Source organism: Salmonella enterica subsp. arizonae (assembly GCF_008692845.1).
GTDB lineage: Bacteria > Pseudomonadota > Gammaproteobacteria > Enterobacterales > Enterobacteriaceae > Salmonella > Salmonella arizonae.
Genome location: NZ_VXJW01000004.1, coordinates 286975 through 344645, shown reverse-complemented (window position 1 = coordinate 344645; position 57671 = coordinate 286975). Strand labels below are relative to the sequence as shown.

52 protein-coding genes and 1 pseudogene (2 of these 53 only partly in view) are annotated in these 57671 nt (G+C 53.6%); 29 read left to right on the top strand and 24 right to left on the bottom strand.

What is annotated here, in order from left to right; genetic code table 11:
* From csrD to tldD, 8 genes are all read left to right on the top strand, one after another.
* Positions 1-1569 carry the 3' portion of an RNase E specificity factor CsrD gene (csrD, locus tag F4V61_RS10720; protein ID WP_012210886.1) on the top strand. 372 nt of this gene lie to the left of the window's left edge, so 1569 of the gene's 1941 nt are visible here — the last part of the coding sequence; its start codon lies beyond the left edge, outside the window; the stop codon is at positions 1567-1569.
* 307 nt (positions 1570-1876) lie between these two features.
* Positions 1877-2920: a rod shape-determining protein MreB gene (gene mreB, locus F4V61_RS10715; protein ID WP_000913396.1), complete on the top strand. Its 1044-nt coding sequence runs from the start codon at positions 1877-1879 to the stop codon at positions 2918-2920.
* Positions 2921-2984: 64 nt separating this feature from the next.
* A complete protein-coding gene (gene mreC, locus F4V61_RS10710; protein ID WP_000802532.1) occupies positions 2985-4040 on the top strand; it encodes a rod shape-determining protein MreC in 1056 nt (351 codons plus the stop codon).
* Positions 4040-4528: a rod shape-determining protein MreD gene (gene mreD / locus F4V61_RS10705; RefSeq protein WP_000179402.1), complete on the top strand. Its 489-nt coding sequence runs from the start codon at positions 4040-4042 to the stop codon at positions 4526-4528. Before mreC ends, mreD begins: the two co-directional genes overlap by 1 nt.
* A gap of 8 nt (positions 4529-4536) precedes the next feature.
* Positions 4537-5130 (top strand): Maf family protein, encoded by a 594-nt coding sequence (locus tag F4V61_RS10700; RefSeq protein WP_058345478.1) that lies wholly within the window; start codon positions 4537-4539, stop codon positions 5128-5130.
* The gene (gene rng, locus F4V61_RS10695) at positions 5120-6589 is read left to right on the top strand and encodes a ribonuclease G (protein WP_000123192.1); all 1470 of its coding nucleotides are present in this window, start codon (positions 5120-5122) and stop codon (positions 6587-6589) included. Before F4V61_RS10700 ends, rng begins: the two co-directional genes overlap by 11 nt.
* A gap of 106 nt (positions 6590-6695) precedes the next feature.
* Positions 6696-10496 (top strand): AsmA2 domain-containing protein YhdP, encoded by a 3801-nt coding sequence (yhdP, locus tag F4V61_RS10690; RefSeq protein ID WP_080161199.1) that lies wholly within the window; start codon positions 6696-6698, stop codon positions 10494-10496.
* Positions 10497-10640: 144 nt separating this feature from the next.
* Positions 10641-12086 carry a metalloprotease TldD gene (gene tldD / locus F4V61_RS10685; RefSeq protein WP_080161198.1) on the top strand — a complete coding sequence of 482 codons (1446 nt, stop codon included), beginning with the start codon at positions 10641-10643 and terminating at the stop codon, positions 12084-12086.
* A 136-nt stretch (positions 12087-12222) separates the two neighbouring features.
* Here tldD and aaeR read toward each other — a convergent pair whose 3' ends face one another.
* Entirely contained in the window at positions 12223-13152 is a 930-nt protein-coding gene (gene aaeR, locus F4V61_RS10680) for an HTH-type transcriptional activator AaeR (protein ID WP_080161197.1), read from the bottom strand.
* Between the two features lie 181 nt (positions 13153-13333).
* Here aaeR and aaeX point away from each other — a divergent pair, with 181 nt between their 5' ends.
* The 4 genes from aaeX (at position 13334) to F4V61_RS10660 (ending at position 16894) form a co-directional block, all read left to right on the top strand.
* Positions 13334-13537 carry a p-hydroxybenzoic acid efflux pump operon protein AaeX gene (aaeX, locus tag F4V61_RS10675; RefSeq protein ID WP_000051841.1) on the top strand — a complete coding sequence of 68 codons (204 nt, stop codon included), beginning with the start codon at positions 13334-13336 and terminating at the stop codon, positions 13535-13537.
* Between the two features lie 7 nt (positions 13538-13544).
* Positions 13545-14477, top strand: coding sequence for a p-hydroxybenzoic acid efflux pump subunit AaeA (aaeA, locus tag F4V61_RS10670; RefSeq protein WP_038397530.1), 933 nt, complete (start codon positions 13545-13547; stop codon positions 14475-14477).
* A 5-nt stretch (positions 14478-14482) separates the two neighbouring features.
* Positions 14483-16450, top strand: a complete 1968-nt coding sequence (gene aaeB, locus F4V61_RS10665; RefSeq protein ID WP_038397532.1) for a p-hydroxybenzoic acid efflux pump subunit AaeB — start codon at positions 14483-14485, stop codon at positions 16448-16450.
* 171 nt (positions 16451-16621) lie between these two features.
* Positions 16622-16894, top strand: coding sequence for a barstar family protein (locus tag F4V61_RS10660; RefSeq protein ID WP_001103885.1), 273 nt, complete (start codon positions 16622-16624; stop codon positions 16892-16894).
* Between the two features lie 59 nt (positions 16895-16953).
* Here the strand turns inward: F4V61_RS10660 and yhcN-B are convergent, their stop codons facing one another.
* The 3 genes from yhcN-B to argR form a co-directional block, all read right to left on the bottom strand.
* Entirely contained in the window at positions 16954-17220 is a 267-nt protein-coding gene (yhcN-B, locus tag F4V61_RS10655; protein ID WP_000853275.1) for a DUF1471 family stress response protein YhcN-B, read from the bottom strand.
* A gap of 103 nt (positions 17221-17323) precedes the next feature.
* Complete coding sequence (gene yhcN / locus F4V61_RS10650; protein ID WP_000695685.1) at positions 17324-17587, bottom strand: peroxide/acid stress response protein YhcN; 264 nt, start codon at positions 17585-17587, stop codon at positions 17324-17326.
* 365 nt (positions 17588-17952) lie between these two features.
* Positions 17953-18423: a transcriptional regulator ArgR gene (argR, locus tag F4V61_RS10645; RefSeq protein WP_001257853.1), complete on the bottom strand. Its 471-nt coding sequence runs from the start codon at positions 18421-18423 to the stop codon at positions 17953-17955.
* Between the two features lie 414 nt (positions 18424-18837).
* Here argR and mdh point away from each other — a divergent pair, with 414 nt between their 5' ends.
* Positions 18838-19776: a malate dehydrogenase gene (gene mdh / locus F4V61_RS10640; protein ID WP_000861584.1), complete on the top strand. Its 939-nt coding sequence runs from the start codon at positions 18838-18840 to the stop codon at positions 19774-19776.
* A gap of 76 nt (positions 19777-19852) precedes the next feature.
* Here mdh and degS read toward each other — a convergent pair whose 3' ends face one another.
* The 3 genes from degS to zapG all read right to left on the bottom strand — a co-directional run bounded on the left by degS (position 19853) and on the right by zapG (position 22934).
* A complete protein-coding gene (degS, locus tag F4V61_RS10635; RefSeq protein ID WP_080161196.1) occupies positions 19853-20920 on the bottom strand; it encodes an outer membrane-stress sensor serine endopeptidase DegS in 1068 nt (355 codons plus the stop codon).
* Positions 20921-21012: 92 nt separating this feature from the next.
* On the bottom strand, positions 21013-22380 hold the full coding sequence (gene degQ, locus F4V61_RS10630; protein ID WP_012210888.1) for a serine endoprotease DegQ: 1368 nt from the start codon (positions 22378-22380) through the stop codon (positions 21013-21015).
* A 155-nt stretch (positions 22381-22535) separates the two neighbouring features.
* Complete coding sequence (gene zapG, locus F4V61_RS10625; protein WP_000219657.1) at positions 22536-22934, bottom strand: Z-ring associated protein ZapG; 399 nt, start codon at positions 22932-22934, stop codon at positions 22536-22538.
* Between the two features lie 192 nt (positions 22935-23126).
* On the opposite strand from zapG, the gene zapE reads away from it, so the two are divergent.
* The 11 genes from zapE (at position 23127) to nanQ (ending at position 32452) form a co-directional block, all read left to right on the top strand.
* Positions 23127-24251, top strand: coding sequence for a cell division protein ZapE (zapE, locus tag F4V61_RS10620; RefSeq protein WP_079828534.1), 1125 nt, complete (start codon positions 23127-23129; stop codon positions 24249-24251).
* A gap of 300 nt (positions 24252-24551) precedes the next feature.
* Entirely contained in the window at positions 24552-24980 is a 429-nt protein-coding gene (gene rplM / locus F4V61_RS10615) for a 50S ribosomal protein L13 (RefSeq protein WP_000847559.1), read from the top strand.
* A gap of 15 nt (positions 24981-24995) precedes the next feature.
* Positions 24996-25388: a 30S ribosomal protein S9 gene (gene rpsI / locus F4V61_RS10610; protein ID WP_000829815.1), complete on the top strand. Its 393-nt coding sequence runs from the start codon at positions 24996-24998 to the stop codon at positions 25386-25388.
* A gap of 312 nt (positions 25389-25700) precedes the next feature.
* Complete coding sequence (gene sspA / locus F4V61_RS10605; protein WP_000257298.1) at positions 25701-26339, top strand: stringent starvation protein SspA; 639 nt, start codon at positions 25701-25703, stop codon at positions 26337-26339.
* Positions 26340-26344: 5 nt separating this feature from the next.
* Positions 26345-26845, top strand: a complete 501-nt coding sequence (gene sspB, locus F4V61_RS10600) for a ClpXP protease specificity-enhancing factor (protein WP_000366115.1) — start codon at positions 26345-26347, stop codon at positions 26843-26845.
* A gap of 109 nt (positions 26846-26954) precedes the next feature.
* Positions 26955-27746, top strand: a complete 792-nt coding sequence (nanR, locus tag F4V61_RS10595) for a transcriptional regulator NanR (RefSeq protein WP_038397537.1) — start codon at positions 26955-26957, stop codon at positions 27744-27746.
* A 134-nt stretch (positions 27747-27880) separates the two neighbouring features.
* Complete coding sequence (gene nanA / locus F4V61_RS10590) at positions 27881-28774, top strand: N-acetylneuraminate lyase (RefSeq protein ID WP_038397539.1); 894 nt, start codon at positions 27881-27883, stop codon at positions 28772-28774.
* A gap of 115 nt (positions 28775-28889) precedes the next feature.
* Positions 28890-30380, top strand: coding sequence for a sialic acid transporter NanT (nanT, locus tag F4V61_RS10585; protein WP_000108077.1), 1491 nt, complete (start codon positions 28890-28892; stop codon positions 30378-30380).
* Positions 30381-30426: 46 nt separating this feature from the next.
* Entirely contained in the window at positions 30427-31116 is a 690-nt protein-coding gene (locus F4V61_RS10580; RefSeq protein ID WP_038397541.1) for an N-acetylmannosamine-6-phosphate 2-epimerase, read from the top strand.
* Positions 31113-31988, top strand: coding sequence for an N-acetylmannosamine kinase (gene nanK, locus F4V61_RS10575; RefSeq protein WP_038397543.1), 876 nt, complete (start codon positions 31113-31115; stop codon positions 31986-31988). Before F4V61_RS10580 ends, nanK begins: the two co-directional genes overlap by 4 nt.
* Positions 31985-32452 carry an N-acetylneuraminate anomerase gene (gene nanQ, locus F4V61_RS10570; RefSeq protein ID WP_000979861.1) on the top strand — a complete coding sequence of 156 codons (468 nt, stop codon included), beginning with the start codon at positions 31985-31987 and terminating at the stop codon, positions 32450-32452. The genes nanK and nanQ overlap by 4 nt, the downstream gene beginning before the upstream one ends.
* A 125-nt stretch (positions 32453-32577) precedes the next feature.
* Here nanQ and F4V61_RS10565 read toward each other — a convergent pair whose 3' ends face one another.
* The 5 genes and pseudogenes from F4V61_RS10565 to gltB all read right to left on the bottom strand — a co-directional run bounded on the left by F4V61_RS10565 (position 32578) and on the right by gltB (position 42412).
* Entirely contained in the window at positions 32578-33858 is a 1281-nt protein-coding gene (locus tag F4V61_RS10565; protein WP_038397544.1) for a cytosine deaminase, read from the bottom strand.
* A complete protein-coding gene (gene codB / locus F4V61_RS10560) occupies positions 33848-35098 on the bottom strand; it encodes a cytosine permease (protein WP_079828532.1) in 1251 nt (416 codons plus the stop codon). The genes F4V61_RS10565 and codB overlap by 11 nt, the downstream gene beginning before the upstream one ends.
* 145 nt (positions 35099-35243) lie before the next feature.
* Positions 35244-36316, bottom strand: a pseudogene (locus tag F4V61_RS10555) (PDDEXK nuclease domain-containing protein).
* A gap of 207 nt (positions 36317-36523) precedes the next feature.
* The gene (gltD, locus tag F4V61_RS10550) at positions 36524-37942 is read right to left on the bottom strand and encodes a glutamate synthase subunit GltD (RefSeq protein ID WP_079828530.1); all 1419 of its coding nucleotides are present in this window, start codon (positions 37940-37942) and stop codon (positions 36524-36526) included.
* Between the two features lie 9 nt (positions 37943-37951).
* Positions 37952-42412 carry a glutamate synthase large subunit gene (gltB, locus tag F4V61_RS10545; protein ID WP_058345471.1) on the bottom strand — a complete coding sequence of 1487 codons (4461 nt, stop codon included), beginning with the start codon at positions 42410-42412 and terminating at the stop codon, positions 37952-37954.
* Between the two features lie 670 nt (positions 42413-43082).
* Here gltB and F4V61_RS10540 point away from each other — a divergent pair.
* From F4V61_RS10540 to mtgA, 4 genes are all read left to right on the top strand, one after another.
* The gene (locus F4V61_RS10540) at positions 43083-44012 is read left to right on the top strand and encodes a TIGR01212 family radical SAM protein (RefSeq protein ID WP_058345470.1); all 930 of its coding nucleotides are present in this window, start codon (positions 43083-43085) and stop codon (positions 44010-44012) included.
* Positions 44013-44105: 93 nt separating this feature from the next.
* Positions 44106-46442 carry an aerobic respiration two-component sensor histidine kinase ArcB gene (gene arcB, locus F4V61_RS10535; RefSeq protein WP_000809806.1) on the top strand — a complete coding sequence of 779 codons (2337 nt, stop codon included), beginning with the start codon at positions 44106-44108 and terminating at the stop codon, positions 46440-46442.
* A gap of 226 nt (positions 46443-46668) precedes the next feature.
* On the top strand, positions 46669-47322 hold the full coding sequence (gene elbB / locus F4V61_RS10530; RefSeq protein ID WP_058819661.1) for an isoprenoid biosynthesis glyoxalase ElbB: 654 nt from the start codon (positions 46669-46671) through the stop codon (positions 47320-47322).
* Complete coding sequence (gene mtgA / locus F4V61_RS10525; protein WP_079781834.1) at positions 47319-48047, top strand: monofunctional biosynthetic peptidoglycan transglycosylase; 729 nt, start codon at positions 47319-47321, stop codon at positions 48045-48047. The genes elbB and mtgA overlap by 4 nt, the downstream gene beginning before the upstream one ends.
* An 83-nt stretch (positions 48048-48130) precedes the next feature.
* On the opposite strand, the gene yrbL is transcribed toward mtgA, so the two are convergent.
* The 12 genes from yrbL to F4V61_RS10465 all read right to left on the bottom strand — a co-directional run bounded on the left by yrbL (position 48131) and on the right by F4V61_RS10465 (position 56965).
* Positions 48131-48763, bottom strand: a complete 633-nt coding sequence (yrbL, locus tag F4V61_RS10520) for a PhoP regulatory network protein YrbL (protein ID WP_000612655.1) — start codon at positions 48761-48763, stop codon at positions 48131-48133.
* A 241-nt stretch (positions 48764-49004) separates the two neighbouring features.
* Positions 49005-49277, bottom strand: coding sequence for a PTS phosphocarrier protein NPr (gene npr / locus F4V61_RS10515; RefSeq protein WP_000216790.1), 273 nt, complete (start codon positions 49275-49277; stop codon positions 49005-49007).
* Positions 49274-50128 (bottom strand): RNase adapter RapZ, encoded by an 855-nt coding sequence (rapZ, locus tag F4V61_RS10510; protein WP_000243747.1) that lies wholly within the window; start codon positions 50126-50128, stop codon positions 49274-49276. The genes npr and rapZ overlap by 4 nt, the downstream gene beginning before the upstream one ends.
* A 45-nt stretch (positions 50129-50173) precedes the next feature.
* A complete protein-coding gene (gene ptsN, locus F4V61_RS10505) occupies positions 50174-50665 on the bottom strand; it encodes a PTS IIA-like nitrogen regulatory protein PtsN (RefSeq protein ID WP_000609330.1) in 492 nt (163 codons plus the stop codon).
* A gap of 117 nt (positions 50666-50782) precedes the next feature.
* Positions 50783-51070 carry a ribosome hibernation promoting factor gene (gene hpf, locus F4V61_RS10500; RefSeq protein WP_001176592.1) on the bottom strand — a complete coding sequence of 96 codons (288 nt, stop codon included), beginning with the start codon at positions 51068-51070 and terminating at the stop codon, positions 50783-50785.
* Between the two features lie 22 nt (positions 51071-51092).
* Positions 51093-52526 carry an RNA polymerase factor sigma-54 gene (rpoN, locus tag F4V61_RS10495; protein ID WP_000809016.1) on the bottom strand — a complete coding sequence of 478 codons (1434 nt, stop codon included), beginning with the start codon at positions 52524-52526 and terminating at the stop codon, positions 51093-51095.
* 47 nt (positions 52527-52573) lie between these two features.
* The gene (lptB, locus tag F4V61_RS10490; protein WP_079799049.1) at positions 52574-53299 is read right to left on the bottom strand and encodes an LPS export ABC transporter ATP-binding protein; all 726 of its coding nucleotides are present in this window, start codon (positions 53297-53299) and stop codon (positions 52574-52576) included.
* A 6-nt stretch (positions 53300-53305) separates the two neighbouring features.
* The gene (gene lptA / locus F4V61_RS10485; RefSeq protein ID WP_000669766.1) at positions 53306-53860 is read right to left on the bottom strand and encodes a lipopolysaccharide ABC transporter substrate-binding protein LptA; all 555 of its coding nucleotides are present in this window, start codon (positions 53858-53860) and stop codon (positions 53306-53308) included.
* Positions 53829-54404 carry an LPS export ABC transporter periplasmic protein LptC gene (gene lptC / locus F4V61_RS10480; RefSeq protein WP_000047848.1) on the bottom strand — a complete coding sequence of 192 codons (576 nt, stop codon included), beginning with the start codon at positions 54402-54404 and terminating at the stop codon, positions 53829-53831. The genes lptA and lptC overlap by 32 nt, the downstream gene beginning before the upstream one ends.
* On the bottom strand, positions 54401-54967 hold the full coding sequence (gene kdsC, locus F4V61_RS10475) for a 3-deoxy-manno-octulosonate-8-phosphatase KdsC (protein ID WP_000030024.1): 567 nt from the start codon (positions 54965-54967) through the stop codon (positions 54401-54403). The genes lptC and kdsC overlap by 4 nt, the downstream gene beginning before the upstream one ends.
* 20 nt (positions 54968-54987) lie before the next feature.
* The gene (gene kdsD / locus F4V61_RS10470) at positions 54988-55974 is read right to left on the bottom strand and encodes an arabinose-5-phosphate isomerase KdsD (RefSeq protein ID WP_000018623.1); all 987 of its coding nucleotides are present in this window, start codon (positions 55972-55974) and stop codon (positions 54988-54990) included.
* A gap of 13 nt (positions 55975-55987) precedes the next feature.
* Positions 55988-56965: a calcium/sodium antiporter gene (locus F4V61_RS10465; protein WP_000922738.1), complete on the bottom strand. Its 978-nt coding sequence runs from the start codon at positions 56963-56965 to the stop codon at positions 55988-55990.
* Between the two features lie 212 nt (positions 56966-57177).
* On the opposite strand from F4V61_RS10465, the gene mlaF reads away from it, so the two are divergent.
* On the top strand, positions 57178-57671 hold the 5' portion of the coding sequence (gene mlaF, locus F4V61_RS10460) for a phospholipid ABC transporter ATP-binding protein MlaF (protein ID WP_000531682.1). 319 nt of this gene lie beyond the right edge of the window; 494 of the gene's 813 nt are visible here — the first part of the coding sequence; it begins with the start codon at positions 57178-57180; its stop codon lies off the right edge, out of view.

The following is a 57671-nucleotide window of genomic DNA, read 5'->3' as shown; positions in this document are numbered from 1 at the left end:
GACCCGATGGGCAACTATTTTCACTCACTGATCACCACGGCGCCGCTGACGCTGGCGATCGGTTTTATCGTTCTGATTCTGTTTTTATCGGTGCGCTGGCTGCAACGGCAGCTTTCCGGGCAAGAGCTTCTGGAAATTCGTTCAACGCGTATTCTGAATGGCGAACGCGGGCCGAATGTCCGCGGTTCCGTTTATGAATGGCCGGCGCGCACCAGCAGCGCGCTTGATGTGTTACTTTCCGAAATTCAGTTTGCTCACGAGCAGCGTAGCCGCCTGGACACGCTAATTCGCTCCTACGCCGCGCAGGACGCCAAAACCGGACTCGGTAACCGTCTGTTCTTTGATAACCAACTGGCGACGCTACTGGAAGATCAAGAAAAAGTAGGTGTGCATGGCGTGGTGATGATGATCCGCTTGCCAGACTTCAATCTTCTGCGCGACAACCTGGGAGGCAATCAGGCGGAAGAACAGATGTTTATGCTTATCAATCTGCTATCGACATTTATTATGCGTTACCCAGGCTCGCTGCTGGCGCGTTATCACCGTAGCGACTTTGCCGTGCTGCTACCACATCGAACGCTGAAAGAAGCGGAAAGTATTGCCGGACAACTTTTAAAAGCCGTCGATGCGCTACCGGCTAACAAAATGCTCGATCGTGACGATATGGTACATATCGGCATTTGCGCCTGGCGCAGCGGGCAGTCCACTGGGCAGGTGATGGAACATGCTGAAGCCGCGGCGCGGAATGCCGCCCTGCAGGGGGGAAATAGCTGGGCTATCTACGACGACACGTTGCCGGAAAAAGGGCGCGGCAATGTGCGCTGGCGCACGCTGATTGAGCAGATGCTAAACCGGGGCGGACCACGGCTTTATCAAAAACCAGCGGTCACGCGAGAAGGCCGCGTACATCATCGGGAATTGATGTGCCGCATCTATGATGGTAAAGAGGAGGTTAGTTCGGCGGAGTATATGCCGATGGTGCTGCAATTTGGTTTATCGGAAGAGTATGACAGATTACAAATTAGCCGCCTGATTACGTTACTGGGCTACTGGCCAGATGAAAATCTGGCAATGCAGTTGACGGTAGAGTCGCTGATTCGTCCGCGTTTTCAGCGCTGGCTACGCGATACGTTAATGCAGTGTGAAAAATTACAGCGAAATCGCATAATTATTGAACTTGCGGAGGCGGATGTTTGTCAACACATCAGTCGATTACAACCCATCCTTCGCTTAGTCAATGCGCTTGGCGTTCGGGTGGCGGTGACGCAGGCGGGCTTGACGTTGGTCAGCACGAGCTGGATTAAAGCGCTCAATGTGGAATTACTCAAGCTGCATCCGAGTCTGGTCAGAAACATTGAGAAGCGAACGGAAAACCAGCTTCTGGTTCAAAGTCTGGTAGAGGCCTGCGCGGGTACGCCTACGCAGGTTTACGCGACGGGCGTCCGTTCGCGCGGTGAGTGGCAGACCCTGATAAAACGCGGCGTGGCTGGCGGGCAGGGTGATTTTTTTGCCTCCTCCCAACCACTTGACACAAACGTGAAAAAATATTCGCAAAGATACTCGGTTTAACCTGCCGTTTAATTTGTTTTCACGTAGAATAACGCGCGCTGCGCCTCATGGGGGGGTGCTTGTCTGCTCGCCAGATTGTTGCAGCAAATATGCAGGTGAATGACCTTTGACAGGTTGCAAACAAAGGCGAGGATTGCTGCTGATTTGTTCAGCCCTGAGGGACTCAGGCCGAGATTTGTAACAAAGGAAACGAACTGCACTAATTTTCACCGTAGCAGATGATTTTTGCGCCTTGTCGCTGCTGCGTGTGGTTGGTAAAGTAAGCGGATTTTGTTTTCCGCCCCAGCTTTCAGGATTATCCCTTAGTATGTTGAAAAAATTTCGTGGCATGTTTTCCAATGACCTGTCCATTGACCTGGGTACCGCGAATACCCTCATTTATGTAAAAGGACAAGGCATCGTATTGAATGAGCCTTCCGTTGTGGCCATTCGTCAGGATCGTGCCGGTTCGCCGAAAAGCGTGGCTGCAGTCGGTCATGATGCGAAGCAGATGCTGGGCCGTACGCCGGGCAATATCGCGGCGATCCGTCCGATGAAAGACGGCGTTATCGCCGACTTCTTTGTGACCGAAAAAATGCTTCAGCACTTTATTAAACAAGTGCACAGCAACAGCTTTATGCGCCCAAGCCCGCGCGTACTGGTATGCGTGCCGGTCGGCGCGACGCAGGTAGAACGCCGCGCGATTCGTGAATCCGCTCAGGGCGCTGGCGCTCGAGAAGTGTTCCTGATTGAAGAGCCGATGGCGGCGGCGATCGGCGCCGGTCTGCCGGTCTCTGAAGCGACCGGTTCGATGGTCGTCGATATCGGCGGCGGTACGACGGAAGTCGCCGTGATCTCCCTGAACGGCGTGGTGTACTCTTCGTCCGTGCGCATCGGCGGCGACCGTTTCGACGAAGCGATCATCAACTATGTACGCCGTAACTATGGCTCTCTGATTGGTGAAGCGACCGCAGAACGCATTAAACATGAAATCGGTTCCGCTTATCCGGGCGATGAAGTGCGTGAAATCGAAGTGCGCGGCCGTAACCTGGCGGAAGGCGTTCCACGCGGCTTTACCCTGAACTCAAACGAGATTCTGGAAGCGTTGCAGGAACCGTTGACCGGTATCGTCAGCGCGGTAATGGTGGCGCTGGAACAGTGTCCACCGGAGCTGGCGTCCGATATCTCCGAGCGCGGTATGGTGCTCACCGGCGGCGGCGCGCTGCTGCGTAACCTTGACCGTCTGTTAATGGAAGAGACGGGCATTCCTGTCGTGGTTGCTGAAGATCCGCTGACCTGTGTGGCGCGCGGCGGCGGCAAGGCGCTGGAAATGATCGATATGCACGGCGGCGACCTGTTCAGCGAAGAGTAGTTGGATGCAGGCAGGATTATCCCTGGATTATCCTGCCTCTCCGACGCGAGAATACGCATAGCCTATGAAGCCAATTTTTAGCCGTGGCCCGTCGCTACAGATTCGCCTTATTCTGGCGGTGCTGGTGGCGCTCGGCGTTATCATTGCCGACAGCCGCCTGGGGACGTTCAGTCAAATCCGAACGTACATGGATACTGCCGTCAGTCCTTTCTATTTTATTTCAAACGGCCCTCGTGAACTGCTCGACAGCGTGTCGCAAACGCTGGCTTCTCGCGACCAGCTTGAACTGGAAAACCGGGCGCTGCGCCAGGAATTACTGCTAAAAAACAGTGATCTGCTGATGCTGGGACAGTACAAACAGGAGAACGCGCGGTTGCGCGAGCTGCTGGGGTCGCCGCTGCGTCAGGACGAGCAGAAAATGGTGACGCAGGTTATTTCAACGGTTAACGATCCTTACAGCGATCAGGTCGTTATCGATAAAGGCAGCGTTAATGGCGTGTATGAAGGTCAACCGGTCATTAGCGACAAAGGCGTCGTAGGGCAGGTTGTCGCCGTGGCGAAACTGACCAGCCGCGTACTGCTGATTTGCGATGCGACTCATGCGCTGCCGATTCAGGTACTGCGCAATGACATCCGCGTGATTGCCGCCGGCAACGGCTGTACTGACGATCTTCAGCTTGAACATCTGCCCGCCAATACCGATATTCGCGTCGGCGATGTGCTGGTAACGTCCGGACTTGGCGGGCGTTTCCCGGAAGGGTATCCGGTGGCGGTGGTCTCCTCCGTCAAGCTGGACACCCAGCGCGCCTATACGGTCATTCAGGCGCGGCCTACGGCAGGGTTACAGCGTTTGCGCTATCTGCTGTTGCTGTGGGGCGCAGATCGTAACGGCGCCAACCCGCTGACGCCGGAAGAGGTTCATCGCGTAGCCAATGAGCGCCTGATGCAGATGATGCCGCAGGTGTTGCCTTCTCCGGATGCGATGGGGCCGCCGGCGCCAGTGCCGGACCCGGCGACGGGGATTACTCCGCCATCTGCGGGCCAGACTGCGCCGGTATCAACGCAACCATCGCCTTCGGGCGCGACTACGTCGCCTGCGCGTGCGCCGGGAGGGCAATAGTGGCGAGCTATCGTAGCCAGGGGCGCTGGGTTATCTGGCTCTCGTTTCTTATTGCGCTGTTGCTGCAAATCATGCCCTGGCCGGACGACATCATTGTTTTCCGGCCAAACTGGGTTTTGCTCATCTTACTGTACTGGATTCTGGCCCTGCCGCACCGCGTAAATGTGGGGACGGGATTTGTGATGGGTGCCATACTTGATCTCATCAGCGGTTCCACACTCGGCGTGCGCGCTCTGTCGATGAGTATTGTCGCCTACCTGGTCGCTCTGAAATTCCAGCTCTTCCGTAACCTGGCGCTCTGGCAGCAGGCGCTGGTGGTGATGTTGCTTTCACTGGCCGTGGACATTATTGTTTTCTGGGCCGAGTTTTTAGTGATCAATGTCTCTTTCAGACCGGAAGTGTTCTGGAGTAGTGTAATCAATGGCGTGCTGTGGCCCTGGCTCTTTTTGCTGATGCGTAAAGTACGCCAGCAGTTTGCTGTGCAATAAAGGTCGATATGACAACTCTGTATCTTGCTTCCGGTTCCCCGCGTCGCCAGGAATTATTGACTCAACTTGGATGTTCATTCGAGCAGGTCGTACCTGGTATTGAAGAGCAGCGGCGTGCTCAGGAAAGCGCACAGCAGTATGTTGTTCGGCTGGCGCGCGAAAAGGCGCAGGCTGGCGTGGCGCTGGTTCCCCGTGATCTGCCGGTTTTGGGCGCGGATACGATAGTCGTGTTAAACGGCGAGGTGCTGGAAAAGCCGCGCGACGCCGCTCATGCCGCAGAAATGCTGCGTTTGCTTTCCGGAAATACGCATCAGGTGATGACTGCTGTCGCGCTTGCGGACTCGCAGCAGACGCTGGATTGTCTGGTGGTAACGGAGGTGACTTTCCGCACGCTTTCTGCGCAGGACATTGCTGGCTATGTCGCCAGCGGCGAGCCTTTAGATAAAGCAGGCGCATACGGTATTCAGGGGCGGGGTGGCTGTTTTGTCAGGAAGATAAATGGCAGCTATCACGCCGTTGTCGGCTTACCGCTGGTTGAAACGTATGAGTTGTTGAATCATTTTAACGCACTGCGTGATAAAAGGGATAAACATGACGGCTGAATTGTTGGTAAACGTAACGCCATCGGAAACGCGCGTGGCGTACATTGATGGCGGTATTCTTCAGGAAATCCATATTGAGCGCGAAGCGCGACGCGGAATCGTAGGCAATATCTACAAAGGTCGTGTAAGTCGTGTACTTCCAGGTATGCAGGCGGCTTTTGTAGATATTGGGCTGGATAAAGCCGCATTTCTTCACGCTTCCGATATTATGCCGCATACCGAATGCGTGGCGGGCGACGAGCAAAAGCAGTTTACCGTGCGCGATATCTCCGAACTGGTGCGTCAGGGGCAGGATCTGATGGTGCAGGTGGTGAAAGATCCGCTCGGCACGAAAGGCGCGCGTTTGACTACAGACATCACGTTGCCCTCCCGTTACCTTGTTTTTATGCCCGGCGCGTCGCACGTTGGCGTTTCCCAGCGTATCGAAAGCGAAAGTGAACGCGAGCGCCTGAAAAAGGTGGTAGCGGAATACTGCGACGAACAGGGCGGGTTTATTATCCGTACCGCGGCGGAAGGCGTGTGCGAAGAGGATCTCGCGTCTGACGCCGCCTATCTCAAGCGTGTCTGGACGAAAGTCATGGAGCGCAAAAAGCGTCCGCAAACGCGTTATCAGATGTATGGCGAACTGGCGCTGGCGCAGCGCGTACTGCGCGATTTCGCCGATGCGCAGTTGGACCGAATTCGCGTCGACTCACGTCTGACCTATGAGTCGCTGCTGGAGTTTACCGCAGAATACATCCCGGAAATGACCAGTAAGCTGGAGCATTATAGCGGTCGTCAGCCGATCTTCGATCTTTATGACGTGGAAAATGAGATCCAGCGCGCGCTGGAGCGTAAGGTTGAACTCAAGTCCGGTGGTTATCTGATTATCGACCAAACCGAAGCGATGACGACGGTAGATATCAATACCGGCGCGTTTGTCGGACACCGTAATCTCGACGACACCATTTTTAATACCAATATTGAAGCGACTCAGGCCATCGCTCGTCAGCTACGCCTGCGTAATCTGGGCGGCATTATCATTATCGATTTTATCGACATGAATAATGAGGATCATCGTCGCCGGGTGCTGCATTCGCTGGAGCAGGCGTTAAGTAAGGATCGCGTGAAAACCAGTATTAACGGTTTTTCGCCGCTGGGACTGGTGGAAATGACCCGCAAACGGACCCGTGAAAGCGTGGAACATGTGCTGTGTAACGAGTGTCCAACCTGTCATGGCCGCGGGACGGTAAAAACGGTGGAAACCGTCTGCTATGAGATCATGCGTGAGATTGTACGTGTTCACCACGCTTATGACTCCGATCGCTTCCTGGTTTATGCTTCTCCTGCGGTGGCGGAAGCGCTGAAAGGCGAAGAATCCCACGCGCTGGCGGAAGTCGAAATCTTTGTCGGCAAACAGGTTAAAGTTCAGGTCGAACCGCTTTATAACCAGGAGCAGTTTGACGTCGTAATGATGTAAAAGACCGCGACCCGTACGAGCATTTGCAGGCCGGATAAGGCGTTCACGCCGCCATCCGGCAAAACGAGGTTGTGAGTCGTATTTTTTGGCAGACAAGGAGAGACGCGTGAGGCGATTGCCGGGGATTTTATTGCTCACTGGAGCCGCGCTCATCGTCATTGCAGCGCTGCTGGTTAGCGGGCTGCGCCTGGCGTTGCCTCATCTTGACGCCTGGCGTCCAGCTATCCTGAATAAGATTGAGTCCGCGACCGGCGTGCCGGTGGCTGCCAATCAACTCTCCGCAAGCTGGCAAAATTTTGGCCCTACGCTGGAAGCGCATAATATTCATGCCGCCCTGAAAGATGGCGGCGAACTGTCGATAAAACGCGTTACGCTGGCGCTGGACGTCTGGCAAAGCCTGTTGCATATGCGCTGGCAGTTTCGCGACCTGACCTTCTGGCAACTCAATTTCCGCACCAACACGCCTCTTCAAAGCAGCGACGGCGAAGGCATCGAAACCAGCCGTTTAAGCGATCTTTTCCTGCGTCAGTTCGATCATTTCGATCTGCGCGATAGCCAAATCAGTTTTCTGACGCTTTCCGGACAACGCGCGGAACTGGCGATCCCACAGCTTACCTGGCTAAACGGCAAAGACCGGCACCGCGCCGAAGGCGAGGTCAGTCTCTCCAGCCTGACCGGACAGCACGGCGTGATGCAGGTGCGGATGGATTTACGCGATGACGACGGTCTGCTGAATAACGGCAGAGTCTGGTTACAGGCCGACGATATTGACGTCAAGCCATGGCTGGGCAAATGGATGCAGGATAATGTGGCGCTCCAGACGGCGCGTTTCAGTCTGGAAGGCTGGATGACGCTCAGTAAAGGCGAAATCGCCGGAGGAGACGTCTGGCTGAAACAGGGCGGCGCAAGCTGGCTGGGCGATAACACAACGCATACGCTGTCTGTCGATAACCTGACGGCGCAGATTAGCCGCGAGCAGCCGGGCTGGCAGTTTTATATTCCGGACACGCGGATTACGCTTGATGGTAAACCCTGGCCGAGCGGGGCCTTAACCGTGGCCTGGCTCCCGCAGCAGGACGTCGGCGGCGAGAATCATACACGTAGCGATGAACTGCGCATTCGCGCCAGTAATCTTGAGCTGGCGGGGTTGGAAGCATTACGTCCGCTGGCGGCTAAACTGTCGCCTGTGCTGGGCGAAATATGGCAGGCTACGCAGCCGAGCGGAAAGATCGCCACACTGGCGCTGGATATTCCGCTACAGGCGACCGAAAAAACGCGTTTTCAGGCATCGTGGAAAAATCTTGCATGGAAACAGTGGAAGCTGTTGCCTGGCGCGGAACATTTTTCCGGTACGCTGGCGGGAAGCGTAGAAGACGGGCAGATGAAGGTTGCGATGCAGCAGGCCAAAATGCCCTATGAAACGGTTTTTCGCGCGCCGCTGGAAATTGAAAACGGCGTCGCGACGCTTAGCTGGTTGAAGAATGAGAACGGCTTTCAGCTTGATGGCCGTGACATTGACGTCAAAGCAAAGGCGGTACATGCGCGCGGCGGGTTCCGCTATCTGCAACCGACGGGCGATGAACCGTGGCTGGGCATTCTGGCTGGAATCAGTACCGACGATGGAGCACAGGCGTGGCGCTATTTTCCGGAAAACCTGATGGGCAAAGCGCTGGTAGATTACCTTAGCGGCGCGATTCAGGGCGGCGAGGCGGATAACGCCACGTTGGTTTACGGCGGTAATCCGCATCTCTTTCCCTATAAGCATAACGAAGGTCAGTTTGAAGTGCTGGTGCCGCTACGCAATGCGACGTTTGCCTTTCAGCCCGACTGGCCTGCGCTAAAAAATCTCAATATTGAACTGGATTTCCTGAACGACGGCCTGTGGATGCGTTCGGATAGCGTCGATTTGGGCGGGGTGAAGGCTAGCAAACTCGCGGCGGCGATTCCGGATTATTCCAAAGAGAAACTGCTCATTGATGCCGATATTAACGGGCCGGGAAAAGCCGTTGGGCCTTATTTCGACGAGACGCCGCTAAAAGACTCGCTTGGCTCGACGCTGGCGGAGCTACAATTAGATGGCGATGTGAATGCTCGCTTACATCTTGATATTCCGCTGGATGGTGAACAGGTTACCGCCGAGGGCGATGTCTCGTTGCGTAATAACAGCCTGTTTATTAAGCCGCTAAACAGTACGCTCAAAAATCTGAACGGTAAATTCAGCTTTGTGAATGGCGCGCTAAAAAGCGGGCCGCTGACGGCAAACTGGTTTAATCAGCCGCTTAACCTGGATTTCAGTACGACGGAAGGGGCAAAAGCGTATCAGGTGGCCGTCAACCTGAATGGTAACTGGCAGCCAACGCGTATGGGCGTCTTACCGTCGCCACTGAATGATGCCCTGAGCGGCAGCGTGACGTGGAATGGTAAAGTCGGCATCGATCTTCCGTATCACGCTGGTGCCACTTATAACATCGAGCTGAACGGCGACCTGCGGAATGTGAGTAGTCACTTACCTTCTCCGCTAAATAAACCCGCAGGCGAAGCCATTCCAGTACACATTAATGCTGACGGCAATCTGAAAAGTTTTGCGCTAACGGGGAGCGCAGGGAGTAAAAACCATTTTAACAGCCGTTGGTTATTAAATCAGAAACTGACGCTGGATCGGGCTATCTGGACGACGGACAGCCGGACAATTCCGCCACTGCCTGCTCAACAAGGCGTTGAACTCAATCTGCCGGCGCTGGATGGCGCGCAATGGCTGGCGTTATTCCAGAAAGGCGCGGTGGATAATGTGAGCAGTTCGGCCGAGTTTCCTCAACGCGTCACGTTGCGTACTCCCGCGCTATCGCTGGGCGGCCAGCAGTGGAACAATTTGAGCGTCGTTTCAGCCCCTTCGCTGAACGGAACAAAAATTGAAGCGCAGGGCCGTGAGGTGAACGCCACGCTGACCATGCGCAACCATGCGCCGTGGCTGGCGAACATTAAGTACCTGTATTACAACCCTGGCGTTGCAAAAACGCACGCTTCGTCACCAACGCCGACATCGCCGTTTGCTTCGGCGAGCACTATTAGCTTCCGCGGCTGGCCGGACTTACAACTTCGCTGCGAAGAGTGCTGGCTGTGGGGGCAAAAATATGGGCGTATTGATGGCGATTTCGCCATCAAAGGCAATACGCTGACTCTGGCGAATGGTCTGATCGATACCGGATTCGCCCGTTTGAAAGCGAACGGCGAGTGGGTGAATGCGCCGGGCAATGAACGAACCTCGCTGAAAGGCAGTCTGCATGGCCGTAACCTTGACGCGGCTGCCGGGTTCTTCGGCATCTCGACGCCAATCCAGAACGCGTCGTTTAACGTAGATTACGATCTGCACTGGCGAAATCCGCCCTGGCAACCTGATGAAGCCACGCTCAACGGGATTTTACGTACGCGTCTGGGTAAAGGTGAGTTTACTGATCTAAGTAGCGGCCATGCCGGACAGCTACTGCGGCTGCTCAGTTTTGATGCGTTGCTGCGTAAGCTGCGATTTGACTTCAGCGATACCTTTAGCGAGGGCTTCTGGTTCGACTCTATTCATAGTACCGCGTGGATTAAAGATGGCGTCCTGCATACTGACGATACGCTGGTGGATGGGCTGGAAGCGGACATTGCAATGAAAGGTTCCGTCGATCTGGTGCGCCGTCGTCTTGATATGGAGGCTGTCGTCGCGCCGGAAATTTCCGCCACGGTGGGCGTCGCCGCCGCTTTTGCCGTTAACCCGATTGTCGGCGCGGCGGTATTTGCCGCCAGTAAAGTGTTGGGGCCGCTATGGAGCAAGGTCTCCATTCTGCGTTATCGCATTACCGGTCCGGTCGATGCGCCGCAGATCAACGAAGTTCTGCGTCAACCGAGAAAAGAAAGCCAGCAATGATTTGACGGGGGCGAGGAATTGCCCCACTCTCAGTAAATAGTCATGCCGGACGGCGCTGTGTTTATCCGGTTTGCACAATCTAACAACGTAGTCCGGATAAGGCGTGAACCGCCATCCGGCAGAAATCAACGAGTAGCAAAAACGATGAGTCTGAACCTGGTAAGTGAACAATTGCTAGCGGCGAATGGCCTGAACCATCAGGATCTGTTCGCTATTTTGGGCCAACTGGCCGAACGCCGTCTTGATTATGGCGACCTCTATTTTCAGTCGAGCTATCACGAATCCTGGGTTTTAGAAGACCGCATCATTAAAGATGGTTCATATAATATCGACCAGGGCGTTGGCGTTCGCGCCATTAGCGGCGAAAAAACCGGTTTTGCTTATGCTGACCAGATAAGCCTCCTGGCGCTGGAGCAGAGTGCGCAGGCAGCGCGAACCATTGTACGCGATAACGGCGAAGGCAAGGTAAAAACGCTCGCCGCCGTAGCGCATCAGCCGCTCTACACCACTCTTGATCCGCTGCAAAGTATGAGCCGCGAAGAGAAGCTGGATATCCTCAGACGCATTGATAAAGTGGCGCGAGAAGCCGATAAACGCGTGCAGGAAGTCAACGCCAGCCTGACCGGCGTATATGAATTAATCCTGGTGGCGGCGACCGACGGGACGCTGGCGGCGGATGTCCGTCCACTGGTGCGCTTGTCCGTTAGCGTGCAGGTGGAAGAAGACGGTAAACGCGAGCGCGGCGCCAGCGGCGGCGGCGGTCGCTTTGGTTATGAGTATTTTCTTGCCGATCTCGACGGCGAGGTTCGCGCCGACGCGTGGGCGAAAGAAGCGGTACGCATGGCGCTGGTTAATCTTTCTGCGGTCGCTGCGCCAGCGGGGACGTTACCGGTGGTTCTGGGCGCCGGGTGGCCGGGCGTATTGCTGCACGAAGCGGTCGGACATGGGCTGGAAGGTGATTTTAACCGTCGTGGGACGTCTGTGTTTAGCGGTCAGATTGGCGAGCAGGTTGCCTCCGCGCTTTGTACCGTGGTAGATGACGGCACAATGATGAACCGTCGCGGCTCCGTCGCTATCGATGATGAAGGTACGCCAGGCCAGTACAACGTTTTGATTGAGAATGGCGTACTGAAAGGGTACATGCAGGACAAGCTGAATGCTCGCCTGATGGGGGCTGCGCCGACCGGTAACGGGCGTCGCGAATCTTACGCGCATCTGCCGATGCCGCGTATGACGAATACCTATATGTTGGCAGGGCAGTCAACGCCGCAGGAAATTATCGAATCCGTTGAGTACGGCATCTATGCGCCGAACTTTGGCGGCGGTCAGGTGGATATCACCTCCGGCAAGTTTGTGTTCTCGACCTCGGAAGCGTATCTGATTGAAAACGGCAAAGTCACGACGCCGGTGAAGGGCGCGACATTGATTGGATCTGGCATTGAAACAATGCAACAGATCTCCATGGTCGGCAATGATCTTAAGCTGGATAACGGCGTAGGCGTCTGTGGCAAAGAGGGGCAAAGTTTGCCTGTGGGCGTGGGGCAGCCGACGCTGAAAGTCGATAACCTGACGGTTGGCGGCACGGCATAACTTTCCGCTTTATCAGGACTGGGGATCATGCCGCCCAGGCCTGATAAGCGCAGCGCCATCAGGCAATGTCCGCGCCGGATGGCGACATAAATTCTTTTTCCGGCCCACGACGGTTTCCAGCAATAACCCGTCGTTTTTACTTTTCTTTCCCTCGCCCGTGCATTCCCTGAAACAGGTTGGCGACATCGACAAAATAGTCAGTCAACGCGTTAATCACTACCTGCACTTTAAGCGGCAGCTTATCTTTTTCGGTGTACAGGGCGTACACGGGACGCGGATCGGACTGATAGCGAGGCAGCAGGATCTCCAGCTCGCCGCGGTTGATCTCATCGATCACCCACATCAGCGGCACGTAGGCGATCCCGGTACCGGCGGTCAGCCAACGTACAAGCGTCATCGGATCGTTAGTGACGAACCGTCCCTGTGGTATCAGCCGGGTAGAAATTCCTTCCGGTGCGATAAGTTCAAACTCATTATCCGGGCGTACGCTATATTCCAGCCAGGAATGACTAGTGAGATCGGCGGGTTTTTCCGGGGCGCCATACTGGGCGAGGTAGGATTTGGCGGCGCACACAACCATCGGCATCGCGCCAAGTCGACGGGAAAACAGGCTGGAATCTTGCAGCGCGCCCACGCGGATCACCACGTCCAGCCCGTCTGCAATTAAATCCGGAGCGGGAATTCCCGTCACCAGATTGACCGCCAGACCGGGATACTCTTTTAATAATTTCGCGGTAAGCCCGGCCAGCACATTTTGCGCCATGGTTGAAGAACAGCCGATACGCAATGTACCGATAGGCGTGTTATTAAAAGCGTAAAGCTGCTCGTGAACATCCTGCACTTCATGCAGCATACGACGACAGCCCTGATAATAGATTTTTCCAGCCTCGGTGAGCCCAATGCTGCGTGTGCTGCGGTTGAGCAGTTTGACCTGAAGCTCATCTTCCAGTTTTGCTACAGTCTGGCTGATGGACGACACACTCATTTGCAACTGTCTCGCTGCGGCGGTAAAAGAGCCAAACTCGACCACTTTGGCGAATACTGACATTCGTTTTAATCGTTCCATTATTCACTCTGACTTAAAAGTGATTTAGATCACATACCATAGATAACAGCATAACAATTACGTTAATATACTATTATTCGAATAAGAGCTATGTCGCTCTCGCCTGGCGTTTCTTGCCCTTCTCTGCGGCGATGTAGCTTAACAAGCTATCGCCTGCTCTCTCTCAGTAATCAAGGTCAACATGAGTCTGTTTCCCGTTATCGTGGTGTTTGGTCTTTCCTTCCCACCGATATTTTTCGAATTGCTTTTGTCACTGGCGATTTTTTGGCTGGTGCGTCGGGTGCTTGTGCCGACGGGCATCTATGATTTTGTCTGGCATCCGGCTTTGTTCAATACCGCGCTGTATTGTTGTCTGTTTTATTTAATATCGCGCCTGTTCGTTTGAGGTTGAAGTGAAAACACTAACAAGAAAACTCTCCCGTACGGCCATTACCCTCGTACTGGTTATTCTGGCCTTTATCGCCATTTTCCGCGCCTGGGTGTATTACACCGAATCGCCCTGGACGCGCGACGCGCGTTTTAGCGCCGATGTAGTCGCTATTGCCCCGGATGTCGCGGGCCTGATTACCCATGTAAACGTGCATGATAACCAACTGGTGCAAAAGGATCAGGTCCTGTTTACCATCGATCAGCCACGCTATCAAAAAGCGCTCGCTGAAGCGGAAGCTGATGTAGCCTATTATCAGGTACTGGCGCAGGAAAAACGCCAGGAAGCCGGTCGCCGTAATCGCCTCGGCGTACAGGCGATGTCCAGAGAGGAGATCGATCAGGCGAACAATATTTTGCAGACTGTACTGCATCAGTTGGCTAAAGCCCAGGCCACGCGCGATCTGGCTAAACTCGACCTTGAGCGCACCGTTATTCGCGCGCCTGCCGACGGTTGGGTGACTAACCTCAATGTTTATGCCGGTGAATTTATTACCCGCGGTTCCACAGCCGTCGCATTGGTGAAAAAGAACTCTTTTTACGTGCAGGCCTATATGGAAGAGACCAAGCTGGAAGGCGTGCGTCCGGGATATCGTGCCGAAATCACGCCGCTCGGCAGTAACCGGGTATTAAAAGGTACTGTCGATAGCGTGGCGGCAGGGGTAACGAATACCAGCAGTACCAGCGATGCGAAAGGGATGGCGACGATAGACTCTAACCTCGAATGGGTGCGTCTGGCCCAGCGTGTCCCGGTGCGTATCCGGCTTGACGAACAGCAGGGGAATTTGTGGCCTGCCGGTACGACGGCAACCGTCGTAATCACCGGTAAGCAGGATCGTGACGCAAGCCAGGATTCCTTCTTCCGTAAACTGGCGCACCGGCTGCGCGAATTCGGTTAATTGTCATGGGTGTTTTCTCCATTGCCAACCAGCACATTCGTTTTGCGGTAAAGCTGGCGTGCGCCATTGTGCTGGCATTATTTATCGGTTTTCACTTTCAACTGGAGACGCCGCGTTGGGCGGTGCTGACCGCTGCGATCGTGGCGGCAGGCCCGGCATTTGCCGCCGGCGGGGAACCCTATTCCGGCGCTATTCGTTATCGCGGAATGTTGCGTATTATCGGGACGTTTATCGGCTGTATCGCTGCGCTTATCATTATTATCGCTATGATCCGCGCGCCGCTATTGATGATTCTGGTGTGCTGTGTCTGGGCTGGTTTCTGCACCTGGATCTCTTCTTTGGTACGGATCGAAAACTCTTATGCGTGGGGGCTGTCAGGCTATACCGCGCTGATCATTGTGATTACCATTCAGACGGAGCCGCTGCTCACGCCGCAATTTGCGCTTGAGCGTTGTAGCGAAATCGTCATTGGTATTGGCTGCGCTATTTTAGCGGATCTACTTTTCTCGCCGCGATCGATAAAGCAGGAGGTTGATCGCGAGCTGGACAGTTTGCTGGTGGCGCAATATCAGCTAATGCAGCTTTGTATTAAGCATGGAGACAGCGAAGAGGTTGACAACGCCTGGGGCGATCTGGTGCGGCGCACGGCGGCGCTGGAGGGGATGCGCAGTAATCTGAATATGGAATCTTCGCGCTGGGTGCGCGCTAACCGCCGCCTGAAAGCGCTGAATACACTTTCACTCACGTTGATTACGCAGTCCTGTGAAACGTATCTAATTCAAAATACGCGGCCGGAACTGATTACCGATACGTTTCGTGAACTGTTCGAGACGCCAGTTGAAACGGTACAGGACGTCCACAGGCAGTTAAAAAGGATGCGTCGCGTCATTGTCTGGACCGGTGAGCGCGAAACGCCCGTTACGCTCTATAGTTGGGTAGGGGCTGCGACACGCTATCTGTTGCTTAAACGCGGCGTGATCAGTAATACTAAAATCAGCGCGACGGAAGAAGAGATCCTGCAAGGCGAGCCCGTGGTTAAAGTGGAGTCCGCCGAACGCCACCATGCAATGGTGAACTTCTGGCGCACCACGCTCTCCTGCGTACTGGGGACATTATTCTGGCTATGGACCGGCTGGACGTCGGGTAATGGCGCTATGGTGATGATTGCCGTAGTCACTTCGCTGGCGATGCGTTTACCCAATCCGCGCATGGTCTGCATTGATTTTATTTATGGCACGCTGGCGGCGCTGCCGCTGGGATTGCTCTATTTCCTGGTGATTATTCCCAATACGCAGCAAAGTATGCTGCTGCTATGTTTGAGCCTGGCGGTATTGGGGTTCTTTATCGGCATTGAGGTTCAGAAGCGGCGTCTGGGGTCGATGGGCGCGTTGGCCAGTACGATTAATATTATTGTGCTGGATAATCCGATGACGTTCCATTTTAGCCAGTTCCTCGACAGCGCGTTGGGGCAAATTGTCGGCTGTATGCTGGCGTTCATCGTCATCTTACTGGTGCGTGATAAATCCAAAGACCGAACCGGTCGCGTGCTGCTTAATCAGTTTGTTTCCGCTGCGGTTTCGGCAATGACGACCAACGCGGCGCGTCGTAAAGAGAACCGTCTGCCTGCGTTATATCAGCAACTCTTTTTACTGATGAATAAATTCCCTGGCGATTTGCCGAAGTTCCGCCTGGCGTTAACGATGATTATTGCCCATCAACGTCTACGCGACGCGCCGATACCGGTTAATGAAGACCTGTCAGTGTTCCACCGTCAGCTTCGTCGTACCGCAGACCATGTCATTTCCGCTGGAAACGATGATAAACGGCGGCGCTACTTCGGTCAGTTGCTGGATGAACTGGATATCTATCAGGAGAAATTACGTATCTGGGAGGCGCCTCCGCAGGTGACGGAACCGGTTAAACGCCTGACGGGCATGTTACATAAATACCAGAACGCGCTTACCGATAGCTAATTCACAAGAACCGATGCTAAAAGCGTGGGTTTTTTTATGTCTATACTTATTTGAGATACAAAAACAGCGCAAGAGTGCTCCGGGACTGAAAACATTTCTGGAATTGAAACCTCTACATAATGATGCTTTGTAGTAAAACAGACAATTGTCTGTCGGGGATGATAGCTGGCTATGAATGTCTATACATTTGATTTTGATGATATTAAAAACCAAAGCGATTTTTATCGCGAGTTTACGCAGACGTTTGGCCTTGCCAGTGAGAAAGTGAGCGATCTTGATTCATTATGGGATGCGGTAATAAGCGATGTCTTACCCTTACCGCTGGAGATTGAGTTCGTTCATCTACCTGATAAGCTGCGCAGACGCTACGGGGCGCTAATTTTACTCTTTGATGAGGCGGAAGAAGAGCTGGAGGGGCGGCTACGGTTTAATGTCCGGCATTGAAATGCCATAAAAAAGCCCCCAACAGGCGGGGGCAAGTCGTCGGGTTAGACGACGAGGGTCTATTTATACAACTCGGCGGTGGCGTGCCAGTTATCACCTTCGTTTAATTCGATAATGCGATAGCTATTAGCGCCTGCTTTTTCGGCTTTAGCGACGAGCTCCTGGCGCATATCCATTGGCGTACTGCCAATCTGAGATACGGAAATGGTGCCCATCGGTTGCAGGTTTTTCGCCTGTTCTGCGTTAACCTGATGTACTGCGGCATTTGCGCCGAAAGAGAGTAGAGTGGCCAGGCCGAGTGATGCGATAATGTATTTCGTTTTCATAGTTTTTTATTCCTTTATAGGGGCAACCTCGCGGACTAAAGGGCTTTTCTTATGCGATATATCCGCGAAGTAACGACACGTTATATGCGATGGCAGGTGAATTTTATTTGTACAGTTCGGCAGTGGCGTGCCAGTGGCTGCCGCTACGCGCTTCGGTAATGTGGTAGGCCGTGGCGCCTTGTTTATCCGCTTTTTTACTCAGCATGGCGTTCATATCCATAGGAGATGAGCCGATAGCGCTGACCGAAACCGATCCGATCGCTTCACGGTTTTGCGCTTGCTCTGCGCTGATAGGTTCTGCAGCGAAAGCGCCAAAAGAGAGAACGGACAGAATACTTAATGTTGCAATAGTGGTTTTAATTTTCATGATTTTTACCTCGTCGAATTCCGTTACTGGGGTCTTTGTTTTGTGACCCTCATCACAAAATTAAGTATACACTAATCACGCAATTAATTAATACCACGCTAATTGTTTCTTCTTTTTATAAACGTTAAAGGAGTTATTTTTTATAACTTCATGGAATTAAAAATGCTGTTTTTCGCCGCTATTCTTTAGAAAATTAAATAAAATCAATAGATTAAAAAAATTAACATTTTGTGCGTTTTTTTGATTTGATATTCATGGGGTGAATGCTTTAGGGCATGATTTGCCAAAATATAGCTATACAGGGAACGCAGACAGGAGAGAGGATAAAAGGTGCCTCCGCCGTACAACGACGGAGGAAATGGGAGCTAGAGTTCTTGTTCAAAGAGCTCCAGAATGGCTTCGTAGAGATCTCTTACAGAAAAGCCGCTGGCAGGCGTAGTGAAGATGGTATCGTCGCCGGCAATCGTGCCGAGAATACCTTCCGCTTTCCCCAACGAATCCAGCAGGCGTGCGATGAGTTGCGCCGCGCCGGGACTGGTATGTATCACCACGACAGCATCGTTATAATCGATATCCAGCACCAGATTTTTCAACGGGCTGGAGGTAGTTGGAACACCCAGTTCAGCCGGGAGACAATACACCATCTCCATTTTGGCGTTACGCGTGCGCACCGCGCCGAACTTAGTCAACATGCGCGAGACCTTGGACTGATTGATATTTTCAAAGCCCTGATCCTGCAACGCGACGACGATTTCGCCCTGTGAGCTGAATTTTTCTTCTTTGAGGAGCGCTTTAAACGCCCTTACTAGTTCTTCTTGTTTAGCCGAGCTTCGCATAAGTCACCCGTAATATGGCGGTAGAAACAACATTATTGTGCATACAGATGAATTTTTATGCAAACAGTCTGCCTTGTTTAAGGCTGAAATAATGTTATGAAAGAGCGGAATTTTATCAAATTTCGTTATCAAGAAACATGCCTGCGTCACGCCTCGCAAATAAGATTAAAAGTAAACTAATTGTTATCAAAATGATGTTGTTTTGGGGGGGCAGTAGGGTATATTGTCACCACCTGTAGGAACGTTGCTCTCTTGTTGCAGTCGATCCGGATTACGCAAATTAAATGCATAAAAGCCAAAATCGCGCGACTCCGCATTCTTGACGCGTGAGGATTGTAATCATTGAATTTGTGAATTAAGGTCGCCGCCGCGGAGCAATAGACACTTAGTTAATCATATAATAAGGAGTTTAGGATGAAAGTTGCAGTCCTCGGCGCTGCTGGTGGTATCGGTCAGGCGCTGGCATTACTTTTAAAAAACCAACTGCCTTCAGGTTCAGAACTCTCCCTGTACGACATCGCTCCAGTGACTCCCGGTGTGGCCGTTGATTTAAGCCATATCCCCACCGCTGTAAAAATCAAAGGTTTCTCCGGCGAAGACGCAACCCCGGCGCTTGAAGGCGCTGACGTGGTACTGATCTCCGCGGGCGTGGCGCGCAAACCGGGTATGGACCGTTCCGACCTGTTTAACGTCAACGCCGGCATCGTGAAAAATCTGGTGCAGCAGATCGCTAAAACCTGTCCGAAAGCGTGCGTGGGCATTATCACCAACCCGGTGAACACCACCGTTGCGATTGCGGCGGAAGTGCTGAAAAAAGCAGGCGTATACGACAAAAACAAACTGTTTGGCGTTACCACGCTGGATATCATCCGCTCTAACACATTTGTTGCAGAGCTGAAAGGTAAGCTGCCGACGGAAGTTGAAGTGCCGGTGATCGGCGGACACTCCGGCGTGACCATTCTGCCGCTGCTGTCGCAAATTCCAGGCGTAAGCTTTACCGAACAAGAAGCGGCCGATCTGACTAAGCGCATCCAGAACGCCGGTACTGAAGTCGTTGAGGCGAAAGCTGGCGGCGGATCGGCAACCCTCTCTATGGGTCAGGCCGCGGCGCGTTTCGGTCTCTCTCTGGTTCGCGCGCTGCAAGGTGAAACAGGGGTGGTGGAATGCGCCTATGTGGAAGGCGATGGTCAGTATGCCCGTTTCTTCTCTCAACCGCTGCTGCTGGGTAAAAACGGCGTAGAAGAGCGTAAGTCCATCGGTACGCTTAGCGCTTTCGAACAGCGCTCATTGGAAGGCATGCTGGATACGCTGAAGAAAGACATTACGCTTGGCGAAGAGTTCGTCACGAAGTAAGCCATGGGTTGCTATAAAAAAAACCGGAGCTGACTCCGGTTTTTTTATCCCTTCCTGCTTAACGACGCAGAAAATATCAATTGGTCGCCGGGTATTCCTGCACCGTCACCTGGAACGTGAGCTGCTTATCATCCCGCATTACCACGACTGGAATGACGGAGCCCGGACGGATTTCCGCCACCTGATCCATCGTCTCCAGCGCGGATACGGCCGGTTTATTATTGACCGAAATAATCAGATCGTTAACCTGAATACCGGCAAGCGCGGCGGGGCCGTTAGGCGTGACTTCATTAATCACAATGCCCTGAATCGGGTCCATGCCGCTACCCTGCGCATGCAACGGCGCGATTTCTCGTCCGCCAATACCGATATAGCCGCGAATCACGCGACCGTCGCGGATCAGCTTATCCATAATTTTAGTGGCTAGCTGGAAGGGGATCGCAAAACCAATGCCTTCCGGCGTTTCGCCATCGTTGCTCTTATCGAAAGAGAGGGTGTTGATCCCCATCAGTTCGCCTAACGAGTTGACCAGCGCGCCGCCGGAATTACCGTGGTTAATCGAGGCGTCGGTCTGGAGAAAATTCTGCCGCCCCGTCGGGTTCAGGCCGATACGCCCTGTTGCGCTGATAATCCCCTGGGTGATGGTCTGCCCCAGATTATACGGGTTGCCGATAGCCAGTACGACGTCGCCAATATGCGGCGTGCGCTTCGTATTCATAGGGATGGTAGGCAGCCCGCCTGTGGCGTTGATCTTCAGCACCGCCAGATCGGTAAGCGAATCGGAGCCAACCAGCAGAGCCTCAAACACGCGGCCATCCTGTAGCGCGACGATAATCTGATCGGCATCGTTAATAACGTGCTTATTGGTAATAATGTAACCGCGTTGATCCATGATCACGCCGGAGCCCAGAGTGCGAATCTCCAGTTGATTATGCGCGGTACTGTTCATACTGCGGTTATAGACATTGACGACGGCAGGCGCGGCGCGGCGAACCGCAAAATTATAGCTGGTTGGCGTCTCATCGGTACTGTCGAATTGCGGGACGGCGATAGGATTAATTTTGCGCAAAGAAGGCATGACGGCCAACAGAATAGCGCCGACAATTAAACCTATTGCGACTGAACGTAAAAGCTTCACAAACATGATGGAGGCGTCGTTAAAAAAGGGAACGGCAGCAGCATACCATGAGTTAACCGGACATCACATCGCAGGCTGATGCCCGGTTTAAGACAGGGTTAGCGCAGCAATAGATAAATGTTCTCGTTGCCGCGTATTACCTGAAGGGCAATGATAGACGCTTTCGCCGCCATCACTTTGCGCATTTCGGCGATAGATCTGATGCGATCGCGGTTAACGCCGATGATAACATCATCTTTTTGCAAACCGGCCTGCGCGGCGGGACTACTTTTTTCGACGCTATCAATTTTAACGCCTTTCGTCCCGTCTTTCAGTTGTCCGTCGCTCAGCGTCGCGCCCTGCAACGCCGGGGCGATCATTTCGGCGCTGGCGGAAGAGGAGGTATTGGAATCCAGTGTGACTTCTACCTCCAGCGGCTTGCCACCGCGCAGCAGACCCAGTTTCACTTTTGTGCCCGGTTCGGTGGTGGCGATACGTGAACGCAGTTCGGCAAAGCTATTTAGCGGCTTACCGTTAAGACTAATAATCACGTCTCCGGATTTTACACCGGCCTTCGCCGAACCAGAATTGGGTAAAACCTCACTGACAAAAGCGCCGCGCTGAACGTTCAGTTTAAACGCCTTAGCGATATCGGCGGTCATTTCAGTGCCTTTAATGCCCAGCAATCCGCGTTTGATTTCGCCGAATTGAATTAATTGCTGCGCCAGCGTCTGAGCCATGTTAGAAGGAATAGCAAAGCCGATGCCGATGCTCCCGCCCCCTGGCGCGAGGATCGCGGTATTAATCCCGATCAGCTCGCCGTTCACGTTAAGCAGCGCGCCGCCGGAGTTGCCGCGGTTAATGGAGGCATCGGTTTGAATAAAGTTCTCAAGCCCTTCCAGATTCAGCCCGCTGCGTCCCAGCGCTGAAATGATCCCGGAAGTGGCGGTTTGCCCCAGACCAAACGGATTACCGACCGCAACGGCGAAATCGCCGACGCGAAGTTTGTCGGAATCGGCGATCGCTATTTGTGTTAACTGGCTGGGATTCTGAATTTGTAGCAGAGCGATATCGCTCTGGTCGTCGCCGCCGATAAGTTTCGCGTCGAACTCGCGTCCGTCATTCAGCTGGATGCTGATCTTCTGCGCCTGATTTATCACATGATTATTAGTTAATACATAGCCTTTCGCGGCATCGATAATCACCCCGGAACCAAGTCCTTCAAACGGTTGGGAAGGCTGGTCGGGCAGCTCCTCGCCAAAGAATTTTTTAAACTCCTCCGGCACTTTTTGGCTCTGGGTGGCGGTCCCCTCGACTTTCACGCTGACGACAGCAGGCAGCACTTTTTCCAGCATAGGGGCAAGGCTTGGCAGCGCCGCCTGGCCTGGCACCTGGCCTGGTATCGATGCAAGGGCTGGAAACGGCGTCGAAAGAGTTAACCCGACACTTAACGCTAATGCACTTAAAAGCTGGGTGTGTTTTTTCATGGATGCTGCTCTCGTACCTTGAATGAAAGGATAGATAATTCAAAACAGATGGATGTTATTGAATTTTCAGCCTGGTAACAATGATAATAGCTGGGACAGGAAAGATAGAGAGGGGCGCAAGCGATGCGCCCGAAAAATTTCTTAACGGCGCGCGATTAATCGCGCTTTGCGCCGTTACGCAACAGGCCAGACGCGCCTTCTGAATAGTCACGCGGCATTTGTACCGGCGCCTGATCGTTGCTCGCTTCAGACTCCGCCAGACGGTTACGGAACGGATTCGACTCCGCAGACATTTCCGGCAGCAGGCTGCTGGAGCTTTTCGCCATATGCTGATATAGCTGGCGGTAATCATGCGCCATGGTATCCAGCAATTCCGCGCTGCGGGCAAAGTGGCTAACCAGCTCTTCACGGTACTCTTCCAGCTCAGCTTTGTTTTTTTCCAGTTCGTACTGCAATGCCTGCTGTTGACGTAATTTACGATTACCAAAACGCATGGCCACGGCACCAATGATGATACCGACGACTAATCCAATTAGCGCATATTCCCAGGTCATGAACATCTCCCGTTGTCTTATGTTTCCGTAGGGTGTTGGCTCCAGGCTCCATGCCCGCGCCTGATTATGTCACTATAACCGCTAATTCCGTAGAAGTGGAATCCCGACAGCATATCGCGTAGTGTAGAACGGCCTTTTTTTCGTCAGCCATGAACGACGGCCCACCGATTTTCAAGGAATAACAATAACATTATGCAAATCTTTTCCCCTACATCGCGTTATCTCCAGGCACTCAACGAAGGTACCCATCAGCCTGACGACGTACAGAAAGAGGCGGCCAACCGTCTGGAAATCATTTATCAGGAGCTCACCGCGAAAAAATCGGCAGCCACGCCGTCTGGCGGGCTGATAGCGCGACTGGGGAAACTATTAGGTAAAAACGAACCGGACGCGCAAATACCGGTTCGCGGGCTGTATATGTGGGGCGGCGTGGGTCGCGGCAAAACCTGGCTCATGGATCTCTTCTACCATAGCCTGCCTGGCGAGCGAAAACTGCGCCTGCATTTTCATCGTTTTATGCTGCGCGTGCATGAAGAACTCACCGCGCTACAGGGACAAAGCGATCCGTTGGACACTATTGCCGACCGGTTTAAAGCCGGGACGGACGTACTGTGTTTCGATGAATTTTTCGTCTCTGATATTACCGATGCGATGCTGCTGGGCGGTTTAATGAAAGCTCTGTTCGCACGCGGCATTACTCTGGTCGCAACGTCCAATATTCCGCCGGATGAACTCTACCGCAACGGTTTGCAACGCGCCCGCTTCCTGCCGGCTATCGATGCCATCAAACAGCACTGCGATATTATGAATGTGGATGCCGGCGTCGATTACCGGCTGCGCACGCTGACTCAGGCCCATTTATGGCTAACGCCGCTTAATGATGAAACCCGGCGGCAAATGGATAAACTGTGGCTGGCGTTAGCGGGGGCCAGGCGAGAGCACGTCCCGACGCTGGAAATCAATCATCGTCCTTTATCCACTCTGGGCGTTGAAAACCAAACGTTAGCGGTCTCTTTCGCTACTTTGTGCGTCGAGGCCCGCAGCCAGCATGATTACATTGCGCTCTCAAGGCTATTTCACACCGTTCTGCTGTTTGACGTGCCAGTCATGACGCCTCTGATGGAGAGCGAAGCGCGCCGCTTTATTGCGCTGGTGGATGAGTTTTACGAGCGCCACGTTAAGCTTGTGGTCAACGCCGCCGCGCCGCTATATGAAATTTATCAGGGGGAGCGGCTCAAGTTTGAATTTCAGCGCTGTCTGTCGCGCCTGCAAGAGATGCAGAGTGAGGAGTACCTCAAGCGGGAGCATATGCCGTAGGCCAGACAAGCGCAGCGCCCAGGCATTGGGGCGGTATCATGCCTACAAATTACCAGGCCGATGATGGACAAGGTCTGAACAAAACCCGCAGCCAATCACAAAAAGGGGTCGATCTTTGACCTGGACTTCTCTATAATCCTGCGACCCCACGTTACAAGAGAGTTTTTTCCCAAACTTTCTCTGTGCCGGCCAAACATATCCGAGGGGGTAGGTTTACCGGACTTTGTCGTGTGAACCTCAACTATTTAAAACGTTTGGGTGTTCACCAACGTGTAACTTATTTATTTGGGTAAGCTTTTAATGAAAACTTTTACAGCTAAACCAGAAACCGTAAAACGCGACTGGTATGTTGTTGACGCGACCGGTAAAACTCTGGGCCGTCTGGCTACTGAACTGGCTCGTCGCCTGCGCGGTAAGCACAAAGCGGAATACACTCCGCACGTAGATACTGGTGATTACATCATCGTTCTGAACGCTGACAAAGTTGCTGTAACCGGCAACAAGCGTACTGACAAAGTGTACTATCACCACACCGGCCACATCGGTGGTATCAAACAAGCGACCTTTGAAGAGATGATTGCCCGCCGTCCTGAGCGTGTGATTGAAATCGCGGTTAAAGGCATGCTGCCAAAAGGCCCGCTGGGTCGTGCTATGTTCCGTAAACTGAAAGTTTACGCGGGCAATGAGCACAACCACGCGGCACAGCAACCGCAAGTTCTTGACATCTAATCGGGATTATAGGCAATGGCTGAAAATCAATACTACGGCACTGGTCGCCGCAAAAGTTCCGCAGCTCGCGTGTTCATCAAACCGGGCAACGGTAAAATCGTTATCAACCAACGTTCTCTGGAACAGTACTTCGGTCGTGAAACTGCCCGCATGGTAGTTCGTCAGCCGCTGGAACTGGTCGACATGGTTGAGAAACTGGATCTGTACATCACTGTTAAAGGTGGTGGTATCTCTGGTCAGGCTGGCGCGATCCGTCACGGTATCACCCGCGCTCTGATGGAGTACGACGAGTCCCTGCGTGGCGAACTGCGTAAAGCTGGATTCGTTACCCGTGATGCTCGTCAGGTTGAACGTAAGAAAGTCGGCCTGCGTAAAGCACGTCGTCGTCCTCAGTTCTCCAAACGTTAATGGGTTTCTGCTTCGGCAGACAACTGTTAGCGAAAAACCCGCTTCGGCGGGTTTTTTTATGGGCGATGCATTTATCTGTCACGATGAAATGCGGTTTATCGTCTCTTTTTCCCCAATTCCAGAATCGACTCACCCCAAAGGTTACAAAATCTGGTAAACTATCATCCAATTTTCTGCCCAAATAGCGGGGAACGTTCATTTTTGTCTCGTTTTTGAACAATGATGACCTTTTTCGCCTTGGGTAACATAATATCTGGCTGGTCACGCTGTGGCTGGTAGCAGTAAAAATTCTGAATATACCTGGAGGTTTTCATGGCTGTCGCTGCCAACAAACGTTCGGTAATGACGCTGTTTTCTGGTCCTACTGACATCTATAGCCATCAGGTCCGCATTGTGCTGGCTGAAAAGGGTGTTAGTTTTGAGATCGAACACGTGGAAAAGGACAATCCACCTCAGGATCTGATTGACCTCAACCCGAATCAAAGCGTTCCGACACTGGTGGATCGTGAGCTGACCCTGTGGGAATCTCGCATCATTATGGAATATCTGGATGAGCGTTTCCCTCATCCGCCGCTCATGCCGGTTTATCCGGTCGCTCGCGGTGAAAGCCGTCTGTACATGCACCGTATTGAAAAAGACTGGTATACGCTGATGAACGTCATCGTAAACGGGTCTGCTTCCGAGGCCGACTCTGCGCGTAAACAACTGCGCGAAGAGCTGCTGGCGATTGCGCCGGTATTTGGTCAGAAACCGTATTTCCTGAGCGACGAATTCAGCCTGGTTGACTGCTACCTGGCGCCGCTGCTGTGGCGTTTACCGCAGTTGGGTATTGAATTCAGCGGCGCAGGGGCAAAAGAGCTGAAAGGCTATATGACCCGCGTTTTTGAACGTGACTCTTTTCTGGCTTCCTTAACCGAAGCTGAACGTGAAATGCGCCTCGGTCGGGGTTAATCTGTATGGATTTGTCACAGTTGACGCCGCGTCGTCCCTATCTGTTGCGCGCTTTCTACGAGTGGTTATTAGATAACCAATTGACCCCGCATCTGGTGGTGGATGTGATGCTGCCTGGCGTGCATGTCCCTATGGAATATGCGCGCGACGGGCAAATCGTCCTCAATATCGCGCCGCGTGCGGTAGGTAATCTGGAGTTGTCTAATGATGAGGTGCGCTTTAATGCGCGCTTCGGCGGCGTTCCCCGTCAGGTTTCTGTGCCTTTGGCTGCGGTGCTGGCGATTTACGCCCGTGAAAACGGCGCGGGTACCATGTTTGAGCCGGAAGCCGCCTATGATGAAGGCGTGGTCAGCTTAAATGATGATGACCAAACCGCAGGCGCGGAAAGCGAGACCGTGATGTCCGTCATTGACGGCGATAAGCCTGACCACGATGACGACAGCAGTCCTGATGACGAGCCGCCGCCACCGCGTGGCGGACGTCCGGCGTTGCGCGTGGTAAAATAATCAACAGGCCCAAAAGGGCCTGTTTTGTTTTGGTTACTTCGCGGGTTCACCCATCTTTTAAAGCTGTGATACGATAAGTTCGCTATTATTTGCCACCGATCCTTCATGAATGGACGTTATGAACGCATTTGATTCACAAGCAGAGGATTCTCCGTTAACCATTGGGCACAGTTTGCGCCGCCGTCCGCTGGCGCGTAAAAAACTGTCTGAAATGGTTGAGGAGGAGCTGGAGCAGATGATCCGTCGTCATGAGTTTGGCGAGGGAGAACAGCTACCGTCTGAACGTGAGTTAATGGCCTTCTTCAATGTGGGACGTCCCTCCGTGCGTGAAGCGTTAGCTGCGCTGAAGCGTAAGGGTCTGGTGCAAATCAATAACGGCGAGCGCGCCCGCGTTTCGCGCCCCTCTGCCGATACCATCATCAGTGAACTGTCGGGGATGGCGAAAGATTTTCTTACTCACCCTGGTGGCATCGCTCACTTTGAACAGCTACGGCTTTTCTTTGAATCCAGCCTGGTGCGCTATGCGGCGGAGCATGCCACCGACGAACAGATCGCGTTGTTAACGAAAGCGTTGGAAATTAATAGCCAGTCGCTGGATGACAACGCGCTGTTTATTCGTTCGGACGTAGAGTTTCACCGGGTGCTGGCTGAAATCCCCGGCAACCCGATCTTTATGGCTATTCATGTTGCTCTGCTGGACTGGCTAATCGCCGCTCGTCCAAGTGTTCCCGATCGCGAGTTGCATGAACATAATAATGTCAGTTATCAACAGCATATCGTAATCGTTGATGCTATTCGCCAGCGAGATCCGGATAAAGCGGATCGCGCTCTGCAAACCCACCTTAATAGCGTTTCCGCAACCTGGCACGCGTTCGGTAAAAAAAGTAAAAAAACGCGCTAGCGATCGCGCATTCGATCTTTATTTAGTGAAGCAGATCGCACTATAAGCGTTCTGTATTATTTGCTGCTTATTTGATCTGGTATAACAGGTATAAAGGTAGGTAGTTAATCTATTCATCATCCGCAGAGGTAGGTATGGCAAAAGCATTGCAAGGCGTAATGGCGGCGTTGTTGACCCCATTTGATCATCAGCAGCAACTGGATAGCGAAAGCCTGCGCCGTCTGGTGCGTTTTAATATTGAGCAGGGTATCGATGGGCTGTATGTTGGCGGTTCTACCGGGGAAGCATTCGTTCAGAGCCTTGCAGAAAGAGAGCAGGTACTGGAGATTGTCGCCGAAGAAGCGAAGGGAAAAATCACTCTGATCGCCCATGTCGGGACGGTAAGCACGGCAGAAAGCCAGCAACTGGCGAGCGCCGCAAAGCGCTACGGTTTTGATGCAGTCTCTGCGGTGACGCCATTTTATTATCCTTTCAGTTTTGAAGAGCATTGTGACCATTACCGGGCAATCATTGATTCCGCAGATGGGTTGCCGATGGTGGTATACAACATTCCGGCGTTAAGCGGCGTAAAACTCACGCTGGATCAGATCAATACGCTGGTGACATTACCGGGCGTGAGCGCGCTGAAGCAAACTTCCGGCGATCTCTTCCAGATGGAACAGATCCGCCGCGCGCATCCGGATCTGGTGTTGTACAACGGTTACGACGAAATCTTCGCCTCCGGCTTGCTGGCAGGCGCGGACGGCGGTATCGGCAGCACATACAACATTATGGGCTGGCGCTATCAGGGGATTGTACAGGCGTTACGTGAGGGCGATGTGGCGAAAGCGCAGCGCCTGCAAACCGAGTGCAACAAGGTCATTGATCTCCTGATTAAAACCGGTGTATTCCGCGGCTTGAAAACGGTTCTGCATTATATGGACGTGGTATCTGTGCCGCTGTGTCGTAAACCCTTTGCGCCTGTCGATGAAAAATATCTGCCGGAGCTGAAGGCGTTGGCTCAACAACTACTGGAAGAAAAGGCGTAACAGCGTAATGCCGGGAGCGCTGCGCTGGCCCGGCCTACAACAGTACGAAACGTAGGCCGGATAAGGCGGAAGCGCCATCCGGCACAACGACAACAAAAATCGTCGGGAGAGTAAAATGAGTACTTCTACCCAGAACATCCCGTGGTATCGCCACCTCAACCGGGCGCAATGGCGGGCGTTTTCCGCTGCCTGGCTGGGATATCTGCTTGATGGTTTTGATTTTGTGTTGATTGCGCTTGTACTGACTGAGGTACAAAGCGAATTTGGGCTGACGACGGTACAGGCGGCAAGCCTGATTTCGGCAGCTTTTATCTCTCGCTGGTTTGGCGGGTTATTGCTGGGCGCGATGGGCGACCGCTACGGGCGTCGTCTGGCGATGGTCAGCAGCATCATTCTATTTTCGGTGGGAACGCTGGCCTGCGGTTTTGCGCCCGGTTACACCACCATGTTCATCGCCCGACTGGTGATTGGTATGGGCATGGCGGGCGAATATGGCTCCAGCGCGACCTATGTGATTGAGAGCTGGCCAAAACATTTACGTAATAAAGCCAGCGGATTTTTGATTTCCGGCTTTTCCGTCGGCGCGGTCGTCGCCGCGCAAGTGTACAGCCTGGTGGTGCCTGTCTGGGGCTGGCGCGCGCTGTTTTTCATTGGCATCTTGCCGATTATCTTCGCTCTCTGGCTGCGGAAAAACATTCCGGAAGCGGAGGACTGGAAAGAGAAACACGAGGGTAAAGCCCCGGTACGCACGATGGTCGACATTCTTTATCGGGGCGAACATCGCATCATCAATATTTTAATGACCTTCGCCGCCGCCGCTGCGCTGTGGTTCTGCTTTGCCGGTAATCTACAAAATGCTGCGATTGTGGCGGCGCTGGGACTACTATGCGCAGTTATCTTTATCAGCTTTATGGTACAGAGCAGCGGTAAACGCTGGCCCACCGGCGTGATGCTGATGCTGGTGGTGCTGTTTGCTTTCCTCTATTCCTGGCCGATTCAGGCGCTATTACCCACTTATCTGAAAACCGAGCTGGCTTACGATCCGCATACGGTGGCGAATGTTCTTTTCTTTAGCGGATTCGGCGCGGCGGTTGGTTGCTGCGTGGGCGGTTTTCTTGGCGACTGGCTGGGCACGCGTAAAGCGTATGTCTGTAGCCTGCTGGCCTCGCAAATACTTATTATTCCGGTCTTTGCGATTGGCGGCACAAACGTCTGGGTACTGGGTCTGCTACTGTTTTTCCAGCAGATGTTGGGGCAGGGGATTGCCGGGATTCTGCCGAAACTGATCGGCGGTTACTTCGATACCGATCAGCGTGCGGCGGGGCTGGGCTTTACTTATAACGTCGGCGCGCTCGGCGGCGCGCTGGCGCCGATCCTGGGGGCGCTGATCGCTCAACGTCTGGACTTGGGCACTGCGCTGGCATCGCTCTCCTTCAGCCTGACGTTTGTCGTGATCCTGCTTATTGGTCTCGATATGCCGTCTCGCGTACAGCGTTGGTTACGTCCGGAAGCTTTACGTACACACGATGCTATCGACGACAAACCGTTCAGCGGAGCCGTACCGTTTGGCAGTAGTAAAGATGCCTTTGTAAAAACGAAAAGTTAATCCGCTTGCCCGGTTTTAAACCGGGCAATATTTGTAAGGGAGTAGTATGTCGTTACTTGAACAACTGGATAAAAATATTGCCGCTTCTGGCGGCTTGATTGTCTCCTGCCAGCCCGTTCCTGGCAGTCCGCTGGATAAGCCGGAGATTGTCGCGGCAATGGCGTTGGCGGCGGAACAGGCGGGCGCGGTTGCGGTGCGTATCGAAGGCATAGATAACTTGCGTGTGGCCCGCTCGCTCGTTTCGGTACCCATTATCGGCATTATCAAACGCGATCTGGACGAATCTCCGGTACGCATTACCCCTTTTCTCGACGATGTTGATGCGCTGGCGCAGGTCGGCGCAAACATTATCGCTATTGATGGAACCGCTCGACAACGGCCAGTAACCGTTGAGGCGTTGTTGGCGCGCATTCATCACCACCATCTACTGGCGATGGCCGACTGTTCATCCGTTGACGATGGTCTTGCCTGCCAACGGCTTGGCGCAGACATCATCGGCACGACGATGTCCGGCTACACCACCCCCGATACGCCGGAGGAACCCGATCTGCCCTTAGTCAAAGCATTGCATGACGCTGGGTGCCGGGTGATAGCCGAAGGGCGTTATAACTCGCCAGAACTGGCGGCGAAGGCGATCCGTTATGGCGCATGGGCGGTGACGGTGGGTTCCGCCATCACTCGTCTGGAACATATCTGTGGATGGTATAACGACGCATTAAAAAAGGCGGCGTCATGACTACGTTAGCAATCGATATTGGCGGTACTAAACTTGCCGCCGCGCTTATCGACAAAAATTTGCGCATTAGTCAGCGCCGCGAGCTGCCGACCCCCGGCAGTAAAACGCCGGGTGCGTTACGTGAAGCATTAACGGCGCTGGTTGAACCGTTACGGACAGAGGCGCATCAGGTGGCGATAGCCTCTACCGGGATCATTCAGGAAGGGATGTTGTTGGCGCTAAACCCCCATAATCTGGGCGGCTTGCTACACTTTCCGTTAGTTCAAACACTGGAAACGATCACCGGCCTGCCGACGCTGGCGGTGAACGACGCGCAGGCGGCGGCATGGGCGGAGTATCATGCGCTTCCTGATGATATCCGCGATATGGTGTTTATCACCGTTTCAACAGGCGTTGGCGGCGGCGTTGTCTGCGACGGCAAGCTTCTTACCGGGAAAGGCGGTCTGGCCGGGCATCTTGGACATACCCTGGCGGACCCACTCGGGCCCGTGTGCGGGTGTGGACGCGTTGGCTGCGTAGAGGCCATCGCATCCGGACGGGGGATGGCCGCGGCGGCGCGGGACGATCTGGCGGGATGTGACGCCAAGACCCTCTTTATTCGCGCTGGCGAAGGCCATCAGCAGGCGCGGCAGCTGGTACGCCAATCCGCACAGGTAGTGGCGCGGCTGGTTGCTGATGTGAAAGTGACCACCGATTGCCAATGCGTGGTTATTGGCGGCAGCGTAGGTCTGGCTGAGGGATACCTGGAGCAGGTTCGCGCGTTTTTAATGCAAGAACCTGCGCCTTATCACGTGGCGCTGAGCGCCGCTCGCTATCGGCATGACGCAGGATTACTGGGCGCTGCTCTGTTAGCTCAAGGAGACACATTATGATGATGGGTGAAGTACAGGCGTTGCCTTCTTGCGGCTTGCATCCGCGACTGTTGGATGCATTGACCCTCGCGCTGACGGCAAGGCCGCAGGAGAAAGCGCCGGGGCGCTATGAACTGCAGGGCGACAATATCTTTATGAATGTTATGCAATTGACAACGCAAATGCCTGCAGAGAAGAAAGCGGAATTGCATGAGCAATATATTGATATTCAGTTACTGCTGACGGGCGCCGAGCGTATTGCGTTCGGGATGCCCGGCGCCGCTCGCGAGTGCGAGGAGATGCACGTTGAAGAGGATTACCAGCTTTGCAATAAAATTGCCAACGAGCAGACCATTACGCTACAAGCGGGGATGTTTGCTGTGTTTATGCCGGGAGAACCGCATAAACCGGGATGCGCAGTTGGTGAGCCGGATGAGATTAAGAAAGTGGTGGTGAAGGTGCGCGCTAGTCTGCTGGCGGCCTAAAATCGCAGCGGGCAGTTCTCATCCTCCTGTCGTTTTCAGTACATTCTGGATGAAATATAAACTCGGGGCCTCGTTGTGAATGTGTCGGATAGCGTGGATGTCGCTATCCGACAGGAGTCGCCCGGTTAGCGCTTAAACGTCACTGCTTCCGGCTGGCTCAGGTGCAACGTTGTCTGGCTTGGCACCGTCTCGGCAATAATCCGCCCGTGGCGAATCGAGTAACGGGCAGACGTCTGGCGACGAACCGCGTCGAATCCATTTTCTGCCGGTAAGATAACCAGGTTTGCAGAATTCCCAACGCTCAGGCCGTAGTCCTGTAAATGCAGAGTTTTCGCGCTGTGGGTGGTGATCAGATTCAGCCCATCATTGATTTGCCCGTATCCCATCAGTTGGCAAACGTGTAACCCCATGTGTAGCACCTGCAGCATATTGGCGGTGCCCAACGGATACCACGGATCGAAAACGTCATCATGTCCAAAGCAGACGTTAATGCCCGCCTCCAGCATCTCTTTAACGCGTGTTACGCCGCGGCGCTTAGGGTAGGTGTCAAACCGTCCTTGCAAGTGAATGTTCACCAGCGGGTTAGCAACAAAGTTTATCCCTGACATCTTCAACAGGCGGAACAGGCGTGAAGCGTAGGCGCCGTTATAGGAGTGCATTGCGGTGGTATGGCTGGCGGTGACGCGTGCGCCCATTGCGTCGCGATGAGCCAGAGCCGCGACGGTTTCAACAAAGCGCGATTGCTCATCATCAATTTCATCACAGTGGACATCGATCAGCCTGTCGTATTTCTGTGCCAGGGCGAAAATTTTATGCAGTGATTCAACGCCATATTCACGCGTAAATTCGAAGTGGGGAATCGCGCCAATGACGTCGGCCCCTAAACGTAGGGCCTCTTCTAACAGCGCTTCGCCGTTGGGATAAGAGAGGATGCCCTCCTGGGGAAACGCCACGATTTGCATATCCACCCACGGAGCGACCTCCTGCTTCACTTCCAGCATTGCTTTCAGCGCGGTAAGCGTTGGGTCGGAAACGTCAACATGGGTACGAACGTACTGGATGCCGTTAGCCATCTGCCACTTGAGGGTTTGCATCGCGCGAGACTTTACGTCTTCGTGGGTAAGCATCGCTTTACGCTCGGCCCAGCGTTCAATTCCTTCAAACAGAGTCCCTGACTGATTCCAGCTTGGTTCGCCTGCGGTCTGCGTGGTGTCGAGGTGAATATGCGGCTCAACAAACGGCGGGATGAGCAGCCCACTTTCGGCATCCAGCGCTTCGCCTTGCGCTAACGGGGCTGTTTCCTGCGGTTCAATACGACGAAAGCGACCGTTTTCAATCGTGAGCTGCCACAATCCTTCGCGCCCCTGCAGGCGCGCCTGACGGATGGTGAGGGAATTATTCTGCATGGCCGATCTCCGGGGATTTAGCAAAGCTGCGGTTGCAAAGTGGATTCAACAGGATATAGCTGAAAACGCCGCCGAGTACGGCATTGACGGGCACAATACCAGGAACATAATGTCCGGCGGCGATGCCTGACGCAACGGAAAGAATAGCAATCCAGTTAACGGGAATAAAGCGCGCGGTGTTAAAGTCGGCATAGCGGCGGCGGTTCAACAGATAGTCGGCAATAATCACCCCGCCGATGGGCGGGATCGCGGATGACAGAAACGTCAGCCAGCCAACAAAATTATTGTAAAGCCATAACGCGCACACGGTACCGATAATACCGTTAACCACCGACAGCGTGCGGCTGGAAAGACCGGTAATATTGGCGAAACCCAGACCCGATGCGTACAACGCGTTGTCGTTGGTGGTCCAGATATTCAGGCCGAGAACCACAATCGCGGGCAACAGCAATCCCTGCGCTATCATGACGTCAGAGATATCCGCCTGGCCGACGGCGGCAGCGCCTGCCGCGCCAAAGATAAACATCAGCGAGTTGCCGAGGAAAAAAGCGACCATCGCAATCAGTACGGCGCTTTTGGCATGACGCCCGAAGCGGACGAAGTCGGCGGTCAGCGTACCAGCGCTGATAAACGATCCCACCACCAGCGCCAGCGCGCTTGAAAAATCAAGCGGCGTCTGCGGCACTATTGTCTTTAAATGTTCCAGCCCGCCCACGCCGCTGACGGCCAGCCAGACGGAGTAGCTACCCAGAATGACAATGGCGGGCACGGCAATAATAGACAAAATAGTCAGCGCCGAGATGCCGAAAAAGATGGTCAGGGTCATCAGCAGGCCCGAAACGGCAATCAGGATATTGGCATCAATCCCCGTTGCTTTACTGACCGGAATGGAAAACATTGCTACGCCAACGCCAAACCAGCCCACTTGAGTACCGCCCAATAGCAGCGAGGGAAGCCATGAACCTTTAACGCCAAAGGAGTAACGAGCAAGAAGGTGGGTTGAGAGTCCAGTTTTTGCGCCGATATAGCCAAGAAATGCAGTGTAGATACCGAGAAGGAGATTACCGAAGAGAACAGCCAGAAAGAAATCTTGATAGGAAAGGCCGGTGCCGAGCGTCCCTCCGGTCCACATACTGGCGGAAAAAAACGTTAAACCCAGCATGACAAACGTCAGTGGAATCACGCCTTTCCGCGCGGCCTGGGGAACTGGCCCCTGGCTATAATTGTTGTCTTGCGACACAACGCCTCCTTGAAATTTGGCCAAAAAATCCGCCGCATGATATACATTTTTTTGGTGAATGCAAACGTTTACGTACGGATTTACATAGGGCGTCGTCGAAAGGCGATATCTAAGTTATTTGAAGATAATCTGGCGGCCTCTGGCATCATGATTTGCGCGTCTCCAACAGGTTTTGTGAGCGCACAAGTTCATCAGCCAGCAGCTTTTCATCAGGTAGCTGCACTTTGTATTCACTCGCCATCACGGTATTCGGCAAGCCGTTCAGGGCATAGTAAGCTTCGCCAGCGCCTTTTTCTGCACACAGAATCAATCCCACGGGCGGGTTTTCTCCCGGCATCGTCCAGTGTTCTTTTGCATAGTTCAGGTACATATTCATTTGCCCGGCATCGCTATAGCTGAATTTGCCTACTTTCAGGTCAACCACCAACAGGCAGCGCAATTTGCGGTGGAAAAATAGAAGATCAATGCGGAACCAGCTATCGTCAATCCGTAAGCGGCGCTGACGCCCCACGAAGGCGAAATCGTCGCCCAGTTCCAGCATAAAGTCCATCAGGTGGTTGAGCAGTGCTTCTTCAAGGTCAGATTCCGAATACTCATCCTTTAGATCGAGAAATTCCAGAATAAAAGGATCGCGAAGAGAATGCTCGGGTAAGCCCTCAGGGACGGCGGGCGCGTCCTGCTGCAGCATGGACAATTTGTCAGATGACAGCAGTGTCCGTTCGTAAAATTGAGTGGCGATTTGCCTGTCGAGCTGCCGTACGGACCAGCCGTTACGTAGCGTCTCTTTCTCGTAAAAAGTGCGGGCATCGTTATCTTTCACCGACAGCAGACGCACATAAGCTGACCAGGGAAGAGGGAATGTTTTGGCGAGCGGTATGAGATTTGAAGATTCCGCAGACAGTGTCTGCGGAATTTCAATATGTTGAAAAAAAGATAAAATGTACGAATTTGCCATAGGTTTCTGGTGGAAAAACCGCGCTTATAGCGCTGACTTAAATCTACCGATAATCGTTCGATAAGCTGAGTACCATAGGCCGCTCGCGCTTCTCCCCCCTGTTCAAATTCGACAATGCGTCGGCCAATTTCCCAGTAAGTGGCAGTCATAATGGCATTGATGCTGCGCACGGTCTCGGTACGTGCCGTATCGACCAGGCGAATAATGCCGTCATGAATTTGCTGATATTCATCAGACTGTGGCGCTAAAGTTGGATTCGTCATGTCATCCCTTACGTGATAGTTTCATTGTGAAATTAGAACGCTATCAATACGCTTTAGGCATAAACGGATCAATTCATGAACGGATTTTACATGGCATTACATCTCGATTTACGAGCGGGTTTCCAGAACCGGCAGGAGAGATGTTGAGGAGAGGAATATCGGCTCCCCAGTCATCAGCACAAGGCATCAACCGGGGGGCCGGAAGGGTTACACTTCGAGGTAGTTCATAATCCCGTCAGCCGCTTTACGGCCTTCGGCAATCGCCGTCACCACCAGATCGGAACCGCGCACGATGTCGCCACCGGCGAAGATTTTCGGGTTGCTGGTCTGGAAAGCATTATCGCTGCGTTCCGGCGCGATAATTCGTCCCTGCGAGTCCAGCTCCACGCTGTGTTTCGCCAGCCATTCCATGTTGTGTGGACGAAAACCAAACGCCATGACCACCGCATCAGCCGGGATCACATGCTCGGAACCTGCGACGATCTCCGCCCGCCGACGGCCTTTGGCGTCCGGTTCGCCCATTTCAGTGCGCACCATTTTTACGCCGTTAACTTTGCCGTTTGCATTGACTTCAATGCCCAGTGGCTGAACGTTGAACTGAAATTCGACCCCTTCCTCGCGCGCGTTTTTCACTTCGCGTCTGGAACCCGGCATGTTTTCCTCATCACGACGATAAGCGCAGGTCACGTGCGTTGCGCCCTGACGTATGGAAGTACGTACGCAGTCCATTGCGGTATCGCCACCGCCCAGCACCACCACGCGTTTACCTTCCATGCTGACATATGGCTCGTCGCTGGTTTCGCCAAACCCCATGATCTGCTTCGTATTGCCGATAAGGAACGGCAGGGCAGCGAAAACGCCGTCCGCGTCTTCATTTTCCAGCCCGCCGCGCATGGACTGGTAAGTGCCGACGCCGAGGAATACCGCGTCGTACTCTTTCAACAGATCGTCAAGCTGGATGTCACGGCCCACTTCGACATTGAGTTTGAACTCAATACCCATGCCAGTGAAAATTTCACGGCGGCGGGTCATTACCTCTTTTTCCAGTTTGAACGCTGGAATACCGAAGGTCAGCAGGCCGCCGATTTCCGGGTGGCGGTCGAACACCACCGCCTTCACGCCATTGCGGGTTAGCACGTCTGCGCACGCCAGCCCTGCCGGACCCGCGCCGATAATCGCTACCCGTTTGTCGGTCTGGCGCACGCCGGTCATATCCGGGCGCCAGCCCATCTCAAACGCTTTATCATTGATATAACGTTCGATATTGCCGATCGTCACCGCGCCGAACTCATCGTGCAACGTACAGGAACCTTCGCACAGACGGTCCTGCGGACAGACGCGGCCGCACACTTCCGGTAGAGTGTTAGTCTGGTGCGATAGCTCAGCCGCCTCAAAAATACGTCCTTCGTTAGCCAGTTTCAGCCAGTTCGGGATGTAGTTATGTACCGGGCATTTCCACTCGCAGTATGGATTACCGCAAGACAAGCAGCGATCCGCCTGGGCTTTCGCCTGACCTTCAGAAAACGGTTCGTAGATTTCAACAAACTCGATCTTACGGATCTTCAGCGGTTTCTTCGGCGGATCAACGCGCTGCAGGTCGATAAATTGATAAACATTCTGGCTCATTTCAATTCCTTACTGCGCCTGCACGCGCAATTCTGCCGCGCTACGACTACGGTGGCCCAGCAGGGCTTTGACATCGCTGGACTTTGGCTTAACTAACGCGAATTGGGTTGAGAAACTTGACCATCTGGACAGGATCTCTTCGCCGCGCGGCGAACCAGTATGCTGTACGTGCTCGGTGATCAGGCCGCGCAGATGTTCTTCGTGGATAGCCAGTGAGTCGACGTCCAGCACTTCCACCAGTTCCGGGTTTACGCGTTTACGGAATTCGCCGTCTTCGTCCAGCACGTAGGCGAAGCCGCCGGTCATCCCCGCGCCAAAGTTAACGCCGGTTTTACCCAGCACGCAGACGATACCGCCGGTCATGTATTCACAGCCGTTGTCGCCGATGCCTTCTACGACGGTAATCGCCCCGGAGTTACGCACGCCGAAACGCTCGCCCGCGCGGCCTGCCGCATACAGACGACCACCGGTCGCCCCGTACAGACAGGTATTGCCAATGATACTGGCTTTATGGCTGAGGAACGCTGAGCCTACCGGTGGTTTGATGGCGATCAGACCGCCCGCCATGCCTTTACCGACATAGTCGTTGGCATCGCCGGTCAGATATAGCTCCACGCCGCCCGCGTTCCACACGCCAAAGCTCTGGCCTGCGGTACCGCTGAAGTACGCTTTAATCGGATCGGCGGCCAGCCCCTGATCGCCGTGCGTCTGTGCGATATAACCGGACAGCGACGCGCCGACAGAACGATCGGTGTTGCGAATATCGAACCAGAAGGTTTTGCTCTGGCGCGCATCGACAAATGGCTTTGCCTGCTGCAACAGTTGCGCATTCAGCACGCCGTTATCAAACGGCGGGTTATTCTCGGTGCAGTACAGCGCTTTGCCTGGATGAGGTTCAGCAGTTTCCAGCAGACGAGACAGCGCCAGCTTCTGCTGTTTAGCGGTAAATCCGTCCAGTTCCTTGAGCAGGTCGGTGCGGCCAATCAGATCGACCAGGCGGGTGACGCCCAGTTCAGCCATTAACTCACGCACTTCGTGGGCGATAAATTCAAAGTAATTGGTCACTTTGAACGGCAGACCGTGATAGTGGTTCTTACGCAATTTTTCATCCTGCGTCGCGACGCCGGTTGCGCAGTTGTTCAGATGGCAGATACGCAGGTATTTACAGCCCAGCGCCACCATCGGGCCGGTGCCGAAGCCGAAACTTTCCGCGCCGAGAATCGCCGCTTTAATGATGTCGACGCCGGTTTTCAGGCCGCCGTCCACTTGCAAACGAATTTTGTGACGTAGCCCGTTAGCGACCAGCGCCTGCTGGGTTTCCACCAAGCCAAGTTCCCACGGACAACCTGCGTATTTCACCGATGACAGCGGGCTGGCGCCAGTGCCGCCGTCGTAACCGGCGATGGTGATAAGATCCGCATAGGCTTTCGCCACACCGGTCGCGATGGTGCCGACGCCCGGTTCTGAGACCAGCTTTACGGAGATCATCGCTTTCGGGTTGACCTGTTTTAAGTCGAAAATTAGCTGCGCTAAATCTTCGATAGAGTAAATATCGTGGTGCGGCGGCGGCGAGATCAGCGTCACGCCCGGCACTGAATAGCGCAGTTTGGCGATATACGGCGTTACTTTATCACCCGGCAACTGACCGCCTTCGCCCGGCTTCGCGCCCTGAGCGACTTTAATCTGAATTACATCGGCGTTAACGAGGTAAGCCGGCGTCACGCCAAAGCGACCGGAGGCCACCTGTTTGATACGCGACACTTTATTAGTGCCGTAGCGCGCCGGATCTTCGCCGCCTTCACCGGAGTTGGAGTTGCCGCCGAGGCAGTTCATCGCTTCCGCCAGCGCTTCGTGCGCTTCCGGACTTAACGCGCCGATAGACATCGCGGCGGTGTCAAAACGTTTAAACAGCTCACTGGCGGGTTCAACCTCGTCAATAGCGACCGCGTCGCCGTTTGGATTTATCGCCAGCAGATCGCGCAGCGTGGCCGCCGGGCGTTCGTTAACCAGTCTCGCATATTGCTGGTAATCACGGTATTCGCCGCTCTGTACCGCCTGTTGCAGGGTGCGCACCACGTCCGGGTTATAGGCGTGATATTCGCCGCCGTGGACATACTTCAGCAGGCCGCCGGGGCTAATTGGTTTGCGCGCCAGCCAGGCGCGTTTGGAGAGATTCAGCAGATCCTGCTGGAAGTCATCAAAGCTTGCGCCGCCGATGCGGCTGACCACGCCCTGGAAACACAGATTCACGACATCATCGTGCAGGCCGACCGCTTCAAACAGTTTGGAACAGCGGTAGGAGGCGATGGTCGAGATGCCCATTTTGGACATGATCTTATACAGACCTTTATTGATGCCGTTACGGTAGTTCTGCATCACGGTACGGTAGTTTTTGGCGATGGCCTGGGTATCAATCAGACGGCCCAGCGTTTCGTAGGCCAGGTACGGATAGATGGCCGTTGCGCCAAAGCCCAGCAGCACCGCAAAGTGGTGCGGATCGCGGGCGCTTGCGGTTTCTACGATGATGTTGGCGTCGCAGCGCAGACTTTGTTCTACCAGACGCGTCTGCACCGCGCCCACCGCCATCGGCGCGGGTACCGGTAGGCGATTCCTACCAATATTGCGATCCGAGAGGACCAGCAGTACGGTGCCGTTGCGCACCATCTGTTCCGCTTTATCGCACAGCGCCTTGACCGTCGCGTCCAGTGTGGTTTCGGTGACGTCAAAGGTAATGTCAAGCCGGTCGGCGCGGTAGTGATGCTCGGCCATGGTGGTGAGCTGTTTGAAATCAGAGTACAGCAGAATCGGCGATTTAAAACTCAGGCGATGGGCCTGACCTTCCGCTTCGCAGAAGACGTTCATCTCGCGACCGATGCTGGTGGCCAGCGACATGACATGCGCTTCACGTAGCGGGTCGATAGGTGGGTTAGTCACCTGCGCGAACTGCTGGCGGAAGTAGTCATAAATAATACGCGGCTGGCTGGAGAGCACGGCAAATGGGGTATCGTCGCCCATTGAGCCGACGGCTTCCTGGCCGTTTTCGCCCAACACGCGGATAACGGAATCCAGCTCTTCGGCGCTGTAGTTAAACTGTTTCTGATAGCTGGCAAGCAGGTCGTCGTCCAGTTCGCGGCTGCCCACCTCCTCATCCGGCAGATCTTCAAAGGGCACCAGACGGCGGACGTTCTTTTCCATCCATGCTTTATACGGATGGCGGCTTTTCAGATCGTCATCGGTTTCCGCGGAATGCAGGATACGCCCGCCGCGGGTGTCAATTACCATCAGTTCGCCGGGACCGACGCGGCCCTTCTCGACCACTTCGTCCGGCTGATAGTCCCAGATGCCGACTTCAGAAGCGCAGGTGATCAGCTTATCTTTGGTGATGACATAGCGTGCCGGCCGCAGGCCGTTACGGTCGAGGTTGCAGGCGGCGAAACGCCCGTCGGACATTACGATGCCTGCCGGGCCGTCCCACGGCTCCATGTGCATGGAGTTAAAGTCGAAGAAGGCGCGCAGATCCGGGTCCATATCCGGGTTATTCTGCCAGGCGGGCGGCACCAACAGGCGCATGGCGCGGATGATATCCATCCCGCCTGCCAGCAGCAGTTCCAGCATGTTGTCCAGCGAGCTGGAATCTGAGCCGGTTTCGTTAACAAACGGCGCGGCGGACTGCAAATCCGGGATCAGCGGCGTCTGGAATTTATAGGTACGGGCGCGCGCCCACTGGCGGTTGCCGGTAATGGTGTTAATCTCGCCATTATGCGCCAGGTAGCGGAACGGCTGCGCCAGCGGCCAGCGTGGCACGGTGTTAGTGGAAAAACGCTGGTGGAACAGACAGATAGCTGACTCAAGACGCAGATCTGCGAGATCCAGGTAGAAGCGCGGCAGATCTGCCGGCATACACAAACCTTTATAGATGTTGACCAGGTTCGACAAGCTGCACACATAGAAGTCTTTGTCGTCCTGCAAGCGTTTTTCAATGCGACGGCGGGCGATAAACAGACGACGCTCCATATCGCGCGGACGCCAGCCTGCCGGGGCGTTGACAAAAATCTGCTCAATACGCGGCAGGGAGGAGATGGCGATTTCGCCGAGCACGCCTTCATTGGTTGGCACATCGCGCCAGCCGACAATTGACAGGGTTTCCTGTTGTAATTCTTCTTCGACAATATGGCGTGACGCGGCGGCCATTTCAGGATCTTTGTTCAGAAAGATCATGCCGACAGCGTAGTTTTTGGCTAAGCGCCAGCCGTGTTCCTGCGCAACAATGCGGAAGAAACGGTCGGGTTTTTGTAATAGCAAGCCGCAACCGTCGCCAGTTTTACCGTCGGCAAGGATCGCGCCACGGTGCTGCATACGGGCCAGCGCGTGTATGGCGGTACGCACTACCTTGTGGCTAGGTTCGCCTTCTATGTGGGCGATCAGGCCGAAACCACAGTTATCCTTCTCAAGGGATTTATCGTACAACATATCAGTGAACCTCCCCAGGCTCTACGGGACGCTCTCCCAACCGATGGCGCGCGGGCACAGCAAGAGCATGGCGACGGGGCTGGCGTATCATACGCTTACCTCGCATTCGCCCTCTTTGTGTCCTTTTCGCATTGGTAAATACGGTTAAGAGGGAATCTCAATTACTGCATAAATATGATGAGCAGACGGCTCATCCAGAAAGCTTCCAGCGGATTCCCAACTTATCGGGAATCCACACACAGGTCAAATGGCAAACTGATTTATGCAAAAATGTGCTATAGCACGGATAACTTTTTGAATGCATTGAAATTAAAAGGGTTTTTATAGCAGGTGACCAACGCGGAGCGGCAGAAAGTCTGTGATCTGTCTCACTATAAGAGCCGCTGGTCAGGTCTTATCTGACCTTGATTTTCTAAAAATCTTAGCATTTTATGCTGGTTTAAGTATAAGCGGCATTTAATGCTACTGTTTTTATCAACGGGCCTTCAGACGTGGAAAAAAGAGGAAAGTATCAGAAAAAATTATCGCCGATTTTATGAATGAAATATCGTTTATATTGCTTGATTATGCAATAAATAAAAGCCTTCCAGGGCGATTGATCCAGGTCATCGCCAGGAGAGGCTAAAAATGGCAGGCTTTGGCCTCTTTTTAAGAGGCGGTCTATCAGATTATGCAGTTACAGAGATTAGTCAATATGTTTGGCGGGGATCTTTTACGTCGGTATGGGCAAAAGGTGCATAAGCTGACGCTTCATGGCGGTTTTAGCTGCCCTAATCGCGACGGCACCATCGGGCGCGGCGGCTGCACCTTCTGTAATGTCGCCTCTTTTGCCGATGAGGCGCAGCAGCATCATTCGATTGCCGAGCAGCTTGCGCATCAGGCGCATCTGGTAAACCGCGCTAAACGCTATCTGGCCTATTTCCAGGCCTACACCAGTACCTTTGCAGAAGTGCAGGTGCTGCGTTCCATGTATCAACAGGCCGTCAGTCAGGCCAGTATCGTCGGTTTATGCGTCGGTACGCGTCCGGATTGCGTTCCGCAGGCGGTAGTAGATTTACTGTGTGAATATAAAGATCAGGGCTACGAAGTGTGGCTGGAACTGGGACTGCAAACCGCGCACGATAAAACGTTGCGCCGTATTAATCGCGGGCATGACTTCGCCTGCTATCAGCGCACTACCCGGCTTGCTCGTGAGCGGGGGCTGAAAGTGTGCGCGCATCTGATTGTGGGGCTGCCGGGCGAAGGACAGAGTGAATGTTTGCAAACGCTGGCTCGCGTCGTGGAGACGGGCGTGGATGGCATTAAACTGCATCCGCTGCATATCGTCAAAGGCAGTATTATGGCGAAAGCCTGGGAGGCGGGGCGACTGAGCGGCATTGCGCTGGATGACTACACGCTGACGGCAGGAGAGATGATTCGCCATACGCCGCCGGAGGTGATTTATCACCGGATTTCCGCCAGCGCGCGCCGCCCGACGCTGCTCGCCCCGCTGTGGTGCGAGAATCGCTGGACGGGGATGGTTGAGCTGGACAAATACCTGAATGAGCATGGCGTGCAGGGCTCTGCGCTGGCTCGTCCCTGGAGCCCACCCATAGTGTAGCGCGATGAGGGGCGCTACGCATATTTCGCACAATATTCAACGCGGTTCCCATAATTGGGTATTATGTGCGGAGTTGTGGTGAAGGAATCCTCTATGAAGCAAATTCGTATGCTGGCGCAATACTATGTAGACCTGATGATGAAATTGGGTCTGGTGCGCTTTTCCATGCTCCTGGCGCTGGCGCTGGTGGTACTGGCGATTGTCGTGCAGATGGCTGTGACAATGGTATTGCATGGCCAGGTTGAAAGTATTGACGTCATCCGCTCCATCTTCTTTGGCCTGTTAATTACGCCCTGGGCAGTCTATTTCTTATCGGTTGTCGTTGAACAATTGGAAGAGTCAAGGCAGCGGCTGTCGCGTCTGGTGCAAAAGCTGGAGGAAATGCGCGAGCGCGATCTCAAGCTTAACGTACAGTTGAAGGACAATATTGCCCAACTTAATCAAGAAATTGCCGATCGCGAAAAAGCGGAAGCGGAGCTGCACGAAACATTTGAGCAGCTAAAAGTAGAAATTAAAGAGCGTGAAGAAGCGCAGATTCAGCTTGAACAGCAATCCTCTTTTCTGCGCTCATTTCTGGATGCCTCGCCGGATTTGGTTTTTTATCGTAATGAGGATAAAGAGTTTTCCGGCTGTAACCGAGCAATGGAATTGCTCACCGGCAAGAGCGAAAAACAGTTAGTGCATTTGAAGCCGGAAGATGTGTACTCTCCCGAAGCGGCGGAGAAAGTTATTGAAACCGATGAAAAAGTATTCCGCCATAACGTCTCCCTGACCTACGAACAGTGGTTGGACTATCCGGACGGGCGAAAAGCCTGCTTTGAAATTCGTAAAGTGCCTTATTACGATCGTGTCGGTAAGCGTCATGGCCTGATGGGATTTGGCCGTGATATTACCGAGCGCAAGCGTTATCAGGACGCGCTTGAACGCGCCAGCCGCGACAAGACCACCTTTATCTCTACGATCAGTCATGAACTGCGCACCCCGCTTAACGGCATCGTTGGTTTAAGCCGCATCTTGCTGGATACCGATCTCACCGCCGAACAGGAAAAATATCTCAAGACGATCCATGTTTCCGCCGTGACGTTAGGCAATATTTTCAATGATATCATTGATATGGACAAAATGGAGCGGCGTAAGGTCCAGCTTGATAACCAACCGATTGATTTCACCAGCTTTATGGCCGATCTGGAAAACCTTTCCGGTTTGCAGGCACAGCAAAAAGGGCTACGTTTTGTGCTTGAGCCGACCCTGCCGCTACCGCACAAGGTCATTACCGACGGGACGCGTTTGCGCCAGATTCTGTGGAACCTGATCAGCAACGCGGTGAAGTTTACCCAGCAGGGCCAGGTTACGGTGCGGGCGCGCTATGATGAAGGCGACATGCTGCACTTTGAAGTAGAAGACTCCGGGATCGGCATTCCGCAGGATGAGCAAGATAAAATTTTCGCCATGTATTATCAGGTGAAAGACAGTCATGGCGGTAAACCGGCGACGGGTACTGGTATCGGGCTGGCGGTCTCCCGTCGGCTGGCGAAAAATATGGGCGGCGATATTACCGTTTCCAGCCTGCCGGGCAAAGGATCGACCTTTACGCTAACGGTTCATGCGCCAGCGGTGGCGGAAGAGGTGGAGGACGCCTTCGAGGAAGACGACATGCCGCTGCCCGCGCTGCATGTTCTGCTGGTCGAAGATATTGAGCTGAACGTGATTGTGGCGCGTTCGGTGCTGGAAAAACTGGGGAACAGCGTGGATGTCGCGATGACCGGCAAGGCGGCGCTGGAGATGTTCGCGCCGGGCGAATACGATTTGGTCTTACTGGATATTCAGCTACCGGATATGACGGGCCTGGACATCGCCAGAGAACTGACCCGTCGCCACATGCGGGAAGATCTGCCGCCGTTAGTGGCGCTCACGGCGAACGTTCTGAAAGATAAAAAAGAGTATCTGGATGCTGGAATGGACGATGTACTGAGTAAGCCGTTGTCGGTACCGGCCTTAACCGCGATGATTAAAAAATTCTGGGATGCCACCGATAAAGAGGAGAGTACCGTAACGCCTGAGGAGAGCGATAAAGCGCAAGCGCTGCTGGATATCCCGATGCTGGAACAGTACATCGAGCTGGTCGGGCCTAAATTGATTACCGACGGTCTCGCGGTGTTTGAAAAAATGATGCCTGGCTATTTAAGCGTGCTGGAGTCCAATCTGACGGCGCGTGACAAAAAAGGCGTCGTTGAGGAAGGGCATAAGATTAAAGGCGCCGCCGGTTCGGTAGGGCTGCGTCATCTGCAACAGCTTGGTCAGCAAATCCAGTCGCCGGATCTTCCCGCCTGGGAAGATAACGTTGCGGAGTGGATTGAAGAGATGAAGCAGGAGTGGCAGCACGATGTCGCGGTGCTGAAAGCCTGGGTAGCAAGCGCGGAAAAAAAATGACCCCGGTTTGACCGGGGTGCGCGAATACTGCGCCAACACCAGGGAAATTATGGCTGCGCCGTGCTTATTATGATGATGTAAAAGGCGCAGCCCTATTTTCAGGCCGCACGCAGTTAAGATAGCAAATCCTAAATGATTTGTTACATTAATCATTTAAATGTGTGAAGCGTAGCATTTTAATCAAAGTTATTAATGGGCTTGAGTCGATTGCAGGAGGATGTTCACCATGAAAAAAATTGGCGTAGTGCTTAGCGGATGCGGCGTCTATGACGGCGCCGAAATTCATGAGGCCGTTCTGACGCTGTTGGCCATTGCCCGTAGCGGCGCGCAGGCTGTCTGCTTTGCGCCGGATAAACAACAAGCGGTTGTCATTAATCACCTGACCGGCGAAGCGATGGCGGAAACGCGTAACGTCCTGGTTGAGGCGGCGCGTATTACGCGGGGCGAGATTCGTCCCCTGGCCCAGGCACAGCCAGAGGAACTGGATGCGCTCATTGTACCAGGTGGTTTCGGCGCGGCGAAGAACCTGAGTAATTTCGCCATCCAGGGGAGCGAATGCCGGGTGGATAGCGATTTAGTCGCGCTGGCGAAGGCTATGCACAAGAGCGGCAAACCGCTGGGATTCATCTGTATTGCGCCCGCAATGTTGCCGAAAATCTTTGACTTCCCGCTACGTCTGACGATAGGGACGGATATTGATACCGCTGAAGTGCTCGAAGAGATGGGAGCCGAACACGTACCTTGTCCGGTTGATGATATCGTTGTGGATGAAGATAACAAGGTCGTGACTACCCCTGCATATATGCTGGCGCAGGATATTGCCCAAGCGGCAAGCGGCATTGATAAATTAGTGTCGCGCGTGCTGGTTCTGGCGGAATGAGTAAACGACGCCTCGCGCCGTTAACGTTTCTGCGCCGCCTTCTTTTTCGCACTCTTGTCGCGCTAGTCGTCTTCTGGGGCGGCGGTATCGCGCTGTTTAGCGTGGTACCAGTGCCTTTTTCGGCGGTGATGGCGGAACGGCAGATTAGCGCCTGGCTGAGCGGAGAATTCAGTTATGTGGCGCATTCTGACTGGGTCAGCATGGAGGATATCTCGCCGTGGATGGGGCTAGCGGTGATGGCGGCGGAAGACCAGAAGTTCCCTGAACACTGGGGTTTTGATGTCCTGGCGATTGAAAAAGCGCTGGCGCACAATGAGCGGAATGAGAGCCGTATTCGCGGCGCCTCTACGCTTTCGCAGCAAACGGTGAAAAATCTCTTTTTATGGGATGGACGCAGTTGGGTGCGTAAAGGTCTGGAGGCCGGACTGACGCTGGGCATTGAAACCGTCTGGAGCAAAAAGCGCATCCTCACGGTTTATCTGAATATCGCGGAGTTTGGCGACGGTATTTTTGGCGTGGAGGCCGCGGCCAGGCGTTATTTCAATAAGCCCGCCAGCCGCTTAAATATGACCGAAGCCGCGCTGCTGGCGGCCGTATTGCCAAATCCGTTACGCTATAAGGCTGATGCGCCTTCCGGCTATGTGCGCAGTCGACAGTCGTGGATATTGCGCCAGATGCGCCAGTTGGGCGGGGAATCTTTTATGACGCGCAACCAGCTTTATTGATTTTGCCGGATGGCGGCGTAACCGCCTTATCCGACCTATGATCCGTATCGTCCAGGGCTGATAAGCGCAGCGCCGTCAGGCAATTAAGCTTCGCGAGAAGTGAGTGCTAGTCCTTTATTGTCTTTTGGCTGCGCACCCTTTTCCAGGGCAAGGGCCAACTCAGGCTGGGCGATAAACCGTTGCCACACTCTCTCCAGTTTGCGTTCGCAACACCATTTTGACCAGGTCGCCAGCGGGATAAAGGTACTTTCACCCAGATTGTCGCAAACCACAGGAACCACTTCTGACTCGCTGATACGCTGGCACAGCACGTTTTGCGGCTTCAGCGACATCGTCACAATATGGTTATCGAGCAGGTAATGTTTCAGTTTTTTCAGTAGCTGCCGCAGGACGGCGACATCCTCTTCATAACGGCATAACGCGGCGAACTCGGTCAGGGTGATAGACGGCGCGCCGTTGAAATCGGTAATCATGTCGTAGACATAGCCGATACCGCAATCGGTTTTCACCGTGCCGTAGTAACGAGGGATAGCGCTCCAGTCCGCCAAGTAGCGGGACAGGTGCGAATAGTAGCTCAGTTCACGCCGAATCTCTTTATCGCCGCCGTGGTTACGGTTGTAAATAACTTTTATGCAGCGCCGGGCATTATCCGGGTGCGCATAACATTTACGATGTCGTCCAGCGCCCAGCGGAGTCTGTTCTGATAAGGGGATCATGGCAAGTCCATACTAAATTTATGCACATAAATTTAGTATGGACAAAGAATTTAAATAAAACCTAAACGAAATTTTTTAAGGTTTTCTTAATGTTTTTATGCATAGGTAAAGCGCACGAAATGTACAAATTTTACGGAAGAGAGGGCAGAGGGGCGGCCGGCAGACGTAACACGCCTGGACCGTCATCAAATGCCGGGGTGTCGTTGAGGGGGGGGGGAAATACGGAATAGACAGGGGAGGTTTAATCTTCGTCGAAGCCGGAGTTGAATAGAGCGATAACCGCCGCCAGCGCTTCAACTTCTTGCGGGCCGGTGGCTTCAATTTCTATCTGGCGTCCTTTGGCGGAATCGAGCATTAACAGCGCGATGACGCTGTTCGCTTCCGCTTCAGTGCCTTCGTCATTGCGTAATAGCACCTCGGCGTCAAAACCCTGCATCAGTTCGAAAAGCTTCATGGCAGGCCGGGCATGCATGCCCAGCTTATTGGTGATTTCAACAGTTTGCTTTACGGTCATGTTTTGCGTTTTTCCAGCGTGCGATGGCGAGACTGGACGTTTTTACCGCGTGAGCGGAAGTAGTCTGCCAACTGTTCTGCAATATACACCGAACGGTGTTTCCCGCCGGTACAGCCAATAGCGACGGTAAGGTAGCTGCGGTTGTTGGTCTCCAGCATAGGTAACCATAGCTCAAGATAGCTGCGAGTCTGATAGATAAAATTGTGCACTTCTGTGTGTCGGTCAAGAAACGCGGCTACTGGCTTATCGAGCCCGGTCATCGGGCGCAGTTTTGGGTCCCAGTGCGGGTTGGGCAGGAAGCGAACGTCGAATACATAGTCTGCATCAATCGGGATGCCGTGTTTAAAGCCGAAGGACTCAAATACCATCGTCAGTTCGCGTTCGCGTTTGCCCAACAGCCGGGTACGCAGCATCTCCGCCAGCTCATGGACGGACATTTCTGAGGTATCGACGATCAGATCCGCACGCGAGCGTAACGGCTCCAGCAGGTCGCTCTCTTTATCGATCGCACTCTCTAAAGAGAGATTTTTGCTGGAAAGCGGATGAAGACGACGCGTGTCGCTGTAGCGTCGAATCAAGGTATTGCGGTCGGCGTCAAGAAACAGCAATTGCGGCGAGAATGCGTCAGGCAGGTTATTCATCGCCTGTTCAAAAATCTCAGGTGATTCAGGCATATTGCGCACATCAATGCTGACTGCGGCAGAAATCTGGCGATCGGCCAGCGTTCGCGCCAGATCGGGCAACAGCACGACGGGAAGGTTATCCACGCAGTAAAAACCCATATCTTCCAGCGCGCGCAGAGCGACAGATTTACCTGACCCGGAACGCCCGCTGACGATCATCAGTACCATGTACCGTTTCTCCTCACAACGACAGGAAGAAATGCCATTGAGTTGTTATGCCTCATTCTGCTCACCTTCGGTGTCAGTAATGATTTGATACAGCTCTTCGTCATTCAGCGCCGCGCGCAGGCGGCGGCAGATCGTTTTATCCGCCAAACGCTTCGCAACCAGCGACAGCGTATGCAGATGCGTTTTAGTCTGATCGGCTGGTACCAGGAGGGCGAAGAGGAGATCGACCGGCTGGTTGTCGATAGCGTCGAACGCGATAGGCGTTTCGAGCTGAACGAACACGCCGACGGCGCGTAAGGTATCCTCTTCCAGTTTCCCGTGCGGGATGGCGATACCATTGCCAATACCGGTACTGCCCATTTTTTCGCGTATCAGAATGGCTTCAAACACGACCTGTGGAGGTAAACTGAGCTGTTTTGCCGCCAGTTCGCTGATGATTTCCAGCGCGCGTTTTTTACTCTGGCAGTGAACGCCGCTACGCGTACACTCCTGGTTAAGTACACTGCTCAGTTGTAGAGTCGTATCGTTATTTATCATAATTTCACCTAAGAACCTGTCCTGTCAGGTTGATGGCCAGGTTCGGAGCGCTAACTGTACAAATGGCCCGTTGTGTCGCACAACAGGCCGTCCTGCACTGGCTAACTGCCCGGACAATTAGTGTTGTTTCAGTTTATCTTTGTGCCTGGTTAACTGCCTTGCCAATTTATCAATCAAGCCGTCAATGGCGGCATACATATCCTGGCCTTCCGCGCTGGCGTGAATTTCACCGCCGTTAACGTGTAGCGTCGCATCCGAGATGTGCGTGACCTTCTCCACTTTCAACACCACGTATACCTGGTTAATCCGCTCAAAATACTGTTCAAGTTTGGCGAATTTCGTCGTAACAAATTCACGCAGGGGTTCAGTAATTTCGACGTTATGTCCGGTAATATTGAGCTGCATAGTGTCTTCCTTATCGGTTGGGTCAAACCAGTTGTTTGCGTTGGTTTGACGGCGGAATGGATAAAGACTCTCGGTACTTCGCAACAGTGCGGCGCGCCACCATGATACCCTGTTCTGACAGCAGAGAGGTTAACTTGCTGTCGCTCAGTGGTTTCGCGGGGTTCTCCGCCGCAATTAACTTCTTCACCAGCGCGCGAATCGCGGTGGAAGAGGCTTCGCCTCCGCCTTCGGTATTGACGTGGCTGGAAAAGAAATATTTGAGTTCAAAAATACCGCGTGGACTGTGCAGATACTTCTGCGTGGTTACGCGGGATATGGTGGATTCATGCATTTCGACGGCCTGGGCGATATCCGCCAGTACCATCGGTTTCATATATTCTTCGCCCTGTTCAAAAAAGGCTTGCTGTTGCTCTACGATGCAGCGGCTGACACGCAGTAGCGTGTCGTTGCGGCTTTCAAGACTTTTTATCAGCCACTTCGCATCCTGTAAATTACTGCGAATGAACTGACTGTCGGCATCGTTGCGCGCGTTGTTGCACATGGCGGCATAGCGCTGGTTAATCTGTAAACGAGGAATGCTGTCTCCATTAAGCTCGACCGTCCAGCGGCCGTTATGCTTGCGTACCAGCACATCCGGGATAATGTACTCCGGCTCGCCGGTCTGGATCGACTGGCCAGGTCTGGGATCGAGCGACTGAATAAGGTTTACCGCCTCTTTCAGCTCCTCTTCTTTCAGTCGCGTAACGCGCATCAATGTGCGGAAATCGTGGTTGGCCAGTAGATCAAGGTGATCGCAGATAATGAGCCGCGCCTCTTCCAGCCACGGTGTGGATTTATCGAACTGTGAGAGCTGGATCAGCAGACAGTCGCGAAGATCTTTCGCCGCGACGCCCACCGGATCAAAACGCTGAATACGTTTCAGGACGGCCTCGACCTCATCAAGATCCACCTCTTCATCACCCATGCTCTCGCGAATGTCATCCAGGGATACGGTAAGATAGCCGGTATCATCCACCGCATCGACAATAGATGTCGCAATGGCGCGATCGGTGTCCGAGAAGGGCGTTAGCTCAACTTGCCACATCAGATAATCCTGCAACGACTGCGTCGTTTCGCCCTGATAGACGGGCAACTCATCGTCGATATAATCGCCGCTGGGGCCGGACGGCGTACCGGCGGTGTAAATTTCATCCCAACTGGCGTCAAGCGGCAGCTCTTCCGGCATCTCTTTTTGTTCGAGCGCGTCTGCGGTATCAAGAGGATCGTTATCCTGAGGTTGCTGAGTGTCGATTTCGTCATGAAGATCGGTTTGCTCAAGCAGCGGGTTATTTTCCAGCGCTTGCTGAAGTTCCTGCTGAAGTTCCAGCGTAGACAACTGCAACAGACGAATGGCCTGTTGTAGCTGAGGCGTCATCGCCAGTTGTTGGCTAAGCCTGAGTTGCAAACCTTGCTTCATATTCAGAGTCGTTTTCTCCCGCTAGAGCAGCATAGCCCTCTACCCTATCAGAGTCTGAAGTCTTCCCCAAGATATACACGCTTAACGTGCTCGTCTTGCAGGATTTCTGTCGGTGTACCGTGGGCGATAAGGTGGCCCTGACTCACGATATAGGCGCGTTCACAGACTGCCAGCGTTTCACGGACGTTATGGTCGGTAATAAGCACGCCGAGCCCGCTATCGCGCAGATGCTCGATAATGCGTTTGATATCGATAACGGAAATCGGGTCAACGCCGGCGAAGGGTTCATCCAGCAGGATAAATTTTGGATTGGCGGCCAACGCGCGGGCAATTTCTACACGTCGGCGTTCGCCACCGGACAGCGCCTGTCCCATGTTGTCGCGTAGATGCTCAATATGAAACTCTTCCATCAGCTCGTTGGCGCGGTCTTCTCGTTGTTCTGCGGTCAAATCGTCACGAATTTGCAGTACCGCCATCAGATTATCAAATACGCTGAGACGGCGGAAAATAGAGGCTTCCTGCGGCAAATAGCCGATACCGCGGCGCGCGCGCGCGTGCAGCGGCAGCAGACTGATATCTTCATCGTCGATGATGATATTGCCCGCGTCACGCGGCACGATACCGACGACCATATAAAAGGTGGTAGTTTTACCCGCGCCGTTTGGACCGAGCAGACCGACAATCTCCCCGGAATTGACGGTCAGACTGACATCTTCCACTACGCGACGGCCTTTATAGGCCTTCGCCAGGTTCTTTGCAGTTAATGTTGCCATAACGAATTAGTTACTCTTCTTTTGCGCCGGAGTCTGGCCTTTGTTTTTGTCTTGCAATTGTGACGGCACCAGAACAGTGGTGACGCGTTTGCCTTTATCGCTGAACGCCTGCATTTTCTGCTCTTTCACCAGGTAGGTGATCTTGTCGCCCTTGATGTTGCTGTCCAACTGCTCAAGGTAGGCGTTGCCGGTCAGCACCACAAAATCTTTCGCCAGCTCGTAATGCATATGTGAAGCGTGGCCTTTTACCGGTTTACCGTTGTCCTGCATCTGGTAAAAGGTAGCCGGATTACCGTAACCGTCGATTACCTCTTTCCCCTGTTCGCCGCCTGGGCGGGTAACAACGACTTTATCGGCGTTGATCTTAATCGTACCTTGGGTCATCACCACGTTGCCCGTAAAGGTTACGACGTTGCCTTGCATATCCAGCGACTGTTGATCTGAATCAATATGAATAGGCTGCTCGGTATCGCCTGTGACGGCGAATGCCGGAATGCTGGCGGCGAGAAGCGAGCCGGCCAGCATAAGATTAAGGCTGAGTTTGTTTGTTTTGAATTTCATAAGAGGTTCTAACCTTTTCAATCAGCTCGGCGTTCTTGCTGCGTAAGTTACCGCGCATTTTCAGTCCGCTGGAGTTAAATGTTGTGCCATATAACGTCACCAGATCGTTCGAAGTAACATCTTGCGTCACCAGATTGATCTGCGCGTTATCGGTGGTAATTCTGCGTAATTGAGCGTCAGGCACCAGGGCGTTGACTTCAACATGACCATACAGATAGAGCATCCGATCGTTAGTCAATTTGGCTTTATCGGCCTTGATCGACCATGTCGGCACTTTATCCTTATCAAAGGTGGTTAATACCGGTTGCGTAAACCATGAGACCGCCTGATCGGAAAAATATTCAACGTGCTGCGCGATCAGACGATAGCTCAGCGCGCCTTCCGGACTGTACACGACGGTATCCGTATGCTCGCTTTTATACGTGGGATCGTTGCTATTGACCACCACGGCGGCAGGATCGTCTTTATCTGCCAGATTGATACCAATCAGTACCAGAATGGCCAGCGACAGTAGAATGATAACCCAACGTCTGGTTTTACTCATATAGATTGCCCTTTGGCCTCATCCAGCTTGCCCTGCGCCAGCAGCAGCAAATCGCACACCTCACGTACTGCGCCGCGCCCGCCAGTAATGTGCGTCACATAGTCTGCGCGGGGGATCAGCAGCGGATGCGCATCCGCAACGGCAACGCTTAACCCCACTTTTTCCATCACCGGCCAGTCAATCAGATCATCGCCGACATAGGCGACATTTTCCGGCGCAATGGCCAGTTTTTCCAGCAAATCGCCAAAGGCGATCAGTTTATTCGACTGCCCCTGATAAAGATGGGTGATCCCAAGCGTAGCGCAGCGATCTTCTACAAGTTTAGCCTTTCGTCCGGTAATAATGGCAACCTCGATATCCGAGGTCAAAGCACAGCGAATGCCATAGCCGTCACGAACGTTGAAAGCCTTCAGCTCTTCGCCGTTATTGCCCATATAAATCAGGCCGTCAGACAACACGCCATCCACATCCAGGATGAGCAGGCGGATATTCTCCGCCTTTGTAATGACATGGGTGCTGACAGGGCCATAACAGGTCGCAAGCGACGCACCAGCTTTACTCATCGTTAATTATCCTTGAGTTTCTACACGACGCCTGCACGCAGGAGATCATGCATATGTAACACACCGAGTAACTGGTCGCCATCAGCAACCAGTACGGAGGTGATATGGCGGGACTGCATTAAGTTCAGCGCATCGACGGCAAGAATACCGGGACGCACGCGAATGCCCCCTGGCGTCATCACATCGGCGATTCCCAACTGGCGCATATCGCCGCCCATATCGAATACGCGACGTAAATCGCCGTCGGTGAAGATACCGTCGATCTTCATGGATTCATCGCAAATGACGGTCATACCGAGATTTTTACGCGTGATTTCTAACAGTGCATCACGCAGGCTGGCTTGTTTATTCACATGTGGGATCTCATCGCCAGTATGCATAATATCGCTTACGCGCAGCAGCAGCTTACGTCCCAGCGCGCCGCCAGGATGCGACAGAGCGAAATCCTCGGCGGTAAAGCCGCGCGCTTTTAACAATGCCACGGCGAGCGCGTCGCCCATCACCAGAGTTGCGGTGGTGCTACTGGTGGGCGCCAGGCCTAACGGACACGCTTCTTTAGGCACTTTAACACACAGATGCACATCTGCCGCACGCGCCATACTGCTTTCCGGTCGCCCGGTAATGCAAATTAACGGTACATGCATGCGTTTCAGCACCGGTATTAGCGCCGCGATCTCGCTGGATTCGCCGGAATTGGAAATAGCGATAACCACATCTTGCGGCGTCACCATTCCCAAATCGCCGTGTGCGGCTTCACCTGGATGCACAAAAAAGGAAGAGGTGCCGGTGCTGGCGAAAGTGGCGGCCATTTTTCGCCCGATATGACCGGATTTACCCATGCCCATCACCACCACTTTTCCGGTGCAGTTGAACATTTTTTCACATGCCAGCGTAAAATTCTGGTTGATGTATTGATCAAGCTCCGCCAGGCCTTCACGTTCAATCTCCAGGACCTCTTTGCCTGCCTGCTGAAAGTCAAACCCCGGTTGCAACGCTAAATGCGACATAATCCGTTTCCAGTTATCCAACAAAAAGTGGCGATAGCCAATACAGCATCGCCAGCCATACGATAAAACCGACGGTCAGCAGTATACCTGCGCCCCGACCAATCTGGCGCGGATGCCGCCAGCAAAGCAAAGCGAAAACCACGCTCACCAGCAACATCACGCTATAATCACGTCCAAACGCCAGCGGGTTGATATCCCCCGGCGTAATCAGTGCAGGCAGTCCCAGCACGATGGCGAGATTAAAAATATTGGCGCCAATGATATTGCCGACGGCAATATCATGTTCTCCTTTTCGCACGCCGGCGATCGCCGTCGCCAGCTCCGGCAGACTGGTGCCGACGGCGATGACCGTCAGGCCGAGCGCTAATTCGCTCATGGCGAAATAATTCGCCAGCACCGTAGCGTTATCAATTACCATGCGCGTCGCCATCGGCATGATGACCAGCGAAATACCCAGCCATAAGAACGCGACGGGGAGTCCGCCTTCGCGCGGTAGTTCCGCCAGTTGTTCGCGGGTGAGGCTGTCATTTCCTTGTCGTTCGGCCAGACGCGCGATTTTAACAATGAATAGCAGCCATAGCACGGCCAGAAGCAGAAGAAAGATACCATCACTGCGGCTTAACTGTCCGTCATGAAGTACGGAACCGGCTACCACGCTAACAAATAACATTAACGGCAATTCGCGACGCAAAACATCGGAATGCACGGTAAAAGGACGAACCAGCGCCGCAAGCCCTAAAATCAGCAAAATATTGGTGATGTTAGAACCGAGCGCCGCGCCGACGGCTAAATCGAGCTGGCCGTGCAGCGATGCGGCGAGCGACACAATAATTTCCGGCAGCGAGGTGCCGATACTCACTACCGTCATCCCGATGATCAGCGGGGGGATACCGAATGTACGGCATAAAATAGAGGCCGCAAACACCAGACGATCGGCGCCGTAGGCCACCAGAAGCAAACCAATTATGAGTAGCGCCATCGCTAAAAGCATCTAAAGTCCTTTCTTCAGGTATACTCGCCGGTCCCCTGGAAGGGATATCTGGAAGCCGTAACGAAGTCTTAATTTTGACTTTATGCGGCTAAAAAGTAAAACGAATGCCAGCTTTCGCTAACCCTGTCAGTTAATATTCTGTAATTATGTCGAACCCATGGTTAAATTCAGCGCCATGGTTATCTAAACAAGGCAATACGAAGGATGAATCAATGGGACAGTCTGTGGCAAATTTAGTCGATATGCGCAACGTCAGCTTTTCCCGTGGCGAACGCTGCATTTTCGATAATATTTCCCTGACGGTGCCGCGCGGGAAGATCACGGCGATCATGGGGCCGTCGGGCATCGGTAAAACTACGCTGTTGCGCTTGATTGGCGGACAGATCCCGCCGGATAAGGGCGAGATCTTATTTGATGGCGAGAATGTGCCGGCCATGTCCCGTTCGCGGCTCTACACCGTCCGCAAACGTATGAGTATGCTATTTCAGTCGGGGGCATTGTTTACCGATATGAATGTGTTTGACAACGTGGCTTATCCGCTACGGGAGCACACGAATTTACCCGCGCCGCTGCTAAAAAGCGTCGTGATGATGAAACTGGAGGCCGTCGGGCTGCGCGGTGCGGCAAAACTGATGCCTTCCGAGCTCTCCGGCGGCATGGCGCGCCGAGCCGCGTTGGCGCGCGCCATCGCTCTGGAGCCGGATCT

Excerpts from the sequence above, each read along its gene's own strand:
- mreB (WP_000913396.1), top strand. The coding sequence starts at position 1,877 with ATGTTGAAAAAATTTCGTGGCATGTTTTCCAATGACCTGTCCATTGAC.
- mreC (WP_000802532.1), top strand. The coding sequence starts at position 2,985 with ATGAAGCCAATTTTTAGCCGTGGCCCGTCGCTACAGATTCGCCTTATT.
- F4V61_RS10700 (WP_058345478.1), top strand. The coding sequence starts at position 4,537 with ATGACAACTCTGTATCTTGCTTCCGGTTCCCCGCGTCGCCAGGAATTA.
- rng (WP_000123192.1), top strand. The coding sequence starts at position 5,120 with ATGACGGCTGAATTGTTGGTAAACGTAACGCCATCGGAAACGCGCGTG.
- tldD (WP_080161198.1), top strand. The coding sequence starts at position 10,641 with ATGAGTCTGAACCTGGTAAGTGAACAATTGCTAGCGGCGAATGGCCTG.
- aaeR (WP_080161197.1), bottom strand. The coding sequence starts at position 13,152 with ATGGAACGATTAAAACGAATGTCAGTATTCGCCAAAGTGGTCGAGTTT.
- aaeX (WP_000051841.1), top strand. The coding sequence starts at position 13,334 with ATGAGTCTGTTTCCCGTTATCGTGGTGTTTGGTCTTTCCTTCCCACCG.
- aaeB (WP_038397532.1), top strand. The coding sequence starts at position 14,483 with ATGGGTGTTTTCTCCATTGCCAACCAGCACATTCGTTTTGCGGTAAAG.
- F4V61_RS10660 (WP_001103885.1), top strand. The coding sequence starts at position 16,622 with ATGAATGTCTATACATTTGATTTTGATGATATTAAAAACCAAAGCGAT.
- yhcN-B (WP_000853275.1), bottom strand. The coding sequence starts at position 17,220 with ATGAAAACGAAATACATTATCGCATCACTCGGCCTGGCCACTCTACTC.
- yhcN (WP_000695685.1), bottom strand. The coding sequence starts at position 17,587 with ATGAAAATTAAAACCACTATTGCAACATTAAGTATTCTGTCCGTTCTC.
- argR (WP_001257853.1), bottom strand. The coding sequence starts at position 18,423 with ATGCGAAGCTCGGCTAAACAAGAAGAACTAGTAAGGGCGTTTAAAGCG.
- mdh (WP_000861584.1), top strand. The coding sequence starts at position 18,838 with ATGAAAGTTGCAGTCCTCGGCGCTGCTGGTGGTATCGGTCAGGCGCTG.
- degS (WP_080161196.1), bottom strand. The coding sequence starts at position 20,920 with ATGTTTGTGAAGCTTTTACGTTCAGTCGCAATAGGTTTAATTGTCGGC.
- degQ (WP_012210888.1), bottom strand. The coding sequence starts at position 22,380 with ATGAAAAAACACACCCAGCTTTTAAGTGCATTAGCGTTAAGTGTCGGG.
- zapG (WP_000219657.1), bottom strand. The coding sequence starts at position 22,934 with ATGACCTGGGAATATGCGCTAATTGGATTAGTCGTCGGTATCATCATT.
- zapE (WP_079828534.1), top strand. The coding sequence starts at position 23,127 with ATGCAAATCTTTTCCCCTACATCGCGTTATCTCCAGGCACTCAACGAA.
- rplM (WP_000847559.1), top strand. The coding sequence starts at position 24,552 with ATGAAAACTTTTACAGCTAAACCAGAAACCGTAAAACGCGACTGGTAT.
- rpsI (WP_000829815.1), top strand. The coding sequence starts at position 24,996 with ATGGCTGAAAATCAATACTACGGCACTGGTCGCCGCAAAAGTTCCGCA.
- sspA (WP_000257298.1), top strand. The coding sequence starts at position 25,701 with ATGGCTGTCGCTGCCAACAAACGTTCGGTAATGACGCTGTTTTCTGGT.
- sspB (WP_000366115.1), top strand. The coding sequence starts at position 26,345 with ATGGATTTGTCACAGTTGACGCCGCGTCGTCCCTATCTGTTGCGCGCT.
- nanR (WP_038397537.1), top strand. The coding sequence starts at position 26,955 with ATGGACGTTATGAACGCATTTGATTCACAAGCAGAGGATTCTCCGTTA.
- nanA (WP_038397539.1), top strand. The coding sequence starts at position 27,881 with ATGGCAAAAGCATTGCAAGGCGTAATGGCGGCGTTGTTGACCCCATTT.
- nanT (WP_000108077.1), top strand. The coding sequence starts at position 28,890 with ATGAGTACTTCTACCCAGAACATCCCGTGGTATCGCCACCTCAACCGG.
- F4V61_RS10580 (WP_038397541.1), top strand. The coding sequence starts at position 30,427 with ATGTCGTTACTTGAACAACTGGATAAAAATATTGCCGCTTCTGGCGGC.
- nanK (WP_038397543.1), top strand. The coding sequence starts at position 31,113 with ATGACTACGTTAGCAATCGATATTGGCGGTACTAAACTTGCCGCCGCG.
- nanQ (WP_000979861.1), top strand. The coding sequence starts at position 31,985 with ATGATGATGGGTGAAGTACAGGCGTTGCCTTCTTGCGGCTTGCATCCG.
- F4V61_RS10565 (WP_038397544.1), bottom strand. The coding sequence starts at position 33,858 with ATGCAGAATAATTCCCTCACCATCCGTCAGGCGCGCCTGCAGGGGCGC.
- gltD (WP_079828530.1), bottom strand. The coding sequence starts at position 37,942 with ATGAGCCAGAATGTTTATCAATTTATCGACCTGCAGCGCGTTGATCCG.
- gltB (WP_058345471.1), bottom strand. The coding sequence starts at position 42,412 with ATGTTGTACGATAAATCCCTTGAGAAGGATAACTGTGGTTTCGGCCTG.
- F4V61_RS10540 (WP_058345470.1), top strand. The coding sequence starts at position 43,083 with ATGCAGTTACAGAGATTAGTCAATATGTTTGGCGGGGATCTTTTACGT.
- arcB (WP_000809806.1), top strand. The coding sequence starts at position 44,106 with ATGAAGCAAATTCGTATGCTGGCGCAATACTATGTAGACCTGATGATG.
- elbB (WP_058819661.1), top strand. The coding sequence starts at position 46,669 with ATGAAAAAAATTGGCGTAGTGCTTAGCGGATGCGGCGTCTATGACGGC.
- mtgA (WP_079781834.1), top strand. The coding sequence starts at position 47,319 with ATGAGTAAACGACGCCTCGCGCCGTTAACGTTTCTGCGCCGCCTTCTT.
- yrbL (WP_000612655.1), bottom strand. The coding sequence starts at position 48,763 with ATGATCCCCTTATCAGAACAGACTCCGCTGGGCGCTGGACGACATCGT.
- npr (WP_000216790.1), bottom strand. The coding sequence starts at position 49,277 with ATGACCGTAAAGCAAACTGTTGAAATCACCAATAAGCTGGGCATGCAT.
- rapZ (WP_000243747.1), bottom strand. The coding sequence starts at position 50,128 with ATGGTACTGATGATCGTCAGCGGGCGTTCCGGGTCAGGTAAATCTGTC.
- ptsN (WP_000609330.1), bottom strand. The coding sequence starts at position 50,665 with ATGATAAATAACGATACGACTCTACAACTGAGCAGTGTACTTAACCAG.
- hpf (WP_001176592.1), bottom strand. The coding sequence starts at position 51,070 with ATGCAGCTCAATATTACCGGACATAACGTCGAAATTACTGAACCCCTG.
- rpoN (WP_000809016.1), bottom strand. The coding sequence starts at position 52,526 with ATGAAGCAAGGTTTGCAACTCAGGCTTAGCCAACAACTGGCGATGACG.
- lptB (WP_079799049.1), bottom strand. The coding sequence starts at position 53,299 with ATGGCAACATTAACTGCAAAGAACCTGGCGAAGGCCTATAAAGGCCGT.
- lptA (WP_000669766.1), bottom strand. The coding sequence starts at position 53,860 with ATGAAATTCAAAACAAACAAACTCAGCCTTAATCTTATGCTGGCCGGC.
- lptC (WP_000047848.1), bottom strand. The coding sequence starts at position 54,404 with ATGAGTAAAACCAGACGTTGGGTTATCATTCTACTGTCGCTGGCCATT.
- kdsC (WP_000030024.1), bottom strand. The coding sequence starts at position 54,967 with ATGAGTAAAGCTGGTGCGTCGCTTGCGACCTGTTATGGCCCTGTCAGC.
- kdsD (WP_000018623.1), bottom strand. The coding sequence starts at position 55,974 with ATGTCGCATTTAGCGTTGCAACCGGGGTTTGACTTTCAGCAGGCAGGC.
- F4V61_RS10465 (WP_000922738.1), bottom strand. The coding sequence starts at position 56,965 with ATGCTTTTAGCGATGGCGCTACTCATAATTGGTTTGCTTCTGGTGGCC.